Genomic DNA, 57671 nt, shown 5'->3' on the forward strand with positions numbered 1-57671 from the left:
CGCACGCAGCTCGACGAGGCAGCGCAGCCGGCGCGGGACGCCGGGCTGACCGTCGAGATCGGTGGAAGCGCGATGCAGGCCAACGAACCTCCCGGAGGTAGTGCCGAACTCATCGGCCTCGCCGTCGCCGCCGTCGTCCTCGTCGTCATGTTCGGGTCGCTGGTCGCCGCCGGACTGCCGCTGATCACCGCCATCGTCGGAATCGGCGTGACGAGCCTGACCATCACGACCGCATCGGGCTTCGCGGAACTGACGCAGTTCACGCCCATCCTGGCCATCATGATCGGCCTCGCCGTCGCCATCGACTACTCCCTCTTCATCGTCGCCCGCTTCCGCAACGAGCTGAGCGAGACGGACGACAGAGAAGAAGCCGCCGCACGTGCTGTCGGTACCGCGGGCAGCGCCGTCGTCTTCGCCGGAACCACGGTGCTCATCGCCCTGGTCGCGCTTCGCGTCGTCGGCATCCCGTTCCTTTCGCAGATGGGTCTCGCTGCGGGCTTCGGCGTGTTCGTCGCCGTCCTCGTCGCCTTGACGATGCTCCCCGCCGTGCTCGGTCTGTTCGGCAAGAAGGCCTTCGCGGGCAAGATCCGCACCGTCCCGGACCCGGAGCACGACGACAAGCCGACCAACGGTCTGCGGTGGGTGCGCATGGTGATCAAGCGTCCCGCACTGGTTCTCATCGTCGGCGTCGTGATCCTCGGTGTCATCGCCGGTCCGATGACGTCGCTACGACTGGCGCTTCCATCGGTGGCCACCGCCGAACCGGGTACCCCCGCTCGTGAGGCGTACGACCTGGTCGACCAGGGCTTCGGCCCGGGACGCAACGGTCAGCTGCTGATGGTCGTGGACGCGAGCAACGTCCCCGAGGCCGATCGGACGGCGGCCTTCCAGGCCGTCGTCGACAAGGCTGCGGCGGAACCCGACGTGACCAACGCACAGCAGGCCGGGCTCAACCCGGCGGGCGACACCGCCCTGGTGTCGGTGACTCCCAAGAGCTCACCGATCAGCGAGGACACGCAGAACCTGGTGACCGCGCTGCGCGACGCCCAGGGTGGTCTGGAATCCGAGTACGGCGTCACCTACGGCGTCACAGGCCAGACCGCGCTCGAGATCGACGTGTCGGATCGGCTCCAGAAGGCCCTGATCCCGTACCTCGCAGTCGTCGTCGGACTGGCATTCCTGCTGCTCATGGTCGTGTTCCGGTCGATCCTGGTGCCGCTGACGGCGACACTGGGCTTCCTGCTCAGCGTGCTCGCCACCTTCGGTGCCACCGTCTTCATCTTCCAGGAAGGCGGACTGGGGCTGATCTCCAACCCGCAGCCCATCGTCAGCTTCATGCCGATCTTCCTGATCGGTGTGGTCTTCGGACTTGCGATGGACTACCAGGTCTTCCTGGTGTCCCGGATGCGGGAGGCGTACGTCCACGGCGCGAACGCGAGCGACGCCATCGTCACGGGCTTCAAATACGGCGCCCGCGTCGTCGCGGCCGCGGCGGTCATCATGATCTCGGTGTTCGCAGCGTTCATGCTCGAGCCGGACTCGTTCATCAAGTCCATCGGCTTCGCTCTCGCGGCCGCCGTGTTCTTCGACGCCTTCATCGTCCGCATGATCCTGATCCCCGCGGTCATGGCGCTGCTCGGCGACAAGGCCTGGTACCTGCCGAAGTGGCTGGACAAGATCCTGCCGAACGTGGACATCGAGGGCGAGAAGCTCACGAGGCCGACCGACGAGCGGGTACCGGCGAATACGCTGTGATCCGATGACCTGCACCCACCACGACCCGTCCGCCCTGAAGGAAGGAAGCACGACGTGTTGATCTCACTTCTCCGTCGTTACCTGGCCCCGTACCGGGGACCGCTGACGGGCGTGGTGGTGCTGCAGTTCGTGGCCACCGTGGCCTCGCTGTACCTGCCCAGTCTGAACGCCGACATCATCGACAACGGCGTGACGACGGGCGATACCGGCTACATCCTGTCGACCGGCACCCTCATGCTCCTGGTGTCGGCCGTGCAGATCGCCTGCTCGATCGGCGGCGTCTACTTCGGAGCGCGAGCGGCCATGGCGGCCGGTCGCGACATCCGCGGAGCGCTGCTCGACCGGGTGGGTACATTCTCAGCCCGTGAGGTCGGGACGTTCGGCGCACCGTCGTTGATCACCCGCAACACCAACGACGTGCAGCAGGTCCAGATGGTGGTCCTGATGGGCTGCACCATTCTGGTGATGGCACCCATCATGTGCGTGGGCGGCATCGTCATGGCGCTGCGCGAAGACTTCGGACTGTCCTGGCTCCTGGGTATCGCCGTCCCGTTGTTGGCCGTCAGCATGGGCTTCGTCGTCGTCCGGATGGTGCCGGCGTTCAAGGTGATGCAGAAACGCATCGATACCGTGAACCGTGTTCTGCGCGAGCAGATCACCGGTATCCGAGTGGTCCGTGCCTTCGTCCGCGAGCCCTACGAGGTCGAGCGTTTCGACGACGCGAACACCGCCCTCACCGCGACCGCGCTGCAGGTCGGTCGTCTGATGGCTCTGATGTTCCCCGTCGTCATGCTGATCAGCAACGTCACCAGCGCTGCCGTGATCTGGTTCGGTGGCCATGCCGTCGACGAGGGTCGCATGCAGATCGGCTCTCTGACAGCGCTTCTCAGCTACATCATGCAGATCCTGATGTCGGTGATCATGGCGTCGTTCATCGCGATGATGATTCCGCGCGCCAGCGTCTGCGCCGAGCGCATCATGGAGGTGCTCGGTACCGACTCCTCCGTCGTCCCCGCGGCGAAGCCGATCGGTTTCGCGTCGGCACCGTCGACCGTCGAGTTCGACGGCGCCGGTTTCGCGTACCCCGCCGCCGACTACCCGGTGCTCTGCGACGTGTCGTTCCGCGCCGACGCCGGAACCACCACCGCCGTCATCGGTAGTACCGGTTCGGGCAAGACGACTCTGGTCAATCTTGTTCCTCGACTCATCGACACGACGGACGGGATGGTGCGCGTGGGCGGTACCGATGTGCGACAACTGGATCCGGAAGTGCTGCGAGCGGAGATAGGTTTGATCCCGCAGCGGCCGTTCCTGTTCTCCGGCACCATCGCCTCGAACCTCCGATACGGCAAGGAGGATGCCACGGAGGCCGAGATGTGGGAGGCGCTCGAAATCGCACAGGCCGCCGACTTCGTCCGCGACATGCCCGAGGGACTCGAGACCCCGGTCGCCCAGGGCGGCACCACGGTCTCCGGCGGGCAACGTCAGAGGCTCGCCATCGCACGCGCCATCATTCGCCGTCCGAGCATCTACGTCTTCGACGACGCGTTCTCGGCGCTGGACCTCACGACCGATGCCAACCTCCGGGCGGCCTTGCGCCCCATCACCCGCGATGCCTGCGTCATCGTCGTGGCACAACGCGTGTCCACTATCCGCGATGCCGACCGCATCGTCGTTCTCGACGACGGAAGGATGGTCGGCCTCGGCACTCACGACGAGTTGATCGAGACGTGCCCGACCTACGCGGAGATCGTCGACTCGCAGCGCACCACAGCAGGTGTCTCGTGACGCGGCCCGGAGGACCTCCCGGTCCCGGAGCCCCCGGCACGAAGGCGATGACCTTCGGCCCGTCCGTGAAGCGGCTTCTGCGACGGCTCGTCCCGCAGCGGATGCTGCTCTCTATCGTCCTCGTGTTCGCCATCGCCAGCGTCGTCCTCACCGTGCTGGCCCCGAACATCCTGGGCAGAGCCACGAACCTGATCTTCGACGGCATCGTCGGCCGATCGTTGGATCCGTCGCTGACCAAGGACCAGGTCGTCGACGGCCTCCGCGCCGCCGGTGACGGCACCCGCGCCGACATGGTGTCGAGCATGGACGTGGTGCCCGGGCGCGGTGTCGACTTCGACGCCGTCGGATCCGTGCTCATGATCGTGCTGGCGCTCTACCTCGGTTCCGCCCTGCTGTCGTGGATCCAGGGATACATCCTGAACATCGCGCTGCAGCGTGTGATCAAGAGACTGCGCACCGACGTCGAAACCAAGATCCATCGGTTGCCGTTGCGCTACTTCGACTCCCACAAGCGCGGCGACGTGCTCTCCCGAGTCACGAACGACATCGACAACGTCTCGCAAAGTCTCCAGCAGACGCTGAGCCAGTTGATCGTCTCGGTGCTCACCGTCCTCGGGATCCTGGGGATGATGCTGTGGATCTCGCCGCTGCTCGCGCTCGTCGCCATCCTCACCGTTCCGCTGTCGATCGTGGTCACCACGGTGATCGCGAAGCGGTCGCAGCCGCACTTCATCGCCCAGTGGAAGCAGACAGGGTCGCTCAACGCGCAGGTCGAGGAGGCCTACACCGGACACGAGCTGGTCAAGGCATACGGTCGCCAGCGCGAGACCGCTCGCGTGTTCCACGAGAGCAACGAGGAGCTCTACCAGGCGAGCTTCCGCGCGCAGTTCATCTCCGGAATCGTCATGCCCGCCATCATGTTCCTGGGCAACCTCAACTACGTGGCCATCGCCGTCGTCGGCGGGTTGCGCGTCGCGTCGGGAACGCTGAGTCTCGGTGAGGTGCAGGCGTTCATCCAGTACTCGCGCCAGTTCACGCAGCCGCTGACGCAGATCGGTTCGATGGTCAACCTGCTGCAGTCCGGTGTCGCCTCGGCCGAGCGGATCTTCGAGATCCTCGACGCGGAGGAAGAGGGTGCCGATCCCGCCGAGCCGGTCGAGCCCACCACGCGCAGTGGCCGCGTCGAGTTCGCCGACGTCTCCTTCCGCTACGAACCGGAGCGTCCGCTCATCGACGGGCTGTCCTTCGTGGCCGAGCCCGGTCAGATGGTGGCGATCGTCGGTCCCACCGGCGCCGGTAAAACGACCCTGGTCAACCTCGTGATGCGGTTCTACGACATCGATTCCGGGTCCATCACCCTCGACGGCGTCGATACGCGGGACATGACACGGGCGACTCTGCGATCGCGGACCGGCATGGTCCTGCAGGACACCTGGCTGTTCGGCGGCACCATTCGCGACAACATCGCGTACGGCAACTCCGACGCCACCGAGGAGTCGATCATGGAGGCCGCGCAGGTCAGCTACGTCGACCGCTTCGTCCACTCGCTTCCGAACGGCTACGACACCGTGATCGACGAGGAAGGCAGCAACGTCAGCGCCGGTGAGAAGCAGCTCATCACCATCGCTCGAGCGTTCCTGGCTGATCCGGCCGTGCTGATCCTCGACGAGGCCACCAGCTCCGTCGACACCCGCACCGAGCTGCTGGTGCAGAAGGCGACTGCCGCGTTGCGCAGCGACCGCACGAGTTTCGTGATCGCACACCGACTCTCGACCATCCGCGACGCCGATCTGATCCTCGTGATGGAGAACGGGTCCATCGTGGAGAAGGGCACGCACGACGAGCTCATCGCGGCGCGCGGTGCCTACCACCGGCTCAGTGCGTCCGGCCTGCAGGAGCAGCAGCTGGCGTCTGGTTCGATGGGAGCGTGAGTCAGCCCCGCGAGAACTTCTTCACCGTCGAGGACCGGATCGAGGACCACCTCGGTCGCACCGGCACCTTGCGGACCCCGCACGGCGAGATCCAGACCCCGGCGTTCATCGCCGTCGGAACCAAGGCAACCGTCAAGGCGGTCCTGCCCGAATCGATGAAAGAGCTCGGGGCACAAGCGGTTCTGGCCAACGCCTATCACCTGTACCTGCAGCCGGGCTCGGACATAGTCGACGACGCGGGCGGTCTCGGGAAGTTCATGAACTGGGACGGCCCGACGTTCACCGACAGCGGCGGGTTCCAGGTCATGTCCCTGGGCGTCGGATTCAAGAAGGTCATCTCGATGGACGCGAGCCGCGTCCAGTCGGACGACGTGATCGCCGAGGGTAAGGAACGCCTCGCGCACGTCGACGACGACGGCGTGACGTTCAAGTCCCACCTCGACGGGTCACGCCACCGCTTCACCCCCGAGGTGTCGATGCAGATCCAGCACCAGCTCGGCGCGGACATCATGTTCGCGTTCGACGAGCTGACGACGCTGATGAACACCCGCGCTTACCAGGAACAGTCGCTCGACCGGACCCAGGCGTGGGCTGTCCGCTGCATCGCCGAACACGAGCGGCTGACGGCGGAACGCGTCGGCAAGCCGTACCAGGCGCTGTTCGGTGTGGTGCAGGGTGCGCAGTACGAGGATCTGCGTCGGAAAGCGGCACATGATCTCGAGACCATCGTGGGTGAGACCGGGCGCGGATTCGACGGCTACGGAATCGGCGGTGCGTTGGAGAAGCAGAACCTCGGCACCATCGTCCGATGGGTGAACGAGGAACTGCCCGAACACAAACCGCGACACATGCTCGGCATCAGCGAGCCGGACGACTTCTTCGTCGCCATCGAGAACGGCGCCGACACCTTCGACTGCGTGAACCCGTCACGTGTGGCGCGGAACGCGGCGATCTACACCCCGGACGGCAGATTCAACATCAACACCGCGCGTTTCCGACGCGACTTCACGCCGATCGACGACGAGTGCGATTGCTACACCTGCGCGCACTACACACGCGCCTACATGCATCACCTGTTCAAGGCGAAGGAGATGCTGGCCTCGACCTTGGCGACGATCCACAACGAGCGTTTCACGGTGAAGCTGGTCGACGACATCCGCGCATCCATCCGCGACGGGCGGTTCCAGGAGTTCAAGAAGGACACGCTGGCGCGCTTCTATTCCTGACCCGAACTCTCCGCGAGTACGTCCATAGTGTCGTGATGTCGTGCTCGGCAGCGACAGTATCGACGTACTCGCGGGGCAGGGGTGGGGTCAGTCCGGGGAGTAGGTCGGCTCGCGCTTCTTGATGTACGCGATCACGGCGTAGGTGATGGGGAGGACCAGCACCTCGACCAGGGTCTTCCACAGGAAGCCGACGATGACGTAGTTGACGAAGTCGGAGCCCGTCGTGATGCCGATGACGCCGGCTGCGATGCTGCAGAAGATCAGTGTGTCGAAGAATTCCCCGACCACGGTCGACCCGATGAGCCGGGCCCACAGGTGCTTCTCCTTGGTGCGTTCCTTGATCTTCACCAGCACGATGGAATTCAGCAGCTGTCCGACGGTGTAGCCGGCGAGTCCGGCGAGGACCAGACGGGGCACGACGCCGACGACGGTTTCGAGTGCTGCCTGGTTCTCGTAGAACGAGGCCGCGGGGAGTTCGATCGCGATCCAGAAGCACACCGAGGTGAGCAGGAGCGATCCGAAGCCCAGGTAGATGGCGCGGCGCGTCGCCTTGAGGCCGTACACCTCGCTGAGGACGTCGCCGAGGATGTAGGCGAGGGGGAAGAGGAAGAAAGCGCCGTCGGTGTTGATCGGCAGAACTTGGAAAGGCCCGAGCGAGACGTCGGACGAGGCGAAGAAGGCGACACCCTTGCTGGCGGCCACGTTCGAGATCAGCAGAACCGCCACGAAAAGAGCGACGATGGCGGGGTAGAAGCCCCGGCTGATGTGGGCGAACGAGGCCTGTCCAGACGGAGTGTCGCCGTCGGTGGCAGTGGAGTTGGTTGCAGTCACCGGTCGATCCAAGCACCGAGACGACGACGGGCGCGAATCCCGCGAGGGATCCGCGCCCGAGGCGCCGCGAACGGTGTTACTTCTTGACGACCTGGGTGCCGCCGGCGAACTGATCGTGCTTGCCCTGCTTGCTGGGGCTCGAGTTGATCGTCACGGCGATGACGATCACCGCGATGAACGCGAGCAGGCCGCCGAGGAACGGGATGACGTTCAGCAGCGTGAAGGCGTTACGGATCGCGGACTGCTGCAGGCTCGGACGTGCCGCACCGGCGGGTCCGTGAACCTGGAGCCCGAGGATCTTCTTGCCCAGCGTCGCGCCCTGGCTGACCTCGAGGCCGACGAAGTAGGCGAACGTCAGAACACCGGAGAACAGCCCGGTGACCAGGATGTTGTCGGTGGCTCCGAAGATGGCCGCCAGGATCAGCGCGACGATTCCGACGATGATCCCGTCGATGATGCGGGCACCGAGACGGATGCCGAGGCTACCGGGCCGGCCGCCGGCCGGCTGTCCGCCGAACCCGCTGTTGTCGAACTGGGGAGGCGTCGGGTAGCCGCCCTGCTGGGGGTAACCGCCCTGCTGGGGGTAGCCACCCTGCTGCGGCGGCGGCGGGTACGAGCCCTGCTGAGGCGGAGTGAATCCACCCTGCTGCGGCGGCGGGTAGTTGCCCTGCTGGGGCGGCGGGTACGAACCCTGGCTGGGCGGCGGGTAGCCACCGGGGTTCTGCGGGTCCTTGTTCGGGTCGAAACCGCCTGTGGTCATGGTGTCCTTCTCGTACGAGGGGATGAGACGTGCAGAACTGTCGCGGCCACCCTACGTCCGAAATGCCCCCGACGGTGTGCCATGTCCTGTTGCGAAGCGGTACCGATCAGGGAAACGCCACGAACCACGGATCTCGCGGAAGCAGTGCCGGAGTCCATCGACCGGCAATATCGTCGAGACTGCGACATCCCGGCGTTCCGATCGACGCCGCGATCATCTCGACGACGTCATGCACGGATTCACCGGCGTCCAGGCGGTCTCGCAACGTCACGGCGCCGTCCCTCTTCGCGAGCCGCGCACCCGTGGGCCCCAGGGCGAGCGGGACGTGCACGTACGTCGGCTCGGGGATGTCGAGCAGGCCTGCCAGGTAGGCCTGGCGGGGAGCCGACGCGAGAAGGTCGTCGCCGCGGACGACCTGGTCCACACCCTGGAAGCCGTCGTCGACGACGACGGCAAGGTTGTAGGCGGGCACTTTGTCGGTGCGTTGCAGGACGAGGTCGTCGACGACTCCGGTGTACTCGCCTGCCAGTGCGTCGTGGACCGTGTACGTGTCGACCTCGGCTCTCAACCGCAGCGCAGCGCGTCGACCCTCGGCTCTGCGCTGCGCGCGTTCGGTGTCGGACAGATGACGGCAGGTTCCCGGGTAGGCGCCTTGCGGCGCATGCGGTGCCGACGCAGCCTGCTGGATCTCCCGCCGAGTGCAGAAGCACTCGTACACCCGACCGTCCGCGCGGAGAGACTCGATGGCCGCCGCATAGGAATCTCGCCGATCCGATTGGTGCAGCACGGGGCCGTCGAAGTCCACGGCCAGTGCGGCCAGATCGGCGAGTTGGCGCGCTTCCGAACCCTCCCGGACACGGTCCAGATCCTCGACGCGCAGGACGAACGATCGGTCCGTCCTGCGAGCGAAGAGCCAGGCCAGGACAGCGGTCCTGAGGTTGCCGAGGTGGAGATCGCCGGAGGGGCTCGGTGCGTATCGACCGGCTCCCGTCATTCCGCCCGTCCGAGCAGCTCGGCACTGCGCGCCGTCACCAACGCCCTCATCGCGTCGACGACGACCCCGACCTCGGGCCGACGCAGTGTCTCGCTCCGAGCGACCAGCCAGTACGCCAACGTCACCGTGACCTCTGAGTGCAGCACTCGGACCAGGTCGTCGTGGCGGTCGGCCATGAAGCACGGGAGCAGGCCGATGCCCGCCCCGGCACGGGTGGCCTCGACGTGGACGAACACGTTGGTCGAGCTGACCGAACTGCGCATGACGGGAACGTCGGTGGAGTCGGCGTCGCCGCCGACGGACCGCGCCAGGTCGAGATCGTCGACACGCAGCATCGATTCCACGAAATAGACCAACGGATGTCCGGACAGGTCGGCTCGGGTGGTGACGTCGCCATGGCTGTCGAGGTACTCGCGGGTGGCGTAGAGACCGAGGCAGTAGTCGCCGAGATGCAGGGCCTCGGCGCGGTGCACGTGCGGTGTCCCGACCACAATCTCGATGTCCATTCCCGACCGTTGTTGCGACGCTCGACGAGTGGCGGCGACCAGTTCGACAGCGATGTCCGGGTGGCGTTCCTGCACATGGACCGCGGCGGGAGCGGCGATGTACGCGCTGAAGCCGTCGGTGGCCGAGATCCTCACGACACCTCTCAGCGACGCCCCGGCGGGGTCCACCAACCCGCGGACGACTCCGTCCACTGTCTCTGCCGCGCGCAGGGCGCCTCGTCCGAGGTCGGTCAGTTCCCACCCACCCGACGTCTTGACCAGCACTCGGCCGCCGAGCGACTTCTCCAACGATGCGATGCGGCGCGACACGGTGGTGTGGTTGACGCCCAGACTGTCCGCCGCCGCGGTGAAGCGTCCGCTGCGTCCCACGGCGAGGAGCACCAGGAGATCGTCGGCACTGGGCAGAGACGGCCGTCCGTGGGGTGCGGAACTGCCGATCGGGGTCATGTGTGCATCTTTGCAGTCTGGTACTGCGTTCGCGGCCATTGTGATCTCCGGTGATCTGCGTCGATACTGAACCCAGCGTGTGCCGTGGATCACTGTCCCGGTGCCGGAGACTCAGCAAGGAGAATGTCATGTCGGTTGTCGACAGAGTGGACCGCGAGGAGGAACCGTCGGGTCTGCGGAAGGTGGTCGCCGCATCCATGGCGGGCACCGTGGTCGAGTGGTACGAGTTCTTCCTCTACGGCACGGCGGCGACGCTCGTGTTCAGCAAGATCATGTTCGCGGAGGGAACGAGCGAACTCGACGCCATCCTGGCCGCGTTCGTCACCTACGCGGTGGGATTCGTCGCGAGACCGCTGGGCGGCATCGTCTTCGGTCACTTCGGTGACAAGTACGGACGCAAGAAGCTGCTCCAGTTCTCCCTGGTGCTCGTCGGTGCCGCGACGTTCCTCATGGGATGTCTGCCGACGTTCAACCAGATCGGCTACTGGGCGCCGGCGCTGCTGGTGACGTTGCGCTTCATCCAGGGCTTCGCCGTCGGCGGAGAGTGGGGTGGCGCGGTGCTCCTGGTCGCCGAGCACAGCCCGAACAAGAGCCGCGGTTTCTGGGCGAGCTGGCCGCAGGCCGGTGTTCCCGGTGGAAACCTGCTGGCCACCGTGGTGTTGCTGGTTCTGACCACGACACTGTCCGACGAGGCGTTCCTCAGCTGGGGCTGGCGTGTCGCGTTCTGGCTGTCCGCCGTCATCGTCTTCGTCGGCTACTACGTCCGCACCAAGGTCACCGACGCCCCGATCTTCGTCGAGGCCCAGAAGCAGGCCGAGGTCATCAAGGCCGCGTCGTACGGCGTCTTCGAGGTGGTCAAGCGGTACCCGCGTGGCGTGTTCACCGCGATGGGCCTGCGCTTCGGTGAGAACGTCATGTACTACCTGGTGGTCACCTTCTCCATCACCTACCTCAAGGTCGAGGTGGGAACGGACACCAGCACCATCCTGTGGTGGATGCTCGTCGCGCACGCCGTCCACTTCGCGGTGATCCCGCTGGTCGGTCGACTGGCCGACACCGTGGGCCGCCGTCCGGTGTACATGGTCGGTGCGATCACCGCCGGGACGTGGGGGTTCTTCGCGTTCCCGATGATGAACAGCGGCCACAACGTCGTGATCATGCTGGCGATCATCATCGGCCTGGTCTTCCACGCCTTCATGTACGCGACGCAGCCGGCGATCATGTCCGAGATGTTCCCCACGCGTATGCGGTATTCGGGTGTGTCACTGGGATACCAGGTGACGTCGATCGTCGCGGGTTCGCTGGCGCCGATCATCGCGGTCAAGCTGCTCGACGTGTACGGCTCGTCCGTGCCCATCGCCTGGTACCTCGCGGGCGCCACCCTGATCACCCTCATCGCCGTGGTCGTGGCGCGGGAGACCAAGGGCATCGCGCTCGAGAGCATCGACATCGCCGACGCGAAGAACCTGGCCACCGAGGCGGAACTCGCGAAGGTCGGTCTCGCCAAGTAGGTCTGTACAACGCGAGAACGCCCTCTCCCGGATCGGGAGAGGGCGTTCTTCGTCGTGATCAGGCTTTCGCGACCAGTCTCGGCCGCGGGGTCTGCGCCTCGCAGTCGCTCATGAACTCTGCGAACACTCGCTCGAAGCGGTCCGGGTTGTCCAGGTGCGGGAAATGCCCCGCGCGCTCGAAGATCTCGACCCGTCCCTGCGGTAGCTCGGCCCGCGCGTTCTCGGTGTGGGAGTTGGGGATGATGCTGTCGCGCGCACCCCAGATGAGCATCGCCTGGATGTTGGGGAAATTGGCGAAGTGCGGAGTGGCATTGATGGTCTGGCCTCGGAAGCTGATCACCGAGCGCGCCGTCGCCAGGAATGCGCGTCGGGTTCCGGCGTCCTGCACCGACCCGAAACTGCGCCACGCCTCGGTCGAACTGGCGCTCATCAGCGGCAGTCCGAGCTTGTCCAGACCGTCGATCGCCAGGTCGGTCAGTCCGCGAACCGTGCGGTTGGCCATCAGCGGGAGCACCAACTCGCTACCGGGGAGAGTCGCGGCGCGGAGCAGCGGGCTCACCTCGGGGCCGAGGCCACCGCTCGCGATGAGCACCATGCGCTCGACCAGTTCGGGGAACAGGTAGAGGGTCTGCATCGCGATGCCGCCGCCAAGAGAGTGGCCGACGAACGTCGCGGACGAGATGTCGAGGCTGTGCAGCAGGTCGCGGACGCTGGCCGCGTGGGCGCTGATGGAGTAGTCACCGGCCGGCTTGTCGGACTCACCGTGACCCAGCAGGTCCGGGACGATCACGCGGTATCGACGCGACAGCATGTCGACCTGGGGTTCCCAGTTGTGGTGGGAACCCAGCAGGCCGTGGATCAGGATGACCGTCGGGCCGTCTCCGATGTCCAGGTATTTCATGTCGTTGCCGTGCAGACTGAATGTCTGCATGTCCGGCCGTGCGGTATCGAGTGCCGCCATGGGAGATCCCTCCGTAGTACAACTCTTCCGAGTGTGCACTGCATCCGGCGTGGATGCGCCATTCCGGAGCCATGTGATGCCAGACATTAGTTATGGACGGGCGGTGTTCGTCACAAGACGTTTGTCCGGCGAACGACGTGGTCAGTGCGTCAGATAGACCTTCACGGCCACCACCACGGCGGCGATGACAGCGGTCCCGATGCCCGCCAGGACCAGGCGGAACGACGGACTCCGCCCCCGCAGACGCTCGGCGACCACGGGTATCGAGGCGATGCGCAGAGTCACCAACGCCCCGGCGGCGGCCTGTGCGAGGGCGCCGGGCAGCACATCGAGCCAGGCAAGGGCCAGAAGGAAGGACGGCGCGACACCGGACGACGCGATCGGCACCGTGTCGCGCAACTCCGCGCGCATGTCCACCGAGTCGTCGTCGACAGTGCCCGCCGCCACGGCGTCCGCGAAGACGTGGGCGAGGAACGTCGTGACCGTCGTCCCGAGCACCAACAACGCCGCCGAGCCGTTTGCGATGGACCCCGGGCTCGCCGCGACCACGACGGTCATCACCAGAATGTTGCCGTAGACATAGGCGGACAACCGTGCAGATGCGCGGTGCCGGGGGAGCAGCCCACCCTTCCGCGTCGTCACGCGGTGATAGGCGGAGCTGACGAATCCGGGTGCGCGCATGGTCGAAGAGTGCCAGGTCGAGAGGAGACGTACGTGGTCGAGTTGGTTCGCGGCGTGAGTTGGCCACGGGACGAGCCGCTGCTGGGACTCACCGACGTCTCGACGGGCCGGATGACCACGATGCCCGTCACCGGGGCCTCGCTGCGGTACCGGGCGGTCGACGCCCCCGGCGTGCTGTGGTGCATCGGACGCCGCGGTGATGCGGGTCCCGTGGCGTGCCCGAACTCGGCGCGGGCGACCTCCGGGGTGCACTGCGAGGCGTGCGTCGCGGCGGACCCCTTCCGGTTCGTCCACATCGTGCACCGGCAGGACTTCCTGTCGAAGGGACTGGAAAGCGTTGTGATGCAGCCGCACTGGTTGTACGTCGCAACGTTCGCCGACGGGACCGACAAGGTGGGGACCGCCGCCGACCCACGAAAATGGGGGCGTCTGACCGAGCAGGGAGCTGTCGTCGGACGGTACGTCGCGCGAGCAGTCGACGGCAGAGTGGTCCGACATCTCGAAGATGCGATGACGGACACGGCGGGGCTCCGGCAGGCGGTCCGCGCGTCCGCCAAGGCTGCGGGCCTCACCCGTCCCGTCGACCTGTCGCGCCTCGATCGTGCGAACGCCGATGCGGCCGCGGCGGCGCGCGAGGTGCTGGCGGATCTCGGATCGGACTTCTCCGACGACGACTTCCGCATCGTCGACGAGCAGTGGCAGGCCCCCGCGCGGGACGGAGTCTTCGACGGGCGACGGACCGCGTATCCGCTCGACACCGCCGTCGGAGCACACGGGTTGACGGTGCGGTGGTGCGTCGGCTCCGCCGTCGGGGCCACGGTGTCCGAAGACCCGGACTCGCTCTACGTGGCCGACCTGTCGAGACTGCGCGGGCGGCGCATCGAGAGGGGCGACTTCGAGACGGCGCTCCCCGCGATGCAGGAAGCGCTGTTCTGAGTTTGTCGGTGCACGCCGTGTGGCATCCGACAGTCATGCCGACCTACCGAGTGCGTGACACCAGCAACGACACCGTCCTGGCCACTGCCGACCACGAGGACATCTCCACCGCCGAGGCCTGGGCCGCCGGCGTCGTGGAAGGGCTCGACCCGGCTCCGGTGACCTGGGTGCTGGACAGGGAGTGAGAACGAAGAAGACCCCCGTGCAGTGCACGGGGGTCTTTCTCTGCGGAGGATAGGGGATTTGAACCCCTGAGGGCGTTAACCCAACCCGCGTTCCAGGCGAGCGCCATAGGCCACTAGGCGAATCCTCCGTCGGCTACCTTACCGGCGACCCCCCCTTGGAGACGAATCGGGTCGGTTCGGTGGTGCGCGGGGGATGTGGCTAGACTCGTCCACGGATCCCGCGCGGCGCGCATCCTGTGAACTCCCCCAGGGCCGGAAGGCAGCAAGGGTCAACGGGCTCTGCCGGGTGCGCGGGGTCCCCTTAACTTCCCGCCACGCGCAGTCGCCTCGAAAGGCCCTCCTCGCCATGACCGGCCAAGCTCAACTCGGACTGATGAACCCCGACGAGCTGGCAGCGGAGCACGAGAAGCGCAAGACCGAGTACGACGCCCTGAAGGGCCGCGGACTCTCGCTGGACCTCACCCGCGGAAAGCCTTCTCCCGAGCAACTCGACCTCGCCGCCGGCCTTCTGACGTTGCCCGGTGAGGACTACCGCGACGGCAAGGGCACCGACTGCCGCAACTACGGCGGACTCCAGGGCCTTCCCGAGTTGCGCGCCATCTTCGGTGAGCTCCTGAACATCCCCGCCGCGAACCTGGTGGCCGGCAACAACGCGAGCCTCGAGATCATGCACGACCTGGTGGTGTGGGGAATGCTCCACGGCACCGTCGACTCCGTGCGTCCCTGGGCCGCCGAACCCGTCGTCCGCTTCCTCTGCCCCAGCCCCGGATACGACCGGCACTTCGCCATCACCGAGAGCTTCGGCATCGAGATGATCCCGGTGACGATGAACCCGGACGGTCCCGACATCGCCGAGGTCGAGCGCCTGGTGTCGGGCGATCCGCAGATCAAGGGCATGTGGTGCGTGCCGAACTACGCGAATCCCACCGGCGCCGTCTACTCGGAAGAGGTGGTGCGCGCCCTGGCCACGATGCCCACCGCGGCCGCCGACTACCGCCTGTTCTGGGACAACGCCTACGCCGTGCACCCCATCAGCGAGCAGTTCCCACCGTCGTACGACGTCCTCGGGCTCGCAGCGGACGCGGGCCACGCCAACCGGCCGTACGTGTTCGCGTCGACGTCCAAGGTCACCTTCGCGGGTGCAGGAGTCAGCTTCCTCGGAGCGTCCACCGCGAACCTCGACTGGTACCTGGGTCACTACGGCAAGAAGAGCATCGGCCCCGACAAGCTCAACCAGCTTCGCCACCTGCGCTTCTTCGGCGACGCCGACGGAGTGCGGTCGCACATGGCCAAGCACCGCGAGATCCTTGCGCCGAAGTTCGCGATGGTCCAGGAAATCCTCGACGACAGGCTCGGTGCCTCGAAGGTCGCATCGTGGACCGAGCCCGACGGCGGTTACTTCGTCAGCCTGGACGTGCTCGACGGCACCGCTGCCCGCACCATCTCGCTGGCCAAGGACGCGGGCATCGCGCTGACGGGCGCCGGCTCCGCCTTCCCGTACAAGCGGGACCCGAACGACCGCAACATCCGCCTGGCCCCCAGCTTCCCGTCGACGGACGAGCTGGCCGCGGCGATGGACGGCGTCGCGACCTGTGTTCTGCTCGCTGCGACCGAGAAGCTGCTCTCCGAGTAGTTCGTCCGGGTTCTCACCGCTTCCCGCAACGGTTCCGGCAACCTGCAACGGCTGCAACCGTTGCAGGTTGCCGGAACCGTTGCGTGTGGCTGCCTGTGGATAGCCGAACGCACGGATCCGCGTTCTGTTCGACGATGAGTACGTGACCGACGACTTGTTCGCCCGCCGAGAGCTCGCTTCTCGTGGGATCGCCGACGCGGAAATTCGACGTGCACGGCGTTCTGGGGCCATCACCCCAGTGCGCCGCGGCTGGTACGCATCCCGAGGTGCCTTGGCTGATGCAACGCTCGAGGAACGCCATCTGCTGATGGCTCATGCCACGCTGAAGGCCGGCGGCGAGGATCTCGCGCTCAGCCACGAATCCGCTGCTCTGGCACTCGGACTGTCGCTGTGGAACGGTGCTCCTTCGACGGTCCACGTGAGCGTCGATGGTTCCGGCGGGAGTCGCCGCGACAGTACGAGGTGGCGACATGCGACCCGACTCGACGAGGAAGACGTGCAGCTCGTCGGCGGCGTCCGCGTCACGACACCCGCTCGGACGGTGGCCGATCTGGCGTGCACGCTGACTTTCGAAGAAGCGGTGTGTGTGGGTGACTCGGCCCTGCGTCTCGGCGGAATCACGTCTCGCGAGATCGACGAAGCTTTCGGGCGGTGCAGCCGTCGCCGCGGGATCGCTCGTGCGCGGCGCGCGGTGGCTTTCATGGACGGGCGGAGCGAGAGTGTCGGCGAGTCCCGAAGCAGGGTCTACCTGGATCGTCACGGACTGCCGGTGCCGGACTTGCAGGTCGAGATCGCCGTCGGTGCCCGTACGTACCGGCCGGATCTGCTGTGGAAGTACGCCGGTGTCATCGGAGAGTTCGACGGGATGACGAAGTACACCCGCGGCAGGCAATCCTCCGACGAGGTGGTCGTGCAGGAGAAGCTTCGGGAAGACGCGTTGCGAGCAGCTGGGTGGAACGTCCAACGATGGATGTGGAAGGACCTCACCGACGACCGTCTCGCGCTTCGGCTTCGTGACGTCCTGGGGATCTGATTCGTTGCGGGAACCGCTCGAACGCATGAAACACTCGATTCATGGCAACGACGCTGCACCTGGTGGGAGACCCCGACGCCGACGCACTGCTCTCTTCCGAGCCCCTGGCGCTCCTGATCGGGATGCTGCTCGATCAGCAGGTGCCGATGGAATCCGCGTTCGCGGGGCCGAAGAAGCTGGTGGATCGCATCGGGTCGCTCGACGTGCGCGCGATCGCCGAGATGCCGGAGGACGACTTCCTCGCCATCTGCTCCACCCCGCCCGCGGTGCATCGTTACCCGGGATCGATGGGTAAGCGGATCCAGTCGATGTGCTCGTTCATCGTGGATACCTGGGACGGCCGTGCCGACGCCATCTGGACGGAGGGCGATCCGGACGGCAAGGAAGTGCTGAAGCGACTGAAGGCGCTGCCCGGGTACGGCGATCAGAAGGCCAGGATCTTCCTCGCGCTGCTGGGCAAGCAGATGGGTGTGGAGCCGACGGGCTGGCGCGACGCCGCGGGTTCCTACGGCGACGACGGGTCGCGCCGGTCGATTGCCGACGTGGTCGACGCCCGCTCACTGGGTGAGGTCCGCGAGTTCAAGAAGGCCGTCAAGAAGGCGGCGAAGGAGAGCAAGGGGTCGTAGGTTCCCGCCGACCGATCTGTCGGTCGGCGTCGGTACTCTTTCTCGCGTGGCCCTGTACCGGAAATACCGTCCAGCGACGTTCGCGGAAGTGGTCGGGCAGGAGCATGTCACCGAGCCGCTGTCCGTCGCACTCGACTCGAAGCGCATCAATCACGCCTACCTGTTCTCCGGTCCTCGCGGCTGCGGTAAGACGTCCTCCGCGCGCATCCTGGCGCGCTCGCTCAACTGTGTGGAAGGTCCGACGTCGACTCCGTGCGGCGTCTGCGGGTCGTGTGTGGCGCTGGCTCCCGGTGGCCCCGGCAACCTCGATGTGATCGAGCTCGATGCTGCGAGCCACGGCGGCGTCGACGACACCCGTGAACTGCGTGATCGGGCCTTCTACGCCCCGGCCGAGTCCCGCTACCGCGTCTTCATCGTGGACGAGGCGCACATGGTCACCACGGCCGGCTTCAACGCGCTGCTCAAGATCGTGGAGGAGCCGCCGGAGCACCTCATCTTCGTGTTCGCGACGACGGAGCCGGAAAAAGTTCTTCCGACCATCCGTAGCCGTACGCACCACTACCCGTTCCGACTGCTGCCCCCGGCAGCCATGCGCGGGCTGATGGTACGTATCTGCGCGGAAGAGCATGTCACCGTCCAGGATGCTGTGTTCCCGTTGGTCATTCGCGCCGGCGGCGGTTCGCCCCGTGACACTCTGAGCGTGCTGGACCAGTTGCTCGCCGGCGCGGGCGACGAGGGTGTGCAGTACGCCCGCGCGCTCATGCTGCTCGGTGTCACGGACGTCGCGCTGATCGACGAGGCCGTCGACGCGTTGGCCGCGCAGGACGGAGCAGCGCTGTTCGGCACCGTCGAGAAAGTCATGGACGCCGGGCACGATCCGCGTCGGTTCGCCGTCGACCTGCTCGAGCGTCTCCGCGACCTCATCCTCATGCGAGCGGTTCCCGACGCGGGGGAGCGCGGTCTGATCGACGCCCCAGCGGACATGATCGAGCGCATGCGCGACGAGTCCGAGCGCATCGGTCCGGCCACGTTGGCGCGGTACGCGGAGACGGTGCACGCCGGTCTGGGTGAGATGCGCGGCGCGACGGCGCCCCGTCTGCTCCTCGAGGTGATGTGTGCCCGCATGCTTCTCCCCGCTGCGTCCGACGCGGAAAGTGCTGTGCTGCAACGCATCGAGCGGTTGGAGCGTCGGCTCGACGTCACGCTTCCCGCCGGAGAAGCCGCCGCTGTGGAGGCGGGTCACGAGCAGGACCGGCTCGAGGCCACGGCCCACAAGCAGACTTTCCGACGGCCGTCCGAGCGCGCTCCCGAACCGGCGCCAGCACCCGAGGTGGCCGCGAAACCTGTTGCGCCAGAGCCGACACCACAGCCCGAGCCGACCCCCGAGCCCGTGCCGGCACCGAAGCCCGACCCCGTGCCGACACCCGAGCCGACGCCGACCCCGGAACCCGAGCCGACCCCGGAACCCGAGCCCGAGCCGACACCGGAACCGGATCCGACACCGGAACCCGAGCCCACCGCGGCTCCCGAACCCGACACGGCCGGACCCGATGTGGCTGCCGTGCGCGCGGTCTGGTCCGAGGTGCGGACCAAGGTCCGTGAGCGCAGTCGCACGGTCGAGGTGATGCTGTCGGGTGCGACGGTGAAGTCCGTCGGTGACGGCGCGATCGTGCTGGGTCACGACTCGGCGCCGCTGGCGAAGAGGCTGGTGGAACCGAGGAACGCGGAAGTCATCAAGGACGCGCTGCGGGATGTGTTCGGTGTGGACTGGACCGTCGTCTGCGAGGCCGGGGACGGCTCGGTGCGTGCAGCGGCCCCGGCGCCCGCCACGGCGACACCGGAACGTCCTGCATCGAACGCTCCTCGCTTCTCGCGACCCAGCCGTGCCGCACCGCAACCGGCGCCGACCTCGACGGCCCGCCCGTCCACGGCGTCGCGGCCGACCGACGACGACATACCGCCTCCGCCAGAGGAGCCCGACTATCCGGACGACCCGGGCAGCCCTGATCCGTACGACGGTCCTCCTCCCCCGGAAAGTCCGGAGGAGCAGGAAGAGTTGATGAAGCAGGCCAAGGAGCCTGTCGATCCGTCGACGCGGCGCGATCCGGACGAGGTCGCGCTGGAGCTGCTGCAGTCCGAATTGGGCGCCACCCCGCTCAAGGAGATCTGACCCTCTCGAAAGGGCCCGCGAACACCGTCCCCGGTGTCATACTGCGCGCTCGTTTCGGTCCTTTCCGCCACGCCTTTTCGTGCTTATGGTGAGTGGCGTCGAGGTCTGTACCTCGTGGGCGCCGGTGCCTGTATCCGCCGTGCTGCCCATCTCACGTCGGAAGGAACTCTGCGCAGTGACCACAGAGGCATATATCTACGAAGCCATCAGGACGCCGCGAGGCAAGGGCAAGAACGGGTCGTTGCACTCGGTCAAGCCGATCTCGCTCGTCACCGGGTTGATCGACGAGCTCCGTCGTCGCTTCCCCGACATGGACGAGGATCGGATCTCCGACCTCATCCTCGGTGTCGTCTCACCCGTCGGCGACCAGGGCGCGGACATCGCTCGCACGGCGGTCCTCGCCGCGAAGATGCCCGACACGGTCGGCGGCTTCCAGCTCAACCGCTTCTGCGCCTCGGGCCTCGAAGCCGTCAATCTCGCCGCACAGAAGGTGCGGTCCGGGTGGGACGAGCTGGTCATCGCCGGCGGCGTCGAGTCGATGTCGCGCGTGCCCATGGGCTCGGACGGCGGCGCGTGGGCGATGGACCCGCAGACCAACTACGACACCTACTTCGCTCCTCAGGGAATCGGCGCCGATCTGATCGCGACGATCGAGGGCTTCACCCGTGAGGACGTCGACGCCTACGCCGCGCAGTCGCAGGAGCGCGCCGCTGCTGCATGGTCGGGTGGCTACTTCACCAAGTCCGTCGTTCCGGTCACCGACCAGAACGGCCTGCTGATCCTCGACAACGACGAGCACATGCGTCCGGGTACGACGGTCGAGTCGCTGGGCAAGCTGAAGCCCGCGTTCGAGGGGATCGCCGCGATGGGCGGCTTCGACGACGTCGCGCTGCAGAAGTACCACTGGATCGAGAAGATCGATCACGTCCACACGGGCGGTAACTCGTCCGGCATCGTCGACGGTGCTGCACTCGTCGTCGTCGGCAGCGAGGACGCCGGCAAGTCGATGGGCATGGCTCCCCGTGCGCGCGTCGTCGCGACCGCCACCAGTGGCGCCGACACCACCATCATGCTGACCGGCCCGACGCCTGCGTCGAAGAAGGTCCTGGCCGCGGCCGGGCTGACGGTCGACGACATCGACCTGTTCGAGCTCAACGAGGCGTTCGCGTCCGTGGTGCTCCGCTTCCAGCGCGATCTGAAGATCCCGGGCGAGAAGCTCAACGTCAACGGCGGCGCCATCGCCATGGGCCACCCCCTCGGTGCCACGGGCGCCATGATCACCGGCACCGTCCTCGACGAGCTCGAGCGACGCAACGGGCGCTACGCGCTGATCACCCTGTGCATCGGCGGCGGCATGGGCGTGGCCACCATCATCGAGCGAGTCTGAGGAACTTATATGAGCGAGAACATGATTGCGTGGGATCAGGATGCCGACGGCATCGTCACGCTGACGATGGACGACCCCAACCAGGGCGCCAACACGATGAACGAGCTCTACAAGGACTCGATGGGCGCGACGGTCGATCGCCTCGAGGCCGAGAAGGACTCCATCACCGGCGTCGTCATCACCTCGGCGAAGAAGACGTTCTTCGCCGGTGGCGACCTGAAGAACATGATCAAGGCCGGTCCGGCCGACGCACAGCAGATCTTCGACGAGGTGCAGACCGTCAAGGCGCAGCTCCGTCGCCTCGAGACCCTGGGCAAGCCCGTCGTCTCCGCGATCAACGGTGCAGCACTGGGCGGCGGACTCGAGATCACGCTGGCGACGCATCACCGCATCGTCGCCGACGTGCCGGGCGTGCAGCTCGGCCTCCCAGAGGTCTCGCTGGGCCTGCTCCCCGGCGGTGGTGGCGTCACGCGCATCACCCGCCTGATGGGCATCCAGAACGGTTTCATGTCGGTGCTGTCGCAGGGCACGCGTTTCCGGCCGTCGAAGGCTCTCGAGCTCGGTCTGGTGCACGAGGTCGTCGGCAGCATCGAGGAACTGGTTCCCGCTGCGAAGGCATGGATCAAGGCCAACCCCGAGGGCGGCGTCGCTCCCTGGGACGTCAAGGGCTACAAGATCCCCGGCGGCACGCCGTCGAATCCCAAGCTCGCACAGATCCTTCCGGCGTTCCCCTCGAACCTGCGCAAGCAGATCAAGGGCGCGCCCATGCCGGCGCCGCTCGCGATCCTGTCCGCAGCGGTGGAAGGCGCGCAGGTCGACTTCGACAACGCGTCCACCATCGAGTCGCGCTACTTCACGTCGCTGGTCACCGGCCAGGTCTCGAAGAACATGATCCAGGCGTTCTTCTTCGACCTGCAGGCGATCAACGCCGGCAAGTCGCGGCCGGACGGCTACGAGAAGACCCAGTTCACCAAGGTCGCCGTTCTCGGCGCCGGCATGATGGGCGCGGGCATCGCCTACGTCTGTGCGAAGGCCGGCATCGACGTCGTCCTCAAGGACGTCGAGCAGGCGTCCGCGGACAAGGGCAAGGCGTACTCGGAGGCCATCGAGGCCAAGGCTCTCTCGCGTGGCAAGACGACGCAGGAGAAGTCGGACGCGCTCCTCGCGCGGATCCACCCCACGGCGGACCCGAAGGACGTCGAGGGCGCCGATCTGGTCATCGAGGCCGTCTTCGAGTCACAGGACCTCAAGCACAAGGTCTTCCAGGAGATCGAGGACCTCGTCGCTCCCGATTCGCTGCTCGGCTCGAACACCTCGACGCTGCCCATCACCGGTCTCGCGACGGGTGTGAAGCGCCAGGAAGACTTCATCGGAATCCACTTCTTCTCGCCCGTCGACAAGATGCCGCTGGTCGAGATCATCCGTGGTGACAAGACCTCGGATGCGGCTCTGGCCAAGGCATTCGACCTCGTGCAGGCCATCAAGAAGACGCCGATCGTCGTCAACGACAGCCGCGGATTCTTCACCTCCCGCGTGATCGGTACCTTCATCAACGAGGCCATCGCGATGCTGGGCGAGGGCGTCGAGCCGTCGACCATCGAGCAGGCCGGCCTCCAGGCGGGCTACCCGGCGCCGCCGTTGCAGCTCTCCGACGAGCTGACGCTCACCCTGATGCAGAAGATCCGCAAGGAGACCTACGACGCGATCGTGGCCGCCGGCGGAACTCCTCCGGAGGATGCTGCGGGTGCCGTGATCGACAAGATGGTCGACGAGTTCGAGCGTCCGTCCAAGTCCAAGGGCGCCGGCTTCTACGAGTACGTGGACGGCAAGCGCACCGGCCTCTGGTCCGGTCTGCGTGACGCCTTCAAGTCGGGGACGTCCGAGGCATCCTTCGAGGACCTCAAGGAGCGCATGCTCTTCATCGAGGCGATCGAGACGCAGAAGTGCTTCGACGAGGGTGTCCTGAACACCACGGCCGACGCCAACATCGGTTCCATCTTCGGAATCGGCTTCCCGGCGTGGACCGGTGGCGTGCACCAGTATGTCGTCGGCTACGAGGCCGCGGACGGTTCGATCGGCAAGGAGGCGTTCGTCGCCCGTGCCGAGGAGCTGGCCAAGCAGTACGGCGAGCGGTTCACTCCGCCTGCGTCACTGCGCTAGTCACGAGCACACGACAGCCCCGCACCTCGTGGTGCGGGGCTGTCGTCGTCTCAGCGCAGCACGCGTGCTGCGAAGTCCAGCGAGGCCGGCATCGACGCCATCAGCGTTCCGACGTGGTCGGGAGTCGGGAAGGTGACCAGCTGGAAGTCCGTGCCGGCGGCAGACATTCGTGCGGTCTGCGCGAACGTCAGAGGTGCGGGGACGGTCTGGTCCGCCAGGCTCTGCGTCACCAACAGGGGCCGATCGTATCCACTGACGGGAACGGCCTGCATCTGCCGGAACACCGGCGCCAGCGGAGTCAGCGGCCTGGTCAGCAGGTCACCGAACTGCGCGGGATGCGTCTCTCGGTAGGTACGGAATTCGGTGCCGCACAGCGTGGTCGCCGCGTTCAGGTACTCGAGGCCGCGCGGAGTGAGGTAGCTCCGCACATCGAGTTCGGGGCGCTGGTCGCTCATGCCCGCCAAGGTGGAGAACACGTAGCCGACGATGCCGTTCGGGAGCACCGGCGGGATCGTCGGGCCGGCGAACGGGAAGACCGAGTCCAGCTGCGTCGGTCCGGCAATGGCCACGGCGCCGCGGAAGTCGAGTTCCGGTGCGCGCGACGATGCAGCCGCCGCAGCGAAGTACGCCGCGTTCCCCCCTTGCGACAACCCGGTGGCGATCCACGTCGGGGACAACGTCCCACCCACCACGGAATGGGCCGCGCGCACGATGTCGACGGTGTTCGCGCCGGCTGCGGGGCCGTCGAGATACGCACTCACGCCGGGGGTTCGCATGCCCGCGTAGTCGGTGGCGACGACGGCGTATCCCGCCGCCAGCCACGCTTCGACGGCCGGCCGTTCGAGCTCGGTGGTGCCTGTCAGCGACGGTGCGCACGCGTCGTCGATGCCCGTGGTTCCGTGAGCGTGCGAGACCACGGGCCATCCACCGACGGGAGGCTCGCCGGCGGGCACGAACACGGTTCCCGTCGACTCGCCGACCTTGTCCGCGGTGCGCAGCGTGGTGTAGCGGACGAGGTAGCTCTCGGCGGCACCTCGGGGCGCGAGCGCCGGGTCGAGCGCACTGCTGGAGAGCACGGTTCCCGCGGCAGGTTCCGCGGATGCCGGAGCGACGGCGAGCCAGAGGGGTGTCGCCAGCGATACACAGGCAACGAGGGCGGGGAGACCGAGTCGTCGTCGAAGAGTCACGTCTGTCAGTTCACCATGGGCTGCGCACCTCGTGGTGTGTCTCCTCACGAGTATCTGCCCGACGCGGCGTCAGGGGACTACGTTCGACAGGTGAAGACTCCTGTTGTCACCGTCATCGGTGTCGTAATCGCCCTTCTGGGCCTCCTGTTCGCCCTTCAGGGATTCGGGGTGATCGGCGGTAGCGCGATGAGCAACACGTCCACCTGGTCGATCCTCGGTCCCATCATCCTGATCGTCGGAGTGGCGATCGTGGTGGTGAGCAGGCGCCGCGGGGTCTAGCTCGAATACCGCCGGCGCAGGTCGACCTTCACGACCTTGCCGCCGGCGTTGCGGGGGAGCGCCTCCACCAGGACCAGGTCGCGAGGGTGCTTGTAGTGCGCGAGGCGTGCGTCCAGCCAGTCGACGAGGTCGGGAAGCGTCAGGTCCGGCTCGTCGGTGAGGCGCTGCGCGACGACGGCGACGGGCACCTCACCCCACCGATCGTCCGGGCGGCCGATGACGGCTGCCTCGAGAATTCGGGGGTGAGAGAACAGGACGTTCTCGACCTCGGCGCAGTAGATGTTCTCACCGCCGGAGATGATCATGTCCTTCTTGCGGTCGACGACGAAGACGAAGCCCTCGTCGTCCTGGCGCACCAGGTCGCCGGAATGGAACCAGCCGCCGTGGAACGCATCCGACGTCGCGGCGGAGTTCTCCCAGTAACCGTGCATCAACGTCGGTCCGCGGTAGACGATCTCGCCGATGTCGCCGCGCGGGACGTCGACCATGTCGTCGTCGACGACCCGCGCTTCCACCGTGGCGACGACGCGTCCCACGGACCCGAGTTTGCGGAGTGCGTCGCCGCCGTCGAGGACACAGGTGATCGGCGACATCTCCGTCTGGCCGAAGACGGCCACGGTGAGGGCGTCGGGGAACGTCTGCGACATGGCACTCAACACGGTGTCCGACGCCGGCGCCGCACCCCACGAGATCACCCGCAGTGCCAACCTCCTGGGGCGTCGCGCCTGTTCTGCGCAGACCGCCTGCCACTGCACCGGCACGAGGAACAGAGTGGTCACGGACTCGGCCTCGAGGACGTCGAGCAGTGCGGCCGGGTCGAACGCACCGACGGGGTGGATGACGGTGGGGATGCCGAGCTTGAGACTGGGGGCGATGCTGCCCAGCGCGGCGATGTGGAACATCGGCGATGCGCAGAAATTGATCTCGTCCACTCCGTACATCTGTAGCGCCCGGATGCAGGTGAGTGCTTGGGCCTGCATGTTGGAATGGGACAGCACAGCGCCTTTGGGGCGGCCGGTGGTTCCCGAGGTGTACATGATCAGCGCCGGCGCATCGTCCGGGACGTCGGTGTCGGGCGCAGGAATGCCCTCGCGGATCAGCGCCTCGTAGGTGTCCCCGTCACCTCCCACCACGATCGAGTCCGCGACGCCGACCGCCGCGGCGAGCGGTGCCAGAGCGTCCTCCACGACGATGAGGCCGGCGCCGCTGTTCTCCGCGAGGTAGGTGATCTCCGGTGCGCTCATCCGGAAGTTGACGGGCACGGCGATCGCACCGACGGCGGTGATCGCCAGCACCGATTCGACGTACTCGGGCCGGTTGAGCATCAGGATCAGCACCCGGTCCCCGGCCGTCACACCGCGGCGGGACAACCCGCCGGCGAGTGCGTCGACACGGTCGGCGAGGCCGCGCCAGGTGTGCGTCGCCCCGCCGAAGCGCAGCGCCACACCCGCGGGATCCATCAGTGCGTGTCGACGTACCTGGTTGTTCCAGTTGTCCCGCCGTGCACGTCCGGGCTGCGACTGATCCGCCATCTCGGGTGTCCTCTCGTGGAGTCGCACCCCCTCGGGTGTCGACAGTCCCAGTGATTCGACACCCGAGACGGCGTCCGTGTCAGCAGATCAGCCGTTCCACCAGGGGCGCAACGGAAGTCCCGCGTCGGCGGTGCTGTCGAGCTTCACGGCGAGCACCTGGTGCAACTGCACGACGTTGCGCTCGAAGCCCAGGCGCGAGCCGGCCATGTAGAGGCCCCAGACGCGGGCGGTTCCCTCACCGACCTCGGCGACACAGGCATCCCAGTTGTCGACGAGGTTGCGGCACCAGTCGCGCAGAGTCAGCGCGTAGTGCTCGCGGAGATTCTCCTCATGGCGCACCTCGAGGCCGACGTCCTGCATCTCGGCGATGATGCGACCCGACCCGGTCAGTTCACCGTCGGGGAAGACGTAGCGGTCGATGAACCCACCCGCACGTGCCGACGACCGGTTGTCCGGTCGGGTGATGCAGTGATTCAGCACGCGGCCGCCGGGACGGAGCTTGCTCTTGATGAACGCGAAGTACGCGGGGTAGTTCGAGACACCGATGTGCTCGGTGAGGCCGATGGACGACACCGCGTCGAAGTCGGTCTCGGCGATGTCGCGGTAGTCGCTGTGCCGGACCTCGGCGAGATCACCGAGGCCGTCGGCGGCGATGGCCTGCTGTGCCCACTCGGCCTGTTCCTTGGAGAGCGTGGCGCCGATGACGTGGACGCCGCGGCGGGCCGCGTAGCGCACCATCGAACCCCAGCCGCAGCCGATGTCGAGCAGCCGATCGCCCGCCTTCAGGTTCAGCTTCTCGAACACCAGGCGGTACTTGTTCTCCTGCGCCTCCTCGAGAGAGGCGTCGATACTCGGGTAGGCCGCGCAGGTGTAGGTCATCGACGGGCCGAGGACGTACTCGTAGAACGTGTTGGACACGTCGTAGTGGTGGTGGATGCTCTCCGCGTCGCGGGTCTTGCTGTGCCGCAGACCCTCGGCGATACGACGCCACCGCGGCAGCGACTCCTGGGGCGGGGGAGCGATGGGCCGCAACAACTCCCAGCCCAACGAGCGGGTCACGGTGGCCAGCGCGCGGGCGGACGGGCGCTTGAAGTGAAGGTCGTCGCCCAGCATCTTCAGCACGTCGTACGGGTCGCCCGGGTGGGCGCCCTCGATCTCGAGGTCGCCGGAGACGTAGGCGCGGGCCATGCCCAGATCGCCCGGGGCCGTTGCGAGGTAGGTGGTGCCGCGGGGTGAGGTGAGCTTGAGCCCGTACTCGGAATCCTCGGCACCGGCCGTGCTGCCGTCGTAGGCCGAGAAGCGCACGGGCAGATCACCTTCGGTGAACTGCTCGAGAATTTCGGCTATGGAGAGTTTGGGGGAACTACCGGCCGTGCCGGAGTTCTGATGATCCTTGAACGTCGTCATCGACGATGCACCGCCTTCGAATACAGATCCAACAGTCGCGAATCGGGGTCGTACTTCTTCTTCAGAAGGCGGTATTTCTCACCGCCGTAGAGGGCATCGAACTCGTCCTTGTCGTAGAACGAATCCGAGTAGAGCGATTTGTGGCCGTCGAACTCGGTCACCGTCCGTTCGATGCGGCGGTTCGCCGCACCTTCGGGCTCACCGTCGACGATCGGGACCGACGACCAGAAACCGATGTTGACGTACGTACGGTGTGGTTGCAACGGGTACAGCGGCCACCCGCGAACTCCGGCATCCGCCTCGCTCGCATCGCTGTAGCCGTCGGGTTCCCGCAGCCGCAGCGGACACAACCACAACGGCTCGATCGGTATTTCCCGCAGGAACCAGTCGACGAAGGCGGCCGTGTTCTCGACGGGAACCTCGATGTCCTGCACGACGCGTTCGCGGATCGGGTTGCCCTTGCGCCGTTCCAGGCGATCGGCGATGTCGTACTTCTGGTCGAGCGCGATCAGCTTCCAGTAGAAGCTGCTGCGCAGGTATTTCTTGGGCCAGAACTTCCGGATGCGGGGGTTCTGGGCGCCGAAGGCACGGGAGCACCAGAACCAGTCGGTGTCCCATCGCCACAGGTAGTCGCGGATAGTCAGCCGATCACGCTTCGGGGCGGCGCCGTCGTGCTGGATGGACCGGTAGAAGACGCGATCGTCGGTGTAGTCGCTGACGGGTCCGGGTTCGTCGGTGCCGCGGCCCAACGTCAGGTACGCCTCGGATCCTGTGAAGACGACTCCGTCCAGGTAGTCGACGCGTTCGCCGTCGTACTCGCGGTCCGCGACGATCCGGGTCATCACCTCCTGCACCGACTCCACGTCGTGGAAACGGACGTGGCGCAGGGCGACGTAGGGGTGGACACGCTCGAGCTCGATGCGGAGACGGGTCGAGTACCCGAGCGTGCCGTACGAGTTGGGGAACGCGTGGAACAGGTCGCTGTACTCGTTGTCGGCTGTCGCGGTGACGATGTCACCGGATCCGGTGAGGATGTCGACCTCGAGCACGGACTCGTGCGGGAGCCCGTTGCGGAAGGACGTCGACTCGATCCCGAGGCCCGTGACGGCCCCGCCGAGCGTGATGGTCTTGAGCTGGGGGACCACAAGCGGCGACAGGCCGTGGTGCAGGGTCGCGTCCACGAGGTCCTCGTACGTGCACATTCCCTGCACGTCGGCCGTCATCGCGACGGGGTCGATGGAGATGACTCCGCCCAGTCCCGAGACGTCGAGGCCGGGAGCGGTGTTCTTCGGCCGGGCGCGGAAGAGATTGGACGTCTTCTTCGCCAGCCGGACGGTCGCCGCGTCGGGTATCGCGCGGTAGCTGCTCAGCAGTGTCCGTACGCCGGCCTGGTGCCGGTCTTGTCCGATTTCAGCAGGTCCGGGGGGTCTCCCACGTTCTGCGTCGAGTGTCCGATCCACGCGAGAACGCTATATCGCGGTTGTTCGCAACGCTACGGAAGGTGCCCCTCGAGACGGGAAACGTCACATGATCGTTGCCGTCGATTCGCCCGGTGTCCGCCCGGAAACCTCTCGGCCGGGACATGGAAGACTGGTAGTACCGTTCGTTCGTTTCGATGTGCTCAGGAGAACCCCTCATGGCCAAGGTCAGCGCCAGCAGTGTCCGCACGTTCGAGGCGGCACCCGACAAGGTGCTCGCTGCGCTCTCCGACTACGAGACCGTGCGCCCGCGCATCCTGCCCGAGAACTACCGCGACTTCGCGGTCGTCGAGGGCGGTCAGGGCGACGGCACCGTCGTGCGCTGGATCCTCCAGGCGACCGAGAAGCGGTCACGGGACGTCCTGGCGACCGTGTCCGTCGCGGGCTCGACGATCACCGAGACCGATGCCAACTCGTCGATGGTCACCACCTACGCCGTCTCCCCGAGTGGGGCAGGTTCGCAGGTGACGACGACGACCGAGTGGACCGGCGCCGGTGGCATCGGCGGTTTCTTCGAGAAGACCTTCGCCCCTCTCGGGCTGAAGAAGATCCAGGCAAGTCTGCTGGAGAACCTGTCGCGTCAGGTCCGGTGACCTGTCGGGTCGAGTGACTAGGCTCGACCCCGACCCCTGCTCACGTCTCGGAAGGACACCCGCCGTGCAACCCGGTGAACAGCCCGACATGTCCCAACTGCTGCAGCAGGCCCAGCAGATGCAGCAGCAGCTCATGGCCGCCCAGGCCGAGATCGCCGCGACCGAGGTCACCGGCAGCGCCGGCGGCGGACTCGTCGTGGCCACCGTCAAGGGCAGCGGCGAGGTGGTGGGCCTGACCATCGACCCCAAGGTCGTCGATCCCGACGATGTCGACACCCTGCAGGATCTGGTCATCGGCGCCATCGCGGACGCGTCGCGCGCCGCGGCCGAGGTCGCCTCGCAGAAGCTCGGCCCCCTCGCCGGTCTCGCCGGCGGCGGTCTTCCCGGTCTGCCCGGCTTCTAGACCGTGTACGAAGGTCCGGTCCAGGATCTGATCGACGAGCTGGGCAAACTCCCCGGTGTCGGACCGAAGAGTGCGCAGCGCATCGCCTTCCACCTCCTCGCCGTCGAGGCGCCCGACATCGACCGCCTGCAGAAAGCTCTGCAGCGTGTTCGCGACGGAGTGCAGTTCTGCATCGTGTGCGGCACCGTCTCGGACAAGGAGATGTGCCGCATCTGCTCCGATCCCCGGCGCGACCGCACCATGATCTGCGTCGTAGAGGAGCCGAAGGACGTCCAGGCCGTCGAGCGCACTCGCGAGTTCAAGGGCCGCTACCACGTGCTCGGCGGTGCTCTCGATCCGCTCAGCGGCGTCGGTCCGGACCAACTCCGCATCCGTGAGCTGCTTACCCGCGTCGGCAATCAGGAGGACGGTGTCGACGTCTCGGAGGTCATCATCGCCACCGACCCCAACACCGAGGGCGAGGCGACGGCGACCTACCTGCTGCGCATGATGCGCGACTTCCCCGGTCTGAGCGTGACGCGCCTGGCATCCGGTCTACCGATGGGCGGCGACCTCGAATTCGCCGACGAGCTGACGTTGGGCCGGGCGCTGTCCGGCCGCAACGTGATGCGCTAGCGCTTGAGTCGGTAGAGCCGCTCCGGCCGGCCGACGTTGCCGTAGTCGAGCGTCACCGTCACGCGGTTCACGTCGCTCAGGTACTCCAGGTAGCGCCGCGCGCTGGAGCGCGACATGCCCGTGCGTTCGGCCATCGCGCTCGCGGAGATCTCCGTCTCGTGGTCCCTGAGGTGCTGCTCCACCATCGTCAACGTCTCGCCGCTCAGCCCCTTGGGTAGACGGGTGGCCGCACCGCGAACTCCGAACGCCTTGTCGACGGCATCCTGCTCCGCCTCGGAGATGGCCGCCAACGACTCGCGGGTGTGCCGGTAGTGCTCGAGCCGCTCCTGCAGGGCGGAGAACTTGAACGGCTTGATCAGATAGTGCACGGCGCCGGCGCGTAGCGCCCTCTGAACCGACTCGGCCTCACGCTCGCTGGTGATGACCAGAACGTCCAGGTCAGGGATGATGTCGCGGAACGGGCCGATCAGATCGAGTCCGGTGACGCCCGGCAGGTGGACGTCCAGAAGCACCAGATCCGGCCGTGTCGACTCGACCTTCTCCAGCGCCTCCCTGGCCGTGTGCGCCACCCCGCACACCTCGAAGCCGTCCACCTTCGCCACGAACCCGGTGTGTACGCGCGCGACCATGAAGTCGTCGTCGACCACCAGGACCTTGAGTGTCATCGTTCGTCCCTCCCCACGCTCGCCCGGAAGACCGTCCAGCGCCTGCCGTCCTCGACTCTCTCACCCACCGACACCTCGCCGCCGCCGCGGCGACAGACGACGCGGACGAGGGCCAGGCCGAAACCGTGGCCGTCGAGCGACGTCCCCTTGGTACTCCACCCCTGTTCGAAGACCTTGTCGACGTCCGGAGCGTCGATGCCGGGGCCGTTGTCCGCGATCTCGACGTCGATACGGTCCTCGGTGGTCACGATGCGCACTCGTACGACCGGATCCGGCGTCCCGTGTTCCAGCAGCGCGTCTACTGCATTGTCGACGAGATTGCCGACGATGGTGCAGAGATCACGCGAGCCGTCGTCGCTCGATCGGGGCAGATTCGAGGCGTCGTCGAGCGCAATCGTGACCGACCGTGCGGCCGCCGCACCGATCTTCGCGATCAGCAGGGCGGCGACCCCCAGATCGTCGATGCGGTCGGTGACGGTGGAGGTCAGTCGTTCTCGATGCTCGGTGATGCCGTCGACATAGCGCTCGACCTCGTCGTACTCGCCGAGCTGCACCAGCCCCGAGATGGTGTGCAGCTGGTTGTCGAACTCGTGGATGTGTTCGCGCAGTGCGGTCGAACTGGTGCGGCTGATGTCGAGCTTGCTCTCGACGTCGCTGAGCTCCGTGCGGTCGCGGAACGTGGTGACCGTCGCGACCTTCCGACCGGCAGCCTCGATCGGGACGGTGTTGAAGACCAGGATGCGATCACCGGTGAGAACGAGTTGATCACCGTCGTCGCTGGGGTGGCGCAGGACGTCGAGCACGCGATCGTCGAGCCCCAGCTTCTCCACGTCCCGTCCGACACTGTCCTCGGGGAGACCGAGCATGTCGTGGGCGCTGCGGCTCAGCAGGACGACCCTGCCCGAAGGGTCCAGTGCGACAACGGCTTCCTTCAGTCCCTCGAGCATGGCCTGGCGTTGCCGGACGAGGTCCACGATCTCTCCGGCCTCCATGCCCATCGTCTGCCGCTTGACGCGTCGGGCAAGCAGGATGGAGCCCACGGCTCCCAGGACGGAGGCGACCGCGAGGTAGATGAGCAGGTCGGGGGTCGCCTGGCCGAGCCGCGCCCATACCGACGGGTACTCACGCCCGACGATGGCCACTCCTACGATCCGACCGTCGGCGTCGAGTACCGGGACCTGCGACTGGACGGACGCGTTCGGGGACAGTGCCGTGTTCTCGCTGGTCTCGGCCAGACCGGTCCAGGATCGGCCGGCGCGGGCTCCGGCACCCTCGGCGGCGGACTTCTGCCCGATCCGCGACGGATCCGTGGCGACGACGATGACGCCGTCGGGATCGGTGAGTTGTGCGTAGTCGAGGCCGGACACTGCGCGCACCGACTCCACGGCGCCCTGAAGCCCCGACCGGATGCGTGGCTGAGCGGAGGGCAGCAACTGCCGGACGGTAGGGCTGGCAGCCAGATTCTCCGCGGCGGACTGCACGCGCAGGCCCTGCTCACGTTGGAAGGTCGCGGACGCCTGCGCGAGCGAGAGGCCGCTGATGACCACGAGCACGGCGACGATGATGAGAAGCTGGAGTCCGAGCAGTTGTGACGAGAGGGTGCGGCGTGATCGAAGGAGATTCAGTCGCCGCCGCATCACCGCTGAACCGTACCGCCGGACGGTGCGGGAGTTCGCGCATCGGCGTGCACGGCCGGCGCGCACAATGAACACAATCCCGTTTGTGCACCAAAGGGTGACCGCAGTCACAAGATGCGCCACAGTGAGATCGTGCCCATGAACCGACGTCGCCGCATCAGCGCTCTCGTAGCGCTGCTGGTGGTGCTCTGCACGGCGACCGCCTGCAGTGCGGCGATGCCGTCCATGGTGACCGGGGTGGGGGAGCCGGGACTTCGTCTCATCGCTCCTTCCGTCGCCGGTGGCGGTTACGACCTGACCGCTCGCAGCTTGGCCCGAGGTTGGGCCGCGGAGGACGTCGTGGTGGACGACGTTCTCGTACTACCCGGATCGGGTGGCGTCGTGGGGCTCAATCGCCTTGCTCTGGAACAGGGCAACGATCGGCTCCTGCTGGTGATGGGACTGGGGCTGGTGGGCGCACTGTCCACCACCCCGTCCGATCACTCGATCACCGACGTCACTCCCATCGCCCGCCTGGTCACCGAACCCGAGGTCGTGCTCGTACCGGCAGCATCCCCGCTGCGTACGTTCGCCGACCTGCTCGATCGGTGGCGCTCGGACACGTCCGGTCTCCAGTTCGCCGGCGGGTCCGCCGAGGGGGGTCCGGACGGACTGTTCCGAACCCAGCTCGCTCGGGCCGTCGGAGTCGATCCGCGGGCGTCCGAGTACCGCGTCTACGACGGGGGCGGCGAGCTGCTTCCCGCCCTGCTCACCGGCCAGGTCGACGTGGCCACGACCGGCGTGAGCGAGTACCTCGACCAGATCGCGTCGGGCACCGTCCGTGTCCTCGCCGTCTCCAGCGCCGAGCGTATCGACGGTATCGACGCCCCCACCGTCCGCGAGCAGGGTGTGGACCTGGACTTCGACAACTGGCGGGGCATCCTCGCGCCGCCAGGACTGCCGCCCGACCGGGTCGACGCTCTGACCGCCCAGGTCGAGTCGTTGGTCGAATCCCCTGTGTGGCAGGAGATCCTGCTGCGCAACGGGTGGAGGGACGCTCTTCTCACCGGTGACGACTTCGCGTCGTTCCTGGACGAGCAGGCCGACCTCGTCCGCACCACGATCGGCCCACCCACCACCGGCTGACGCCGGCCCACCAGCTCGGTCCTCTGCGACAGCTGTGTCCTGAACACCCCGATCCACTCGATGAACCCCACTCGAAACACGAGGAGTAGTAACCATGTTGGTGATACTCGGCTTCCTCATGGTTGCCGCTTTCATGTTCCTGATCCTGACCAAACGTGCGACGCCCGTCGTCGCGCTGATCCTGGTGCCGGTCATCTTCGGTCTGTTCGCCGGAGCCGGCCTCGGCATCGGCGACATGATCACGGACGGCATCAAATCGCTCGCCCCGACCGCCGCGTTGCTGTTCTTCGCGATCATCTTCTTCGGCATCATGATCGACGTCGGACTGTTCGACCCGCTGGTGCGCGGCATCCTGCGCCTGGTGCGCAACGACCCGATGAAGCTGGTCGTCGGTACCGCCGTGCTGGCCATGGTCGTCTCGCTCGACGGTGACGGCTCCACGACGTTCATCATCGTGACGTCCGCGTTGCTGCCGCTGTACCTCAAACTCGGTGTCTCCCCGGTCATCCTGACCGTCGTCGCCGGTCTGGCCAACGGCACCATGAACATCATCCCGTGGGGTGGACCCACCGTCCGCGCCGCATCGGCACTGGGCATCTCGCCCTCCGACGTGTTCATCCCCATGGTGCCGTCCATGATCGCCGGCCTGATCATCGTGCTGCTCTTCTCGATCCACCTCGGCCTGATGGAGCGTCGCCGCCTCGGCTCGCTGGTCTACGACACGGAGCTCGTGGGAGCCGGCGTGGGTACCGACGGCACCGGAACCGGCAAGACCCGTCGCAGCACCGGAAGCGCAGACATCACCACCGGTGACGACGAGAACGACGGCAAGGCCGGCCAGTTCATCGACGGACTCGACCCGAACCGCGACACCCTGCGTCCGAAGCTGCTCTGGTTCAACGCAATTCTCACCGTCACGCTCCTCGTCATCCTGGTCATGGACATCCTCCCCATCCCGGTGCTGTTCATGATCGCCGCCTCCATCGCGCTCACGTTCAACTTCCCGAAGGTCAAGGAGCAGGGCGAGGCCATCGCACGCCACTCCGCCTCGATCGTCTCCGTCGTCGCGATGGTGCTCGCAGCTGCCGTCCTCACCGGCGTGTTCTCCGGTACCGGAATGGTCGAGGCGATGGCCGAGTGGCTCCTCGGCGTCATCCCGGACGCCATGGGACCGTTCCTGGCCGTCATCACCGGAATCCTGTCGATCCCGCTGACGTTCTTCATGACCAACGACGCCTTCTACTTCGGCATTCTCCCGGTGCTCACCGAGACGGCCGCGCAGTACGGCATCGAGCCGGTCGAGATGGCACGCGCCTCGATCACCGGCCAGCCCGTCCACCTGCAGAGCCCGCTGGTCCCCGCCATCCTGCTGCTGGTCACCCTTGCCGGCGTCTCGCTCGCCGACCACCACCGCAAGGTCCTGTGGCGCGCCACCGTCGTCTCCCTGACGATGCTCGCCGTCGGCGTCCTCCTCGGCCAGATCCCCTTCGGCTGATCAGCATCCACGAGAAAGAGAACACACGATCATGAGTGTCGCCGTCGTTCACAACAGCTCCGACGAAGGCCGCAAAGCCCTCGGATCCGCACTCCAGCAGGCACGGGCGACCGGCACCGACCTGGTTGTGCTGCATGCCTATTCCGGTTCGCCCGATCGCTCCTCGGAGGCCAAGGAGGCCGACGCGGTGGAGGAATCCATCAGGGCGTCGCTCTCGGCTCTCGGTGATTCCGAGGCGACGTGGACCCTGGCCGCAGCTCAGCCCGACCCCGACGCCACGACCACCCTGCTCGCGCTCATCGAGAAGTCCGGAGCGGAACTTCTTGTGGTGGGTTCGCGTCACCGGTCGGCCGTCGGCAAGTTCCTGATGGGCCAGTCGATCCAGCGTCTGCTTCTCGAAACACCGGTACCGGTGCTGCTCGTCAAGTCGTGAGCAGAGTTCGTACCGTCGCTGTGAGCGCCACCCGCTGGGTGGCGCTCACAGCCGTGTCCGTGGCCGGATGGTTCCTTCTCGACGCTGTGGGACTGACCGCCCCGTCACTGTTCGCGGCTCTCGTCGTCGCGGTCTTCTTCGCCCTGACGGGACTGGGTCCGCGCGCGGTCCCGCGGTTCGGGTCGATGGCGGCGCAGGGAACCCTGGCCGTGACGATCGGCCTGATGGTGGACATCGAGACGCTGGCTGCGTTGGGCGACAACTGGTTTCCCGCGGTGGCCATCGGCATCGCCACGTTGGCGGTCAGTGCCGGCTGCGGCGCGCTCCTCGCACTGAACAAGGATGTGACGGCAGCGACGGGCATGCTGGCGTTGATCGCCGGCGGCGCGACCGGACTGGTGGCCACGGCTCGCGAACTCGGCGGCGACGAGCGTGTCGTCGCCGTCGTGCAGTACCTCCGCGTCGCTCTGGTCGTCGTGACGATGCCGCTGGTGGTCACCTTCGTGTTCCATGCGGACACACACGCCGTCGAGCCTGCGGAACCCGTCGACGATGCGCTGCCGTGGTGGATCGGTGTGCTTTTCCTCGTCGGTGCCGTGCTGGTGGGCATCGCTCTGGGGCGGCTCGCGCGTCTTCCCGCACCCGCGACGCTGGGACCGTTGCTGGTGTCCGGCGCACTCGCTCTTCTCGGGTGGCCGGTGGGCATCGAGATCCCCCCGATCGTGCTCCCGATCGCCTTCCTGGTGATCGGATGGCAAGCGGGACTGGCCTTCACGATGTCGAGCCTGCGTCTGATAGGTCGGCTCTTCCCCTACGCCTTCGCTCTCGTCGCGGGCATCGGAGTCATCTGCGCGCTGCTCGGCTGGGCGCTGTCCGCGTGGACGGGCACGAGCCTGCTGACGGGCTACCTCGCGACGACTCCGGGTGGGCTCGCGGCCGTGCTGGCCGTGTCCGCGTCGACAGGAAGCGACGTCACCTTCGTCGCCTGCGTGCAGCTGATCCGCCTGGTGTCGATGCTGATCGCCGCACCGCTGATCGCCCAGCTGCTGATGCGCCGGGCGGCGCGGAAACCGGCCGAGGATCCGGTCTCGGTCTAGCGGCGCAGACGCTCGGTGCGCAGCTGCTCGACGTCGGCCAGGTGCAGCGGCTCGAGGGAGTGACCCAGAGCTGTCTCGAGCAGATGGTCCGCCAGTTCGGGATTGCGGGCCAGCGCCGGTCCGTGCATGTAGGTGCCGATCACCGAGCCCTGCACGACGCCCTCGTTGCCGTCGCCGACACCGTTGCCGACGCCGTGCTCGACACGCGCGAACGGTGCGGCATCGGGACCGAGAGTCGTACCGCCACGGTGGTTCTCGAAGCCGGTCAGCGTCTGGGTCAAGCGGTCGGACACCGGGCGGGTGATGACTTCACCGATCGACCGGGTCTCCTGCGGCGCCGTGGTGACGTTCAGCATCGAGACACCGTCGACGCGTTCGCCCGAGCTGGTCTCGTACCACTCGCCGAGTACCTGGATCGCTGCGCATATCGCGAGGACGGGAGCACCGCGTTCCGCGGCGCGCTGCAGACCCGGGTACCGCGCGAGGTGTTTGGTCGCCAAGCGCTGAGCCGAATCCTCCGCGCCACCGAGAACGTAGACGTCGAGGGAGTCCGGTACCGGGTCGGCGAGCGTGATGGAGACGATCTCGGCGTCGAGTCCGCGCATGAGCATGCGCTGGCGGAGCACCAGAGCGTTCCCGCTGTCGCCGTAGGTCCCCATGACGTCGGGGAGGACGAGTCCGATCCGGAATTCAGACACCGGGAGCCTCCTTCGCCGTTTCGCGAGCCAAGGCGCGGCCGAGATCGCGGAACGCCGTGTAGTTCGCCAGGACCTCGACTCTGCCGGGAGGGCAGGACTCGATGGCGCGCAACGCATTCGGGACGACGCTGTGATCGGCGCCCGCATAGGTCAGGCGCACCCCGAGGTCGGTCGCGCGCTCACCGGCGGCGATCACCGTGGTGTTCTCGAAGTGCTCGAACCGCACGTCCCACAGCCACGACAGATCCTCGCCGTCGGGAACCTGGCCGTTGACGGCGATGACGAGACCGTCGGCGTCGGGGTCGATCATCGACAGCGCTTCCTGCCAACCGGCGGGATTCTTCGCCAGAAGCATTCGGACAGTGTGTGATCCGTACTGGATCGAGCTGTAGCGTCCGGCGACTTCACTGACGGCGCTGACGGCCGCCACGGCCTCCACCGGATCCGCGCCCATGGTGACGGCGGCTGCCACGGCCTGTGCCGCGTTGCCGCGGTTCGCGCGCCCCGGAAGCGTCAACGTCATCGGCAGGATCAGCCCGTCGGGTCCGTACAGATTGTCGTCGTCGAGCCACCACTGCGGTTCCGGGCGGGCGAATTCGCGACCGTCCTCGAGCGTTCCCGTGCTGCGCCAGTGCGCGCCGCTCCACTCGATCGGCTCGCCGGTGCGGGGGCAGCTGACCGAGTCGCCGACCCAGCCGCCGCCGGCCGCGACCCAGACCGTGCGGGGCGAGTCGTACGCGGCGGACGTCATGAGCACGTCGTCGCAGTTGGCCACCACCACGGTGTCGAGATGATCGCGCAGCCCGGCGCGCAGTTTGCGTTCGATCATGTTGATCTCGCCCACCCGGTCGAGCTGGTCGCGGCTGAGGTTGAGCAGCACCAGCACCTCGGGATTCACCGCGTCACACACGTGGGGAACATGCAGTTCGTCCACCTCGAGGGCCGCCAACGGGGCGGTGCGGCGGGAGTTCAGTGCGGCGACGATGCCGGCGTCCATGTTGGCGCCGTCGGCCTGCGTCGCCACGTCGCCGAGGGTGGCCAACGCGGCAGCGGTCATACGGGTCGTCGTCGACTTGCCGTTGGTTCCGGTCACCACGGCCGTGCGACGGTTCGCGCCGAGGCGGGACATCAACGCCGGATCGATCTTCAGCGCGACCAGTCCGCCGATCATCGAACCCTTGCCGCGTCCGGCCTTCTGAGAGGCCCACGCCGCGGCCGATGCCGCGGACAGAGCCAGCCTGCCGCGGGCTCCGAGGTGCCGTCTGCTGCTGTCGATCATGATGACCGATCCTCCCATACGGCGAGGAAGTCAGGACGCCCCGAGGATCCGTTCGATGTCGTCGAGCACTGCCTGACCACCCTTCGGTCCGACACCGGTGATCCAGTACGACTGGTCGACGACGTGCGGCTGCGGGAACGTCGACGCGTTCGCCGTGATGGCCGCCGGCACCGATGCTGGGTCGTCCGGCGTGGCGGAGGTGATCACCACGAGGTCCGCGCGCGCCTGCGCGGCCAGTTCCGGTGACAGGTCCGCGCTGATCTCGTCGGACCATTCCGGGCGCGGCGGCGTCGTGAAGCCGGCGCATTCGAGCGTGCTGCCCGCGAAGGACAGGGGTCCGTACAGGGTCAGCAGACCGTCGCGGGGCCGGATCAGTTGCGCCGTGCGCCCGTCGGTGTCGAACCTGCCGGCGATGTCGTCGCACCGCTGCTCGTACTCGGCCAGCAGAGGTTCGCTGTCCCGTCCCAATGCGGAGCCGACGAATCGCACGTTGTCCTGCCACGGGTCGCTCTGCGACGCCATGAACACGGTGGGAGCGACCGCGGCAAGTTGGTCGTACAGCTCGCCGTGGCGCGTCTCTGTTCCCAGGATCAGGTCGGGCTGCAGGGCCGCGATGGCCTCGATCCGCGGTTCGGCGACCGTGCCGATCGTCGGGATACCGGACGCCTCGGCGCCTAGGTACGCCGGCACTCCGGCTGCCTCGCTCAGCACCGCGGTGCCGACCGGGACGACACCGAGCGCGACGCTGGTGTCGAGCTGCACGGGTTCGAGCGTCACGATCCGCAGCGGCGACGCGGGGACCTCGGTCTCGCCGCGCGCGTGGGAGACGAGGCGCGTTCCATCAGGCTCGCTCGCCTGCGTCGATGCGGCGGAACATGCGGTCGCAACGACGGCGACGACCGCGAGCAGGGCCGGGAGGACACGGGTAGATCTGGACATGAGGGCACCCTAAGTCACCACGCGGCGCCGTAGGGGTGTCAGGTTCGCTGGGCTGCGAGCGGCGCACCCTCGATCGCGGCGGCCGCGCGGGGTGAGCGACTCAGGCCCCACATGCAGCCGCCGATCACCACGACGGCACCGACCAGCGACAGGACGCTCGGAACTTCGTCGAGGACCAGCCAGGACGCGGCGATTCCGACGACCGGCACCAGCAGGGAGAACGGCGCGACGACACCGGCCGGGTACCGGCTGATCAGCACCGTCCACAGACCCGAGCCCGCGATCGTGCCGACCACCACGATGTACAGCAGTCCGAGCAGACCCGAGTACCGGCCGGTGGACACCGCGTCGCCGACGGCCGACCATCCGGCGGTGGGCCCCTCGGTCACGGCGGACAACGCGAACAGCGGCAGAGGCGGAACGACGCACATCCACAGCATCAGTCGCATCGGCTCCTTCGACGCGGCCAATCTGTTGCCGAGGTTGCCGAAAGCCCAGCTCAGGCCGGCGAGCAGCGTCAGCAGCACCGGAAGCAGAGTCGCGTTGTGCGCCCTGTCCCACCCGATCAGCACCATCCCGCCGACGGCGACACCGATGCCGAGCCACTGGCGAGGGCCGACGTGTTCGCGGAGCAACAGGGCACCGAGAACCACCGTGAACGGTGCGGACGACTGGAGCACCAACGACGCCAGTCCGGTAGGCATGCCGGCGTTCATGGCGGCGAAGAGGAAGGCGAACTGCAGGAGTCCGAATCCGACGCCGTACAGCAGGAGCCACTTCAGCGGGACGTTCGGGCGGCGCACGAACAGCACGACCGGGACGGCGATGACGGCGAATCGGAGCGCTGCGAAGAAGAAGGGCGGGAACTGGTCGAGGCCTGCACGGATCGCCAGGAAGTTGAGCCCCCAGACCACGACGACGATCAGTCCGAGCAGGCGGTCGCGAGTGGTCATGAACCCAGTGTCCTCACCGGCATAGGTAAGGACAATCGAATAATTATGAGCTAGCAATGTAGCGTTGCTTCATGAATGTCGAACGCCTCAGAGTCCTCCGCGAGCTGGCCGACCGAGGCACCGTCGGAGCCACCGCGGAGGCGCTGTCGATGACACCGTCGGCGGTGTCCCAGCAGCTCAAACTGCTGACGAAGGAAGCGGGCGTCGCCCTTCTCGAACCCGACGGACGCCGGGTCAGGCTCACGGCGGCAGGCCGCGCACTGGTTCCGCACGCCGACGACGTGCTGGCAGCGCTCGGGCGGGCATCGGACGAGATGGCGTCGTACCGCGGGAGCGCACGCGGAACCGTGCGACTGGCACTCTTCCCGTCCGGCGCCGCACTGCTCCTGCCGGGCGTGCTCGACCGGCTCTCGGGTGCCGGGGTCGTCGTCGACGCACGCGACGAGGATGTCCCCGCCTCGTCCGTCCCGGCACTGCTCGCCGACTACGACGTGGTGCTCACCCATCGAGACGAACGGGCGCCCACCATCGCGTCGGAAAGGGTGGAGGTGCGCACGCTGATGCGGGAGCCCATCGATCTGGTGCTACCGCCGTCGCATCCGCTCGCTCATCGCGAGTCGGTCGACATCGAGGAATTGTCCGACGAGCAGTGGATCAGCGTGCGGGGCGGCTTCCCGGTGGACGACGTCCTGCTCTCCATCGCGACCGTCACCGGCGTGACTCCCCGAGTCATCATGCGCATCAACGACTTCCGGCTCACCGAGGAGCTGGTGGCCCATGGCCACGGCATCGCGCTGATGCCGCGCTACGCCTCCGCCCACCCGCGCGTCGCGAAGTGTCGACTGGCCGGTGTGAAAGCCGCGCGGATCTACGACGTCGCCACCCGCCCCCGAGCGGCCGAACGACCCGCCGTCGCGGCGGTGCTCGACGCGCTCGAGGCGCAGGTAGCGGCAGTCGCTCCGTGACCTACTGGGCGCGGGCAGCCCTGTTCACGGCCGACACCACGGCGCGCAGGGATGCGGTGGTGATCGACGTGGCGATGCCGACGCCCCAGACCGACGCCTCGGCGCCGCCGGGCAGACGGACGGCAGCTTCGACGTAGGCCGCGGCCTGTGCGTCGTCACCTGCCGACATGGCGTGCTCGGAGTAGTCGAGGACGCTCACCCCGTACCCGATGGACCCGAGTGCGTCGACGAACGCGGCGAGAGGCCCGTTGCCTTCACCGGTGATCTCCTGCTCGGTGCCCTCGACCTTGACGGTGGCGGCGATGGAGTCGGTGCCGCCGTCTTCCTCGGCCGCGGTGACTCGCTGCCGGATGCGCTCGAGGGGAACGATCGGAGCCAGGTACTCCTCCGAGAACACGTCCCACATGGCCTTGGGCGACACTTCGCCACCCTCGCCGTCGGTGACGCGCTGCACGGCCGAGGAGAACTCGATCTGCAGACGCCGTGGCAGCGCCAGGCCGTGGTCCGACTTCATGATGTACGCGACGCCGCCCTTGCCGGACTGCGAATTGACGCGGATGACTGCCTCGTAGGTGCGGCCGACGTCCTTCGGGTCCACGGGCAGGTAGGGCACCTGCCACAGGACGTCGTCGACATCCATGTCCTGCTCGTCGGCGGACACCTTCATCGCGTCGAGGCCCTTGTTGACCGCGTCCTGGTGGCTTCCCGAGAATGCGGTGTAGACCAGGTCGCCGCCGTAGGGGTGCCGCTCGTGAACCGGCAACTGGTTGCAGTACTCGACGGTGCGGCGGATCTCGTCGATGTTGGAGAAGTCGATCTGGGGGTCGACGCCACGCGTGAAGAGGTTGAGCCCCAGGGTGACCAGGCAGACGTTGCCGGTGCGCTCACCGTTGCCGAAGAGGCAGCCCTCGATGCGATCCGCGCCGGCCTGGTATCCCAGTTCGGCGGCGGCGACGCCGGTTCCACGGTCGTTGTGGGGGTGCAGGCTCAGCACGATGGAATCGCGGCGTGCCAGGTTGCGGTGCATCCACTCGATCGAGTCGGCGTAGACGTTGGGTGTCGCCATCTCGACCGTCGCCGGGAGGTTGAGGATCATCGGGTGTTCCGGTGTGGGAGCGATGATCTCGGTGACCGCGTCGCACACCTTCTTGGCGTACTCCAGCTCGGTTCCGGTGTAGGACTCGGGCGAGTACTCGTAGCGCCAGTCCGTGTCGGGGAACTTGGCCGCTTCCTCGAGAACCTTGCGGGCACCGTCGGTGGCGATCTTCTCGATCGCGTCGGGATCGGCGCGGAAGACGACGCGGCGCTGCAGGATCGACGTGGAGTTGTAGAAGTGCACGATGACGCTGCGGGCGCCCTCGCACGCGACGAAGGTGCGCTCGATCAGCTCGGGGCGGCACTGCGTCAGCACCTGGATGGTGACGTCGTCGGGAATTGCTCCGTCCTCGATGATCTCGCGGACGAAGTCGAAGTCCGTCTGGCTCGCGGACGGGAAACCGACCTCGATCTCCTTGTAGCCCATGCGAACCAGGAGATCGAACATCCGGCGCTTGCGTGCCGGGCTCATCGGATCGATCAGCGCCTGGTTACCGTCGCGCAGGTCCACCGCGCACCACTGAGGTGCCCGGTCGATGACCTTGTCGGGCCAGGTGCGGTCGGGGAGCGTCAGCGGCTCGACTTCTTCCGCGAACGAGCGGTAGCGGAAGGTCGGCATCGACGAGTTCTTCTGGGTGTTCCAGACGGGCTGATCGGACGGCGCAGGCTTGGTCGGGGTGGTGACGTTGCGTGAGCCGGATACGAATGCGTCGGCGGGTGACATCGATTGTTCTCCGTTGTGAGGAAGGGGTCGACCGGCGCCGAAAAGACCCGCGACAGGGAGCCGGTCTGAGAATCAGACCCCGTCGCGGCGACGAAGGAGAAGGGCGAACCCGGCGCCGAACATGCGCGTCACCTTACTCCGTCGGCTCCCCCGAGGACACCGCCACCGCTCATCCGTCGACGGTTCGGGCTCGGAACGTGCCCAGATCGTCCACCGTCGCACCGTCCGGAGTGCGACTGCACGCCGCCAGGAGGTCGTAACCGATCGCGTCGACAGCCAGGTGGGACGGCCATACCGTCGCCGCCCACTCCCTGTCGTCGCTCACGGCGTGTTCGGCGGCGAGGGCGGCCCCGACCAGTTCGAACTGGACGTCGCGGCGCACTGTCATGGCGGCGTCGTCATCGGGGGCGACGCGGTGCAGCAGGTTCACCAAGTCCGACGATGCCGCCATGACGCGCGCGTCGCACCACGTCAGGCATCGCCGATGCGCATGGCGGCCGACGACCCACATCGCGGCCAGGGCGCAGGCGACACCGATGCAGGTCTCGACGAAGCGTTCCCATGCCAGCGGCCAGGCCTGCGCGCCCGGGTGGGACGCCCCGCCGATCAGCAGGGCCAGCGGGGTGATGAACATGACGGCGATGCCGTAGTTGCGGGCGATGAACAGTTCGATGAGGAACTGCAGGGCCATCAGCACGAGGACCAGGACGACTCCGCTCGGCGACAGCGAGAACACCACGGCGAACAGCACGACACCGGCGGCGGTTCCCACCAGTCGATGCAGAGCCCGCACGGTTCCTCGGGGCCGGTCCAGTCCCTGCTGCAGCACGAGGACCGCGCCGATCACGGCCCAGTCCGGTCTGCCGAGTCCGACCACGACCGCGATCAGACCGGCCACCGACGACGCGCACAGCACTCGCATCGCCGTGGTCGTGGCGTGGGAATCGCGGTCGAGTGCGCGCACCAGCCGGAACGTGACGGACGGCCGCGCCATCGGCACGGTCGGACGGCTCCCGGGCTCGACGTGGACCGCATCGGAGACGTGCTGGGGGTCCGTCGGCAGTCCGTCGACGGTCCGGGCGAACTCGAGGTGTGCGGCGCGCAGTCGCAGGACCAGCGGATCGTCGATGCGCCGCGCGGGGATGCGGGCGTCGTGCAGCGCGGACCACGCCTTGTCGACGGACACGGCCGCCCGGTGACGAGCAGCGACGGCGGTGTCGGCCTCGTCTCGCGCCGCGGCGAAGGCGCTCACGGTCCGTTCCGCGGCGATCACGGCGTCCCGCTCGGGCTTCGAGAAGTCGCGCACCGCGGGTGCCATCGACACGAGCAACGCCCACACGGCTCCCAGAGCGACGCACACGGAGTTGACGACGGCGGAGACGCCGGCCTGCGGCACCACGGTCGCGATGGCGCAGGTCAGGACGAAGAAGAACGCGCCGGGAGGACCGAGTCGCAGCGCGTCGACGACGAACGTGGCGACGGTTCCCAGCGCCGTGAGCACCACGACGACGAGGACGGCGCCGAGCACCGTGTCGCGGGGATCGGCGTACTGACCCACCAGTCCGCCGGCGGTGGCGGACAGCACCAGCGCGAGTCCCGCGAGAAGAACCACGGACCACCGCGAACGGAACGGGCGGCCCTCGCCGTACACCACCGCGAAACCGCCGGCCGCCGTCAGCAGCGCCTCCGTCTGGAAGCCCCCGGCAAGAAGCGCCAGCGCCGGAACGCCGAATGCTGCCGCCGACCGCAGGCCACCGGGCCATCGAGGACCGACGGACGGCAGCGCGACGAACAGACTGCGGCGTCGGTGGCGAGGCGGGAGGGCGGAGGGGTCGCGGGCGGTCACCATCAGATGGTAGGCAGGCACGCGATTCACCCGGGACCGCTGCAGGTCGGTAGGCTCCACAACCGGTTCGCCGAATACATACACCCCGACGCAGGAGGTAGCACCAGCGTGGCACTCGTCGTTCAGAAGTACGGAGGATCCTCGGTGGCGACCGCCGAGCGGATCCGGCGCGTCGCTGAACGGATCGTCGAGACCAAGCGCAAGGGCCACGACGTGGTCGTGGTCGTCTCCGCGATGGGTGACACGACGGACGAGCTGCTCGACCTCGCGCAGCAGGTCTGCCCCGCACCGCCGGCGCGCGAGATGGACATGTTGCTCACCTCGGGTGAGCGAATCTCCAACGCGCTCGTCGCGATGGCCATCCATTCCCTCGGCGCCGAGGCGCGGTCCTTCACCGGGTCGCAGGCCGGTGTCGTCACCACCAGCGTGCACGGCAACGCCAAGATCATCGACGTCACGCCGGGCCGCGTCCGTGACGCTCTCGACGAGGGCTCGATCGTCCTCGTCGCCGGATTCCAGGGCGTCAGCCAGGACAGCAAGGACGTCACGACGCTCGGACGCGGTGGCTCCGACACCACCGCCGTCGCGCTCGCCGCCGCACTGAACGCCGACGTCTGCGAGATCTACACCGACGTCGACGGCATCTTCACCGCGGACCCGCGCATCGTTCCCGACGCCCGACACCTCGAGAAGGTCTCGTTCGAGGAGATGCTCGAGATGGCGGCGTGCGGCGCCAAGGTGCTCATGCTGCGCTGCGTCGAGTACGCGCGTCGCTACAACGTTCCCGTGCACGTCCGCTCGTCGTACACCACCAAGCCAGGGACCATCGTGTCCGGATCCATGGAGGACATTCCAGTGGAAGAAGCCATTCTCACCGGTGTCGCGCACGATCGCAGCGAGGCCAAGGTCACGGTCGTCGGCCTGTCCGACCAGCCGGGTTTCGCCGCCAAGGTGTTCCGGGCGGTCGCGGACTCCGAGATCAACATCGACATGGTCCTGCAGAACGTCTCCCGCATCGACACGGGGAAGACCGACATCACCTTCACGTGCCCCAAGGCCGACGGTCCCACCGCCGTGGAGAAGTTGACCAAGCTGCAGGGTGAGATCGGCTTCACCAAGGTCCTCTACGACGACCACATCGGCAAGGTCTCGCTCATCGGTGCCGGCATGAAGTCGCACCCCGGCGTCACCGCGACGTTCTGCGAAGCGCTCGCCGACGCGGGCATCAACATCGACCTCATCAGCACCTCGGAGATCCGGATCTCCGTGCTGACCAAGGACTCCGAGCTCGACGAGGCCGTTCGCGTGCTGCACGCCGCGTTCGGACTCGGCGGCGACGAGATCGCCGTCGTGCACGGCGGAACCGGAAGGTAGAACCACCATGACCACGAACTCCACAGGCTTGAACATCGGAGTGGTCGGCGCTACCGGCCAGGTCGGTGCCGTCATGCGGACCCTGTTGGCGGAGCGCAAGTTCCCCGTCGCGTCGATCCGCTTCTTCGCGTCCGCACGGTCCGCCGGCAAGACGCTCCCGTGGGGCGACGGTGAGATCACCGTGGAGGACGCCTCGACTGCGGATCCCACGGGTCTGGACATCGCGCTCTTCTCGGCCGGCGCGACCATGTCCCGTGAGCAGGCGCCGCGCTTCGCCGCCGCCGGTGTCACCGTCATCGACAACTCCTCGGCGTGGCGTAAGGATCCCGACGTTCCGCTCGTGGTCAGCGAGGTGAACCCGGAGGCGACGAGGAACCTCGTCAAGGGCATCATCGCGAACCCGAACTGCACGACGATGGCAGCGATGCCGGCCCTGAAGGTGCTGCACGACGAGGCCGGACTGCAGCGTCTGATCGTCTCGAGCTACCAGGCCGTGTCGGGAAGCGGACTGGCCGGCGTCGAGGAACTGGCGACACAGGCTCGCGCGGTGATCGCGGATGCCGAGAAGCTGGTGCACGACGGCAGCGCGGTGAGCTACCCCGATCCGAAGGTCTACACCGCACCCATCGCCTTCAACGTGTTGCCGCTCGCCGGGTCGCTCGCCGACGACGGCAGCGGTGAGACCGACGAGGACCAGAAGCTGCGCAACGAGTCGCGCAAGATCCTGGGACTCCCGGATCTCCTGGTCAGCGGAACCTGCGTCCGCGTGCCCGTGTTCACCGGACACTCGTTGTCCATCAACGCCGAGTTCGCGAACCCGCTGTCGGTGGAGCGAGCGACGGAACTGCTGGCGTCGGCACCCGGTGTCCGCCTGGTCGAGGTTCCGACTCCCCTGCAGGCAGCGGGAGCGGATGAGTCACTGGTCGGCCGTATCCGTCAGGATCCCGGTGTGCCCGACGGACGTGGGCTGGCGCTGTTCGTCTCCGGCGACAACTTGCGGAAGGGCGCGGCGCTGAACACCATTCAGATCGCCGAACTGTTCCTCGGGTAGTTCGCGCTCAGCTCTCGATCGCGCGGAGGCCGGCGGACGATTCCCGACACGGCACGTAGCCGCCGAGGATCGAACTCCAGGTCCAGAGGTTGCCGCCCAGGCGGTAGCGCCCGTGCGGTCGCCCCGCGTCGAGTGCTGTCGCTTCTCCGTTCACGACGGCCATCAGCATGACGTCCTCGGTGACCACACCCACCACCATGGCTCCGACGTCGGACATGTCGGGAGCGTCCCGAGTGGCGTCGTCGAAGGTCGAGGAGTCCAGGTTCGAGGTGTCGTGTGCCGGTTCCATGACGGCCTCGGTGCCCTCCGGCGCATGCAGGAAGCCGGAATCGTGTGAGCATCCGTCGGCCTGACACTGCTCGAACCCGGAGATGCTCTCGAGGCGATCCATCAGCGGCCACAGATCCGACGAATGCCACGCCGACATACCTCGACCGGAGGAATATGCCTCGGTCCATGCCGCCATCAGCGCCGTGAATTCTTCGACCACCGGGCCGTGTCGGTACCAGCAGCGGGGAACACGGTCCGTCAGTTCGTACCGGTCACGGAGCCACCAGACCCAGTCGGTGACCTCGTCCCACAGGCGCGCTGCATCGTCCGAGTCGAGGTAGCGCCACGCGAACCGGGTGGATCTGCTCGCGCGGGACCTGTCGTCGGCTCGGTGACCGGAGAAACCGCCGTACGTAGACATCGTGTCCTTGCCGGCCGGGCGCCATGGTGTTGCGCTCGACCTGCTCGTGGAGTGGCCGGATGGTGCGCGGCGGCCTCTGTTCGAACGCCCTGCACGTCGAGAGTCGCGCGCGAACCCGTGGGTGACCGAGACGCGCGCGATACGAATCGTGATCGACACTAAGGGGCCGCGTCGGAGGTGCGCAACTGGGCGATGTACAGCAGACGACCAAAGATGTTGGCTGTGATCGGAATCCGATCCGGCTCCGGTGTCGGGGCCGATTGTGCGGGCGTAAGCCGGTGAGCTACCCGATGACCTGCGCCGCTCCCGTCAGAAGGCGGCTTTCGGAATGGCGATCCACAGCACGAGGTAGATCACGAACTGCGGCCCCGGAAGGATGCAGGACAGCACGAAGAGCAGACGGACGAGGCCGGGACTGATTCCGAAACGTTCGGCGAGGCCACCGCAGACGCCGGCGACCACCTTGCTCTGTCGTGAACGGGTCAACTTTCGTGCCGGGCTGGTCATCGTGGGACCTCTTCTTCGTCGGTGACGTGTCGTCGCGGGTCGGACACCACGGCAACGTGCGGCGCCGGTGCCGGGTTCCCGTGCCGCAGCCGTGCGACGACGGTGATCGCTCGACATCAGTGTTCGTGCGACGTTCTCGGCGCGGTCCTCGTCCGTACACGGCTCACCTCGACACTGGGCCGCATGCGCATCGTGCAGGTGGCCAACTTCTACGGACCTCGTTCGGGCGGTCTGCGGACGGCCGTGGACCAGCTCGGAGCGGGCTACGTCGCTCGCGGCCACGAGGTCACGGTCATCGTCCCCGGCGACGTCCACTCCGAGACGATGTCCGCCCACGGGGTGCATCGCATCACCGTCCCGTCCACCCGGCTCCCGATGACCGGTGGCTACCGGGTGGCGAGGCCGTCCGTGACGGCCGACGTCGCGGCGAGTCTGCGACCGGACGTGCTCGAGATCTCGGATCGTCTGACCCTGCGTGGCCTCGGAACATGGGCGCGCCACAGAGGGATTCGCAGCGTGATGATCTCCCACGAGAGACTGGACCGACTGCTCGGACAGGTGTTGCCCGCCCCGGTCGCGCGCGCGGCGGCGGACGTCGCCAACAGGCGGTCCGTCCTCGGTCACGACGCGGTGGTGTGCACCACCGCGTTCGCGCAGGAGGAGTTCGACCGCATCGGCGCCGACGCACACCGCATCGCACTCGGAGTGGACCTCGAGTTGTTCCACCCGTCGCGTCGCCATCGCAACGAGGGCCGGATGATCCGGCTGGTGCACTGCGGACGACTGTCGGTGGAGAAGCACGCCGAGCGCAGCGTCGACGCCTTGGCACACCTGCGCCGCGAGGGCATCGACGCACGCCTGGTGGTGGTGGGAGACGGTCCGCGGCGGGCCGCGCTCGAGCGGCGCGCCGAGGGGCTGCCCGTGCACTTCGCCGGGTTCGTCTCCGACCGCGAACACGTCGCACGGTTGCTCGCCGAGGCGGACGTCGCGGTCGCTCCCGGACCGCACGAGACGTTCGGGCTGGCGGCTCTCGAGGCGCTGGCGTCGGGCACACCCGCGGTGGTCTCGGGAACGTCCGCGCTGGCCGAGATCGTCACCCCGGACTGCGGCGCAGCGGTGGCCAATCGTTCCCGCGACTTCGCCGAGGGCATCGCCGCGACCCTGGCGCTCCCCTCGGGCGGACGGCCGACGGCGCGGGCGAGGGCGGAGCAGTACGGCTGGCCGACTGCAGTGGAGTCGATGCTGGGCGTCCTGTCCGGGCGGTGACGGTCAGAAGGCGTAGCGCACGCGCAGCCACGGTGCCCGCGCCGCGATCAGGTCGGTCAGCTCGGCGACGGCGCGCGACTTGACGTCGATGCGGTATCGCACGTTGTCGGCTCCGTTCTGCGAGCGCTTCGCCTCCTGGATCCGCGGCGTCCACAACACGTCCTCGGCCGTCGGATGCCATCCGAGATTGACCTCGTGCAGGTCCTGGTTGTGGGTGAGCGTGATGATCTCGACCGCGGCCTGGCGCTTGAAGGCGTCACCCGTCTGCTCGGCGATCTGCTCGATCAGCGCGGCCCATCGTTCCTGCCATCCGGGGGAGAGCACCACCGGGGAGAAGTTCAGGTGTACCTCGTAGCCGGCGTCGACGAAGTCGTCGAGGACTGCGATCCGCTCGTCCATCGGTGACGTGCGGATGTCGAGCAGTCTCGACTCCTGGTGGGGCATGAGGGAGAACCGGATGCGCGTTCCACCGCGCGGTCGGAGTTCGAGGAGCTCCCGATTGACGTACTTCGTGGCGAAACTCGCCTTCGCGCCGTCCCACCCCGCGAACGCGTGGACAAGGTCCGCGACGTTGTCGCTGATGGTGGCGTCGACGCTGCAGTCGCTGTTCTCGCCGATGTCGTACACCCAGTCGACGGGATCGCACTGATTCGGTGCCGGCTTGGGTCCTTGGCGACGGATGTGGCGTCCGAGGTAACCGACGATCTTGTCGATGTTCGTGAAGACGGTGACGGGGTTGGCGTAGCCCTTGCGGCGGGGTACGTAGCAGTAGGCGCACGCCATGGCGCACCCGTTGGCGGTCGACGGTGCGATCCAGTCCGCCGAGCGCCCGTTGGGACGAGCCGTCAACGACTTCTTGACTCCCAGCACCAGGTCCTCGGTCTTGACGCGCACCCAGCGGTCGATGTTCCCGGCGTTGCCGTGCAGCTCGGGTATCTGCCAATGGGAGTCGACGTCGATGATCTCCGCGTCGGGAAACTGCGCGAGAACTTCCTGGCCGCGGAGATCGGCCAGAGCGTCGGGCTCTGCCCAGATGCGTCGGACCTGCAGCAACGGCGAACGAGACCGCGTGACGGAAGGTGTCGTGTCCACGGTCCAGATCTATCAGGACCCACCGACAAACAAACTTACAATCAGTCTGGACTGTTTGTTGATTTCTCGGTATGGTCCAACCTGTGACCGAGACCACCGCACGAGACGAGGCACCGCCCGTCCGCCGAACTCAGGCCGAGCGCACTGCCGGAACACGAGCGACGCTTCTCGACGCGGCGATCGCCACGCTGGTCGACGTCGGGTACTCGCGGGCCAGCACGCAGGAGATCGCGCGGCGTGCAGGGGTGTCGCGCGGCGCGCAACTGCACCACTTCCCGACGAAGGAGACCCTCGTGGTCGCTGCTGTGGAGCGCCTGGTCGAGCGACGGCTCGAGGAGATCGTGGGAAGCGACCGCGATGGACCGGTCGGGCCCGCTCTGCTCCTCGAGGCCTTCTCCGGGCCGCTGTTCCACGCCGCACTCGAACTGTGGGTCGCCGCGCGGACCGATCGTGCCCTGCATGCGGCCATGGAGCCGCTCGAGCGCCGCGTCACCGAGGTCCTGCAGGACGGTGGACGCCAGATCTTCGGGGACCGGATGTCGCCCGTCGCTCTGGAACTGAGTATCGAACTTGCCCGCGGGATGGCTGTGTCGGCCATCTTCCGAACACCCGAGGAGGAACGCGAGATGCGTGAACGAGTGCTGCCGGAATGGGAACGTGTGGTGATGACGTCATGACCGCATCGCCGACCTCGCCCGAGGCTCGACCCGTGTCCCTGCCGGCGCACGTCGACGTCCTGGTCGTCGGATCCGGTTTCGCCGGGATGGGCGTCACGGAGCGCATCCTGCGCGCCGATCCCACCGCGGACGTCCTCATCATCGAGCGCGCTCACGACGTGGGTGGGACATGGCGCGACAACACCTATCCCGGTGTGGCGTGCGATGTTCCGACGTCGCTGTACTCGTTCTCCTTCGCCCCGCATGCGAACTGGAGCCACACTTTCGCGCGCGGACCTGAGATCTACGACTACCTCCGCGGTGTCGCCGACGGCTTCGGTATCCGGGAGCGCCTGATCACCGGATGTGCCCTCCTCGGGGCGCAGTGGGACGACGAACGGTGCCTGTGGACGGTGAGCACCGAACTGGGCGATCTGACCGCCCGCGTCCTGGTGGCCGCCACCGGAACACTCTCCACGCCCAAGCTTCCCGACGTTCCCGGCTTGGAGTCCTTCACGGGTCACACCTTCCACTCCGCGACGTGGGACCACGACTACGACCTGACCGGCAAGCGTGTCGCCGTCGTCGGTACCGGTGCGTCCGCAATCCAGTTCGTCCCCGAGATCGCTCCCGTGGTCGAGCACCTGCACGTCTTCCAGCGCACTCCGGCGTGGGTCATCCCGCGGATGGACCGCACGCGCGGTCCGATCGAGCGGTGGTTCTACCGACGCGCGCCGTGGACGCTCGAGGCGCAACGCGGTGCGATCTACGCCTACCGCGAGATGTACGTCGAGATGATGGCCAAGCGGCCCAAGCTCCTGTCGATCGCGCACTCGATCGCAACGGGCTTCCTCCGACTGAAGGTGCGCGACGGCGGACTCCGGAAGCGCCTCACTCCGGGCTACACCATCGGCTGCAAGCGCATGCTGCTGTCCAACGACTGGTACGACACCCTGCAGCGCCCCGACGTCGAGCTGGTCGATTCCGGTCTCGCCTCCGTGACACCGACCGGCGTCGTCGATCGTGACGGCCGCGAACGTGAGGTGGACGCCATCGTCTTCGGTACGGGTTTCACCCCGACCGAACCTCCCGTCGCACATCTGGTTCGGGACGGCGCCGGCACGACGTTGGCGCAGCGGTGGGGCGGCAGTCCGCGCGCGTACCGCGGTACGACGATGTCCGGCTTCCCCAACCTCTTCCTGATGTACGGACCGAACACCAATCTGGGACACAGCTCCATCGTCTACATGCTCGAATCGCAGGCCGCGTACGTCGAATCCGCGCTGCGGGAGATGGCGAACCGGGGTGTCGACGCGGTGGACGTCGAGCCGGCGGCCGTCGACGACTGGAACCGCAGTCTCGATGTCGATCTCGCCGGGACGGTGTGGAACACGGGCGGATGTTCGAGCTGGTATCTGGACAAGAGCGGTCGCAACTCGGCCATGTGGCCGACCTTCACCTGGAAGTACCGCAAGGCGACGTCGGTCTTCGACATCGACAACTACCGAACAGTGCGGCGGGCCGTCACCGACCCCCGCCTCGAGCCGGAGGTCACCGCATCATGAAGAACACCTACGACGTGATCGTCGTCGGATCGGGCTTCGGCGGCAGCGTCACCGCACTGCGGCTCACCGAGAAGGGATACCGCGTCGGTGTTCTGGAGTCGGGCCGCCGTTTCGAGGACGACGAGCTCCCCAAGACGAGCTGGCGCCTCCGGAAGTACTTGTGGGCTCCCATCATCGGGTGTTACGGGCTGCAGCGGATCCACCTGCTGCCCAACGTTCTGGTGATGGCCGGAGCCGGTGTCGGTGGCGGATCGCTGAACTACGCCAACACGCTCTACCAGCCGCCGAGTCGGTTCTTCGAGGATCCGCAGTGGGGCGACATCACCGACTGGGAAGCGGAGATGACTCCGTACTACGCCCAGGCTCGTCGCATGCTGGGAGTCGAGGACAACCCGACGATCACTCCGGCCGACAAGATCATGCGTGACATCGCCGAGGAGATGGGCGTCGGCGACACCTTCAGCACAACTCCCGTCGGTGTGTTCTTCGGGGCTCCGGGACAGAAGGGCCGCGACGTTCCCGACCCCTATTTCGGAGGCGCGGGCCCCACGCGCACCGGGTGCACCGAGTGCGGTTCGTGTATGACGGGCTGCCGGGTCGGCGCGAAGAACACGTTGGTCAAGAACTACCTGTACCTCGCCGAGAAGGCTGGAGCTGCAGTGCATCCGCTGACCACCGTCACCTCGGTTCGTCCCCGTGAAGGCGGCGGATACGAGGTCCGTACCCGTCGCACCGGAGCCAAACTGCGGCGGCGCGAGACGGTGATGACCGCCGATCACGTGGTGTTCGCGGCAGGGACCTACGGAACGCAGAAGCTGATGCTCGCGATGAAGGAGACCGGCCAGCTGCCGAACCTGTCGGACAAGCTCGGATCGGTCGTGCGTACCAACTCCGAGGCCGTGCTCGCGGCGACCGCACGCGATCGGCAGGTCGACTACACCGAGGGTGTCGCCATCACCTCCTCGTTCCATCCCAACGATCACACGCACATCGAGCCGGTGCGATACGGCAAGGGAAGCAACGCGATCGGGCTCCTGCAGACCGTGCTGAGCGACGGTGGGGGCCGACTGCCGCGTCCGTTGAAGACACTGGGCGTGGCGATGCGTCACCCGGCGGCCGCCGTCCGCAGCCTGTCGGTCCGGAACTGGTCCGAGCGCACCGTCATCGCGTTGGTCATGCAGACCGACGACAACTCGCTCGAACTCGGCTCGGCGAAGGGACGATTCGGCCGCAGACTCACGTCGCGTCCCGGCGGAGGTACGCCGCCTCCCAAGTGGATCCCGGAAGGCCACGTGGCCATCCGGAAGGCCGCCGACAGGATCGGCGGAGACGCGGGCGGCTCGTTCGCGGACGTGTTCGACATCCCGATGACGGCCCATTTCCTGGGCGGCTGCGTCATCGGAGCAACGCCCGAACGCGGAGTGGTCGATCCGTACCACCGCGTGTTCGGACACGACGGACTTCACGTGGTCGACGGCTCGGCCGTCAGCGCCAATCTGGGTGTGAACCCGTCGCTGACGATCACCGCGCAGGCCGAGCGGGCGATGGCGTTGTGGCCCAACAAGGGTGAGCAGGATCAGCGCCCTCCGGTGGGGGCCGACTACACCCCCGTTGCGCCGGTCAAGCCGGTCTCGCCCGTGGTGCCCGCGGAAGCACCCGGTGCACTTCGGTTGCCCCTCACGGTGATCGGTCACTGACGGCCACACCTGACGACACCGGCCCCGCACTCCTGACAGCAGGAATGCGGGGCCGGTGTCGTGTGTCGAAGTGCTACTTTCCGGAGATCGGTCCGAGCAGCGACGTGGTCCAGATGGCCGAGTTGGCCGACCCGGCCGGATCGCCCGCCGGGACGAGGCCGTTGACGGTGACCTGTCCACCGGCCAACCCACGAGCCGGGTTCGGCGGCAGCGTCAATCCGCAGCTCTGCTGCAGATCAGCGGTACCCGGGAGGGAGGTCTGGCGGCACTGTCCGCGTCCCTCGACGGTCAACGGGCCACCGGGGACGTTGTTGTAGGTCACGGACAGGGCTGCACCGAACTCGGGGTTCGCGACGGGGGAGTAGCAGACCCGCGCGGTGGCGGCGACGATCTCGCTGGGCGACGTCGACGCGGCACCGGTCGCGGGATCCACACCGGTGGCATGCAATTCGGTGGTCCGCTCACCACCCGCGCAGGTGGGGGAGGAACCCTGAGACCGCGAGTTCACCTCTCGGGTGACGTTGTATGCGATGGGTCCGGTCGGCTGCGGCAACCCTGCCGGCGGAGCCTGGTTCACCGGTGCCGTGCCCTCGCCGAGGGCGTACAGCGTCCAGACCGAGCCGGTACGGCCTCCCGGCAGACGCAGCGGGTTGGCGACCGAGTTGCTCGTCGCGACACCGCCCGCGATTCCCGACGCGTTAGGAGCTATACGTAGAACGCAGTCGACCGCGCCGCGGCCGGGTGATCCCGGGTACAGCTCGAATCCGCAGGGTCCGCGCATGTCCAGCCGGCCCAGTCCGGGAGCGTCGAGAGTGCCCCACTGGTCGAGGATCTGAGTGCCGTTCAGCCCCAGTCCGTCACAGACGTAAATCGGGCCGACGTCGCGTGCGGTCTCGGCCGTGAGGAGGCCGCTGGCGGGGTCGGACTGGAAGGTGTACATCCGGGCGTCGAGCCGCTCGACCAGTGCATAGGAGGCGGGTACTCCGTACTGGGCGTTGCACCGCGCGGTGTCTTCCGCGCTGGGACGGTTGCCGCTGTCCACCGTGCGGAAGACATGGAACTGGCCGGGGCCGTCGTCGATCGATCCGAGAACGGTGGAGGGTGCCACGGGTCCCGGTGCGGCACCGGCCGTTCCGGTGAACGCCGCGGACACGGCGATGGCCGCGGCAGCGACCGCGGTGACCTTCCTCAGCGATCCGGACCTGCTTCTCGAACTGCGCGTCACTTGTTTTCCCCCCAGAACGTCACGGTGTAGACGATCGAAGGGTGCCACAGGATGCTCACATCTCGGACACTCCTGTGAGCAGGCACAATGTCGCCCCGGGACTGCTGGAGTTCTGCGTGCGGTGTCCGGACGCGGGGAACCGTAGTGTCCATCCGGCAGCGTTCGGTGCTGCGCAATGACAGCCGGGGGGCGCAGCAATGTTCGAGCGGTCGATGCCAGTGATGCAGGCAGTAAGGGCTCTGGCGGTCGGGGCTGCTGCGGTCATGATCGGATCCGGTCTCGTCGCCGGAGCGGGGTCGGCCGGTGCCGAGCCTGTCGCTCCTCCCTCGCCCGCGCCGGGAGATGCACGGACCTTCGCCGAACTTCCCCTGCCCGGTCAGCCGGAGGGCATCGCGGTCGATCCGCGCGACGGAAGCGTCTGGACGGGGTCCAACCGACCGAGATCCGCCGGGGCCGTGTGGCATCACGATCGGTCGGGCGCGCTGGTCGGGACGTACGACCTCGTCGATCATTCTCCGAGCGCGGAACACGGCGTGAACGGCATCGCTCTCGACGGGGCGGGTCGGCCGTACGCGCTCGAC

Annotated in this window: 51 protein-coding genes, 1 tRNA gene, 1 other RNA gene and 1 pseudogene (2 of these 54 running past the window's edge); 31 read left to right on the forward strand and 23 right to left on the reverse strand. The window is 67.3% G+C overall.

The features are described 5' to 3' along the window. The 4 genes in view from AC0IX4_RS00520 to tgt are tightly spaced (at most 54 nt apart) and all read left to right on the forward strand, a layout consistent with a single transcriptional unit that may run on beyond the window. Positions 1–1755: the 3' portion of an MMPL family transporter gene (locus tag AC0IX4_RS00520; protein WP_471827678.1), read on the forward strand. It extends 561 nt beyond the left edge of the window; only the last 1755 of its 2316 coding nucleotides appear in the window; the start codon falls outside the window, past its left edge; the stop codon is at positions 1753–1755. Between the two features lie 54 nt (positions 1756–1809). Further along, a complete protein-coding gene (locus AC0IX4_RS00525; RefSeq protein ID WP_471827679.1) occupies positions 1810–3543 on the forward strand; it encodes an ABC transporter ATP-binding protein in 1734 nt (577 codons plus the stop codon). Positions 3544–3590: 47 nt separating this feature from the next. Next, positions 3591–5474 carry an ABC transporter ATP-binding protein gene (locus AC0IX4_RS00530; protein ID WP_235579550.1) on the forward strand — a complete coding sequence of 628 codons (1884 nt, stop codon included), beginning with the start codon at positions 3591–3593 and terminating at the stop codon, positions 5472–5474. Then, on the forward strand, positions 5471–6700 hold the full coding sequence (gene tgt / locus AC0IX4_RS00535; protein WP_471827680.1) for a tRNA guanosine(34) transglycosylase Tgt: 1230 nt from the start codon (positions 5471–5473) through the stop codon (positions 6698–6700). Before AC0IX4_RS00530 ends, tgt begins: the two co-directional genes overlap by 4 nt. 87 nt (positions 6701–6787) lie before the next feature. Here the strand turns inward: tgt and AC0IX4_RS00540 are convergent, their stop codons facing one another. The 4 genes from AC0IX4_RS00540 to AC0IX4_RS00555 all read right to left on the reverse strand — a co-directional run bounded on the left by AC0IX4_RS00540 (position 6788) and on the right by AC0IX4_RS00555 (position 10238). After that, entirely contained in the window at positions 6788–7531 is a 744-nt protein-coding gene (locus AC0IX4_RS00540; protein ID WP_042575034.1) for a queuosine precursor transporter, read from the reverse strand. 76 nt (positions 7532–7607) lie between these two features. Next, entirely contained in the window at positions 7608–8291 is a 684-nt protein-coding gene (locus tag AC0IX4_RS00545; protein ID WP_042575033.1) for an RDD family protein, read from the reverse strand. A gap of 106 nt (positions 8292–8397) precedes the next feature. Further along, a complete protein-coding gene (gene gluQRS / locus AC0IX4_RS00550) occupies positions 8398–9285 on the reverse strand; it encodes a tRNA glutamyl-Q(34) synthetase GluQRS (RefSeq protein ID WP_471827681.1) in 888 nt (295 codons plus the stop codon). Then, positions 9282–10238 (reverse strand): LysR family transcriptional regulator, encoded by a 957-nt coding sequence (locus AC0IX4_RS00555; protein WP_235579527.1) that lies wholly within the window; start codon positions 10236–10238, stop codon positions 9282–9284. Before AC0IX4_RS00555 ends, gluQRS begins: the two co-directional genes overlap by 4 nt. Before the next feature lie 128 nt (positions 10239–10366). Here AC0IX4_RS00555 and AC0IX4_RS00560 point away from each other — a divergent pair, with 128 nt between their 5' ends. Further along, positions 10367–11749 (forward strand): MFS transporter, encoded by a 1383-nt coding sequence (locus tag AC0IX4_RS00560; protein ID WP_471827682.1) that lies wholly within the window; start codon positions 10367–10369, stop codon positions 11747–11749. 58 nt (positions 11750–11807) lie between these two features. Here the strand turns inward: AC0IX4_RS00560 and AC0IX4_RS00565 are convergent, their stop codons facing one another. Beyond that, complete coding sequence (locus tag AC0IX4_RS00565; RefSeq protein WP_471827683.1) at positions 11808–12710, reverse strand: alpha/beta fold hydrolase; 903 nt, start codon at positions 12708–12710, stop codon at positions 11808–11810. A gap of 141 nt (positions 12711–12851) precedes the next feature. Beyond that, entirely contained in the window at positions 12852–13391 is a 540-nt protein-coding gene (locus tag AC0IX4_RS00570; RefSeq protein ID WP_471827684.1) for a hypothetical protein, read from the reverse strand. 33 nt (positions 13392–13424) lie between these two features. Here AC0IX4_RS00570 and AC0IX4_RS00575 point away from each other — a divergent pair, with 33 nt between their 5' ends. Both AC0IX4_RS00575 and AC0IX4_RS00580 read left to right on the forward strand, forming a co-directional pair. Further along, complete coding sequence (locus tag AC0IX4_RS00575; RefSeq protein ID WP_235579525.1) at positions 13425–14327, forward strand: DUF2797 domain-containing protein; 903 nt, start codon at positions 13425–13427, stop codon at positions 14325–14327. A gap of 35 nt (positions 14328–14362) precedes the next feature. Next, positions 14363–14512 (forward strand): hypothetical protein, encoded by a 150-nt coding sequence (locus AC0IX4_RS00580; RefSeq protein ID WP_156388305.1) that lies wholly within the window; start codon positions 14363–14365, stop codon positions 14510–14512. 43 nt (positions 14513–14555) lie between these two features. Here the strand turns inward: AC0IX4_RS00580 and AC0IX4_RS00585 are convergent. Continuing rightward, a tRNA-Ser gene (locus tag AC0IX4_RS00585) sits at positions 14556–14640 on the reverse strand. Between the two features lie 82 nt (positions 14641–14722). On the opposite strand from AC0IX4_RS00585, the gene ffs reads away from it, so the two are divergent. From ffs to AC0IX4_RS00625, 8 genes and pseudogenes are all read left to right on the forward strand, one after another. Next, an RNA gene (gene ffs / locus AC0IX4_RS00590) (signal recognition particle sRNA small type) lies at positions 14723–14817 on the forward strand. Between the two features lie 41 nt (positions 14818–14858). Continuing rightward, the gene (locus tag AC0IX4_RS00595; protein ID WP_471827685.1) at positions 14859–16145 is read left to right on the forward strand and encodes an aspartate aminotransferase type Ic; all 1287 of its coding nucleotides are present in this window, start codon (positions 14859–14861) and stop codon (positions 16143–16145) included. Positions 16146–16287: 142 nt separating this feature from the next. Further along, positions 16288–16392 (forward strand): annotated as a pseudogene (locus AC0IX4_RS00600) (type IV toxin-antitoxin system AbiEi family antitoxin domain-containing protein); the annotation flags it as partial. 24 nt (positions 16393–16416) lie between these two features. Beyond that, positions 16417–17178 carry a hypothetical protein gene (locus tag AC0IX4_RS00605; RefSeq protein WP_471828351.1) on the forward strand — a complete coding sequence of 254 codons (762 nt, stop codon included), beginning with the start codon at positions 16417–16419 and terminating at the stop codon, positions 17176–17178. Between the two features lie 41 nt (positions 17179–17219). Beyond that, entirely contained in the window at positions 17220–17804 is a 585-nt protein-coding gene (locus AC0IX4_RS00610; protein ID WP_471827686.1) for an HhH-GPD-type base excision DNA repair protein, read from the forward strand. Positions 17805–17850: 46 nt separating this feature from the next. Next, entirely contained in the window at positions 17851–19974 is a 2124-nt protein-coding gene (locus AC0IX4_RS00615; RefSeq protein ID WP_042575024.1) for a DNA polymerase III subunits gamma/tau, read from the forward strand. A gap of 175 nt (positions 19975–20149) precedes the next feature. Then, on the forward strand, positions 20150–21361 hold the full coding sequence (locus AC0IX4_RS00620) for an acetyl-CoA C-acetyltransferase (RefSeq protein WP_042575023.1): 1212 nt from the start codon (positions 20150–20152) through the stop codon (positions 21359–21361). 9 nt (positions 21362–21370) lie between these two features. Continuing rightward, positions 21371–23521 carry a 3-hydroxyacyl-CoA dehydrogenase NAD-binding domain-containing protein gene (locus tag AC0IX4_RS00625; protein ID WP_042575022.1) on the forward strand — a complete coding sequence of 717 codons (2151 nt, stop codon included), beginning with the start codon at positions 21371–21373 and terminating at the stop codon, positions 23519–23521. Between the two features lie 50 nt (positions 23522–23571). Here AC0IX4_RS00625 and AC0IX4_RS00630 read toward each other — a convergent pair whose 3' ends face one another. After that, the gene (locus AC0IX4_RS00630) at positions 23572–24708 is read right to left on the reverse strand and encodes an alpha/beta hydrolase family protein (RefSeq protein WP_471827687.1); all 1137 of its coding nucleotides are present in this window, start codon (positions 24706–24708) and stop codon (positions 23572–23574) included. Between the two features lie 90 nt (positions 24709–24798). Here AC0IX4_RS00630 and AC0IX4_RS00635 point away from each other — a divergent pair, with 90 nt between their 5' ends. Continuing rightward, entirely contained in the window at positions 24799–24987 is a 189-nt protein-coding gene (locus AC0IX4_RS00635) for a membrane protein (RefSeq protein WP_042575020.1), read from the forward strand. Here AC0IX4_RS00635 and fadD5 read toward each other — a convergent pair. From fadD5 to AC0IX4_RS00650, 3 genes are all read right to left on the reverse strand, one after another. Continuing rightward, on the reverse strand, positions 24984–26519 hold the full coding sequence (gene fadD5 / locus AC0IX4_RS00640) for a fatty-acid--CoA ligase FadD5 (RefSeq protein WP_471827688.1): 1536 nt from the start codon (positions 26517–26519) through the stop codon (positions 24984–24986). The two genes, AC0IX4_RS00635 and fadD5, sit on opposite strands and share 4 nt — an antisense overlap. An 87-nt stretch (positions 26520–26606) precedes the next feature. After that, on the reverse strand, positions 26607–27926 hold the full coding sequence (locus AC0IX4_RS00645; protein WP_471827689.1) for a class I SAM-dependent methyltransferase: 1320 nt from the start codon (positions 27924–27926) through the stop codon (positions 26607–26609). After that, entirely contained in the window at positions 27923–29335 is a 1413-nt protein-coding gene (locus AC0IX4_RS00650; RefSeq protein ID WP_471828317.1) for an FAD-binding oxidoreductase, read from the reverse strand. Before AC0IX4_RS00650 ends, AC0IX4_RS00645 begins: the two co-directional genes overlap by 4 nt. Before the next feature lie 227 nt (positions 29336–29562). Here AC0IX4_RS00650 and AC0IX4_RS00655 point away from each other — a divergent pair, with 227 nt between their 5' ends. From AC0IX4_RS00655 to recR, 3 genes are all read left to right on the forward strand, one after another. Continuing rightward, positions 29563–29997 (forward strand): SRPBCC family protein, encoded by a 435-nt coding sequence (locus tag AC0IX4_RS00655; RefSeq protein ID WP_471827690.1) that lies wholly within the window; start codon positions 29563–29565, stop codon positions 29995–29997. A gap of 64 nt (positions 29998–30061) precedes the next feature. Next, on the forward strand, positions 30062–30400 hold the full coding sequence (locus AC0IX4_RS00660; protein ID WP_042575017.1) for a YbaB/EbfC family nucleoid-associated protein: 339 nt from the start codon (positions 30062–30064) through the stop codon (positions 30398–30400). A 3-nt stretch (positions 30401–30403) separates the two neighbouring features. After that, positions 30404–31015: a recombination mediator RecR gene (recR, locus tag AC0IX4_RS00665; RefSeq protein ID WP_042575016.1), complete on the forward strand. Its 612-nt coding sequence runs from the start codon at positions 30404–30406 to the stop codon at positions 31013–31015. Here recR and AC0IX4_RS00670 read toward each other — a convergent pair. Then, positions 31012–31680, reverse strand: coding sequence for a response regulator (locus AC0IX4_RS00670; protein ID WP_156388303.1), 669 nt, complete (start codon positions 31678–31680; stop codon positions 31012–31014). The genes recR and AC0IX4_RS00670 overlap by 4 nt on opposite strands. Further along, complete coding sequence (locus tag AC0IX4_RS00675; protein ID WP_056072120.1) at positions 31677–33317, reverse strand: sensor histidine kinase; 1641 nt, start codon at positions 33315–33317, stop codon at positions 31677–31679. The genes AC0IX4_RS00670 and AC0IX4_RS00675 overlap by 4 nt, the downstream gene beginning before the upstream one ends. Before the next feature lie 138 nt (positions 33318–33455). Between AC0IX4_RS00675 and AC0IX4_RS00680 the strand changes: the two genes are divergently transcribed. The 4 genes from AC0IX4_RS00680 to AC0IX4_RS00695 all read left to right on the forward strand — a co-directional run bounded on the left by AC0IX4_RS00680 (position 33456) and on the right by AC0IX4_RS00695 (position 37467). Then, positions 33456–34442 carry a Bug family tripartite tricarboxylate transporter substrate binding protein gene (locus tag AC0IX4_RS00680; protein WP_471828318.1) on the forward strand — a complete coding sequence of 329 codons (987 nt, stop codon included), beginning with the start codon at positions 33456–33458 and terminating at the stop codon, positions 34440–34442. A 94-nt stretch (positions 34443–34536) separates the two neighbouring features. Then, positions 34537–35937 (forward strand): CitMHS family transporter, encoded by a 1401-nt coding sequence (locus AC0IX4_RS00685; RefSeq protein ID WP_042575013.1) that lies wholly within the window; start codon positions 34537–34539, stop codon positions 35935–35937. Positions 35938–35968: 31 nt separating this feature from the next. After that, the gene (locus tag AC0IX4_RS00690) at positions 35969–36370 is read left to right on the forward strand and encodes a universal stress protein (RefSeq protein ID WP_471827691.1); all 402 of its coding nucleotides are present in this window, start codon (positions 35969–35971) and stop codon (positions 36368–36370) included. Further along, positions 36367–37467 (forward strand): AbrB family transcriptional regulator, encoded by a 1101-nt coding sequence (locus AC0IX4_RS00695; RefSeq protein WP_056072117.1) that lies wholly within the window; start codon positions 36367–36369, stop codon positions 37465–37467. The genes AC0IX4_RS00690 and AC0IX4_RS00695 overlap by 4 nt, the downstream gene beginning before the upstream one ends. Here the strand turns inward: AC0IX4_RS00695 and AC0IX4_RS00700 are convergent. From AC0IX4_RS00700 to AC0IX4_RS00715, 4 genes are read right to left on the reverse strand one after another with little or no spacing between them, the layout of a single operon-like run. After that, on the reverse strand, positions 37464–38165 hold the full coding sequence (locus AC0IX4_RS00700; protein ID WP_269430152.1) for a type 1 glutamine amidotransferase: 702 nt from the start codon (positions 38163–38165) through the stop codon (positions 37464–37466). The genes AC0IX4_RS00695 and AC0IX4_RS00700 overlap by 4 nt on opposite strands. Further along, on the reverse strand, positions 38158–39444 hold the full coding sequence (locus AC0IX4_RS00705) for a Mur ligase family protein (protein ID WP_042575938.1): 1287 nt from the start codon (positions 39442–39444) through the stop codon (positions 38158–38160). The genes AC0IX4_RS00700 and AC0IX4_RS00705 overlap by 8 nt, the downstream gene beginning before the upstream one ends. 30 nt (positions 39445–39474) lie before the next feature. Further along, positions 39475–40383, reverse strand: a complete 909-nt coding sequence (locus AC0IX4_RS00710) for an ABC transporter substrate-binding protein (protein WP_056072114.1) — start codon at positions 40381–40383, stop codon at positions 39475–39477. A gap of 38 nt (positions 40384–40421) precedes the next feature. Next, entirely contained in the window at positions 40422–41336 is a 915-nt protein-coding gene (locus tag AC0IX4_RS00715; protein WP_056072112.1) for an EamA family transporter, read from the reverse strand. Positions 41337–41407: 71 nt separating this feature from the next. Between AC0IX4_RS00715 and AC0IX4_RS00720 the strand changes: the two genes are divergently transcribed. Then, the gene (locus AC0IX4_RS00720; RefSeq protein WP_042575927.1) at positions 41408–42301 is read left to right on the forward strand and encodes a LysR family transcriptional regulator; all 894 of its coding nucleotides are present in this window, start codon (positions 41408–41410) and stop codon (positions 42299–42301) included. 1 nt (position 42302) lies between these two features. Here the strand turns inward: AC0IX4_RS00720 and leuA are convergent, their stop codons facing one another. Together leuA and AC0IX4_RS00730 are read right to left on the reverse strand one after the other, a co-directional pair. After that, the gene (gene leuA / locus AC0IX4_RS00725; RefSeq protein ID WP_471827692.1) at positions 42303–44120 is read right to left on the reverse strand and encodes a 2-isopropylmalate synthase; all 1818 of its coding nucleotides are present in this window, start codon (positions 44118–44120) and stop codon (positions 42303–42305) included. 169 nt (positions 44121–44289) lie between these two features. Beyond that, positions 44290–45987 (reverse strand): FUSC family protein, encoded by a 1698-nt coding sequence (locus tag AC0IX4_RS00730; protein ID WP_471827693.1) that lies wholly within the window; start codon positions 45985–45987, stop codon positions 44290–44292. Between the two features lie 87 nt (positions 45988–46074). On the opposite strand from AC0IX4_RS00730, the gene AC0IX4_RS00735 reads away from it, so the two are divergent. Then, on the forward strand, positions 46075–47340 hold the full coding sequence (locus AC0IX4_RS00735) for an aspartate kinase (RefSeq protein ID WP_042575929.1): 1266 nt from the start codon (positions 46075–46077) through the stop codon (positions 47338–47340). A 7-nt stretch (positions 47341–47347) separates the two neighbouring features. After that, complete coding sequence (locus AC0IX4_RS00740) at positions 47348–48391, forward strand: aspartate-semialdehyde dehydrogenase (protein WP_471827694.1); 1044 nt, start codon at positions 47348–47350, stop codon at positions 48389–48391. A 7-nt stretch (positions 48392–48398) separates the two neighbouring features. On the opposite strand, the gene AC0IX4_RS00745 is transcribed toward AC0IX4_RS00740, so the two are convergent. Then, positions 48399–49082, reverse strand: a complete 684-nt coding sequence (locus AC0IX4_RS00745; protein ID WP_471827695.1) for a DUF4913 domain-containing protein — start codon at positions 49080–49082, stop codon at positions 48399–48401. 309 nt (positions 49083–49391) lie between these two features. Beyond that, the gene (locus tag AC0IX4_RS00750; protein WP_042575931.1) at positions 49392–49589 is read right to left on the reverse strand and encodes a PspC domain-containing protein; all 198 of its coding nucleotides are present in this window, start codon (positions 49587–49589) and stop codon (positions 49392–49394) included. A gap of 183 nt (positions 49590–49772) precedes the next feature. On the opposite strand from AC0IX4_RS00750, the gene AC0IX4_RS00755 reads away from it, so the two are divergent. Further along, positions 49773–50855, forward strand: coding sequence for a glycosyltransferase (locus AC0IX4_RS00755; RefSeq protein WP_471827696.1), 1083 nt, complete (start codon positions 49773–49775; stop codon positions 50853–50855). A gap of 3 nt (positions 50856–50858) precedes the next feature. Here the strand turns inward: AC0IX4_RS00755 and AC0IX4_RS00760 are convergent, their stop codons facing one another. Further along, positions 50859–51947, reverse strand: coding sequence for a spore photoproduct lyase family protein (locus AC0IX4_RS00760; protein WP_471827697.1), 1089 nt, complete (start codon positions 51945–51947; stop codon positions 50859–50861). Positions 51948–52030: 83 nt separating this feature from the next. Between AC0IX4_RS00760 and AC0IX4_RS00765 the strand changes: the two genes are divergently transcribed. From AC0IX4_RS00765 to AC0IX4_RS00775, 3 genes are read left to right on the forward strand one after another with little or no spacing between them, the layout of a single operon-like run. Further along, entirely contained in the window at positions 52031–52624 is a 594-nt protein-coding gene (locus AC0IX4_RS00765) for a TetR/AcrR family transcriptional regulator (RefSeq protein ID WP_471827698.1), read from the forward strand. Beyond that, positions 52621–54168: a flavin-containing monooxygenase gene (locus AC0IX4_RS00770; RefSeq protein WP_471827699.1), complete on the forward strand. Its 1548-nt coding sequence runs from the start codon at positions 52621–52623 to the stop codon at positions 54166–54168. The genes AC0IX4_RS00765 and AC0IX4_RS00770 overlap by 4 nt, the downstream gene beginning before the upstream one ends. Then, positions 54165–55865: a GMC oxidoreductase gene (locus AC0IX4_RS00775; protein ID WP_471827700.1), complete on the forward strand. Its 1701-nt coding sequence runs from the start codon at positions 54165–54167 to the stop codon at positions 55863–55865. The genes AC0IX4_RS00770 and AC0IX4_RS00775 overlap by 4 nt, the downstream gene beginning before the upstream one ends. Before the next feature lie 73 nt (positions 55866–55938). On the opposite strand, the gene AC0IX4_RS00780 is transcribed toward AC0IX4_RS00775, so the two are convergent. Then, positions 55939–57090 (reverse strand): hypothetical protein, encoded by a 1152-nt coding sequence (locus AC0IX4_RS00780; RefSeq protein ID WP_471827701.1) that lies wholly within the window; start codon positions 57088–57090, stop codon positions 55939–55941. Positions 57091–57302: 212 nt separating this feature from the next. Here AC0IX4_RS00780 and AC0IX4_RS00785 point away from each other — a divergent pair, with 212 nt between their 5' ends. Beyond that, a protein-coding gene (locus AC0IX4_RS00785) for an SMP-30/gluconolactonase/LRE family protein (protein WP_471827702.1) crosses the window boundary here: on the forward strand, positions 57303–57671 show its start. 729 nt of this gene lie beyond the right edge of the window; the window shows 369 of its 1098 coding nt (coding positions 1–369); it begins with the start codon at positions 57303–57305; the stop codon falls past the right edge of the window.

Source organism: Rhodococcus sp. AC861 (assembly GCF_979256035.1).

Coding starts and splice junctions, on each gene's coding strand:
- AC0IX4_RS00530 (WP_235579550.1), top strand. CDS start 3,591: ATGACCTTCGGCCCGTCCGTGAAGCGGCTTCTGCGACGGCTCGTCCCG.
- AC0IX4_RS00545 (WP_042575033.1), bottom strand. CDS start 8,291: ATGACCACAGGCGGTTTCGACCCGAACAAGGACCCGCAGAACCCCGGT.
- gluQRS (WP_471827681.1), bottom strand. CDS start 9,285: ATGACGGGAGCCGGTCGATACGCACCGAGCCCCTCCGGCGATCTCCAC.
- AC0IX4_RS00555 (WP_235579527.1), bottom strand. CDS start 10,238: ATGACCCCGATCGGCAGTTCCGCACCCCACGGACGGCCGTCTCTGCCC.
- AC0IX4_RS00560 (WP_471827682.1), top strand. CDS start 10,367: ATGTCGGTTGTCGACAGAGTGGACCGCGAGGAGGAACCGTCGGGTCTG.
- AC0IX4_RS00565 (WP_471827683.1), bottom strand. CDS start 12,710: ATGGCGGCACTCGATACCGCACGGCCGGACATGCAGACATTCAGTCTG.
- AC0IX4_RS00570 (WP_471827684.1), bottom strand. CDS start 13,391: ATGCGCGCACCCGGATTCGTCAGCTCCGCCTATCACCGCGTGACGACG.
- AC0IX4_RS00580 (WP_156388305.1), top strand. CDS start 14,363: ATGCCGACCTACCGAGTGCGTGACACCAGCAACGACACCGTCCTGGCC.
- AC0IX4_RS00595 (WP_471827685.1), top strand. CDS start 14,859: ATGACCGGCCAAGCTCAACTCGGACTGATGAACCCCGACGAGCTGGCA.
- AC0IX4_RS00610 (WP_471827686.1), top strand. CDS start 17,220: ATGGCAACGACGCTGCACCTGGTGGGAGACCCCGACGCCGACGCACTG.
- AC0IX4_RS00625 (WP_042575022.1), top strand. CDS start 21,371: ATGAGCGAGAACATGATTGCGTGGGATCAGGATGCCGACGGCATCGTC.
- fadD5 (WP_471827688.1), bottom strand. CDS start 26,519: ATGGCGGATCAGTCGCAGCCCGGACGTGCACGGCGGGACAACTGGAAC.
- AC0IX4_RS00645 (WP_471827689.1), bottom strand. CDS start 27,926: ATGACGACGTTCAAGGATCATCAGAACTCCGGCACGGCCGGTAGTTCC.
- AC0IX4_RS00655 (WP_471827690.1), top strand. CDS start 29,563: ATGGCCAAGGTCAGCGCCAGCAGTGTCCGCACGTTCGAGGCGGCACCC.
- AC0IX4_RS00670 (WP_156388303.1), bottom strand. CDS start 31,680: ATGACACTCAAGGTCCTGGTGGTCGACGACGACTTCATGGTCGCGCGC.
- AC0IX4_RS00675 (WP_056072120.1), bottom strand. CDS start 33,317: ATGCGGCGGCGACTGAATCTCCTTCGATCACGCCGCACCCTCTCGTCA.
- AC0IX4_RS00680 (WP_471828318.1), top strand. CDS start 33,456: ATGAACCGACGTCGCCGCATCAGCGCTCTCGTAGCGCTGCTGGTGGTG.
- AC0IX4_RS00685 (WP_042575013.1), top strand. CDS start 34,537: ATGTTGGTGATACTCGGCTTCCTCATGGTTGCCGCTTTCATGTTCCTG.
- AC0IX4_RS00690 (WP_471827691.1), top strand. CDS start 35,969: ATGAGTGTCGCCGTCGTTCACAACAGCTCCGACGAAGGCCGCAAAGCC.
- AC0IX4_RS00705 (WP_042575938.1), bottom strand. CDS start 39,444: ATGATCGACAGCAGCAGACGGCACCTCGGAGCCCGCGGCAGGCTGGCT.
- AC0IX4_RS00710 (WP_056072114.1), bottom strand. CDS start 40,383: ATGTCCAGATCTACCCGTGTCCTCCCGGCCCTGCTCGCGGTCGTCGCC.
- AC0IX4_RS00715 (WP_056072112.1), bottom strand. CDS start 41,336: ATGACCACTCGCGACCGCCTGCTCGGACTGATCGTCGTCGTGGTCTGG.
- AC0IX4_RS00720 (WP_042575927.1), top strand. CDS start 41,408: ATGAATGTCGAACGCCTCAGAGTCCTCCGCGAGCTGGCCGACCGAGGC.
- leuA (WP_471827692.1), bottom strand. CDS start 44,120: ATGTCACCCGCCGACGCATTCGTATCCGGCTCACGCAACGTCACCACC.
- AC0IX4_RS00740 (WP_471827694.1), top strand. CDS start 47,348: ATGACCACGAACTCCACAGGCTTGAACATCGGAGTGGTCGGCGCTACC.
- AC0IX4_RS00745 (WP_471827695.1), bottom strand. CDS start 49,082: ATGTCTACGTACGGCGGTTTCTCCGGTCACCGAGCCGACGACAGGTCC.
- AC0IX4_RS00750 (WP_042575931.1), bottom strand. CDS start 49,589: ATGACCAGCCCGGCACGAAAGTTGACCCGTTCACGACAGAGCAAGGTG.
- AC0IX4_RS00755 (WP_471827696.1), top strand. CDS start 49,773: ATGCGCATCGTGCAGGTGGCCAACTTCTACGGACCTCGTTCGGGCGGT.
- AC0IX4_RS00770 (WP_471827699.1), top strand. CDS start 52,621: ATGACCGCATCGCCGACCTCGCCCGAGGCTCGACCCGTGTCCCTGCCG.
- AC0IX4_RS00775 (WP_471827700.1), top strand. CDS start 54,165: ATGAAGAACACCTACGACGTGATCGTCGTCGGATCGGGCTTCGGCGGC.